Annotated in this window: 49 protein-coding genes and 1 tRNA gene; 19 read left to right on the plus strand and 31 right to left on the minus strand. The window is 47.3% G+C overall.

Annotation, left to right across the window (positions count from 1 at the left end):
* Positions 1-57: 57 nt before the first annotated feature.
* Together ompA and sulA are read right to left on the minus strand one after the other, a co-directional pair.
* Positions 58-1,104 (minus strand): porin OmpA, encoded by a 1,047-nt coding sequence (gene ompA / locus FDX04_RS04500; RefSeq protein WP_137370497.1) that lies wholly within the window; start codon positions 1,102-1,104, stop codon positions 58-60.
* Positions 1,105-1,461: 357 nt separating this feature from the next.
* On the minus strand, positions 1,462-1,971 hold the full coding sequence (sulA, locus tag FDX04_RS04505) for an SOS-induced cell division inhibitor SulA (protein WP_137361077.1): 510 nt from the start codon (positions 1,969-1,971) through the stop codon (positions 1,462-1,464).
* Between the two features lie 216 nt (positions 1,972-2,187).
* Between sulA and FDX04_RS04510 the strand changes: the two genes are divergently transcribed.
* Positions 2,188-2,802: a TfoX/Sxy family DNA transformation protein gene (locus FDX04_RS04510; RefSeq protein WP_137361076.1), complete on the plus strand. Its 615-nt coding sequence runs from the start codon at positions 2,188-2,190 to the stop codon at positions 2,800-2,802.
* Here FDX04_RS04510 and yccS read toward each other — a convergent pair.
* On the minus strand, positions 2,780-4,933 hold the full coding sequence (yccS, locus tag FDX04_RS04515; protein WP_137361075.1) for a YccS family putative transporter: 2,154 nt from the start codon (positions 4,931-4,933) through the stop codon (positions 2,780-2,782). The genes FDX04_RS04510 and yccS overlap by 23 nt on opposite strands.
* A gap of 18 nt (positions 4,934-4,951) precedes the next feature.
* Positions 4,952-5,398 carry a YccF domain-containing protein gene (locus FDX04_RS04520; protein ID WP_038639436.1) on the minus strand — a complete coding sequence of 149 codons (447 nt, stop codon included), beginning with the start codon at positions 5,396-5,398 and terminating at the stop codon, positions 4,952-4,954.
* 125 nt (positions 5,399-5,523) lie between these two features.
* On the opposite strand from FDX04_RS04520, the gene helD reads away from it, so the two are divergent.
* Positions 5,524-7,578, plus strand: coding sequence for a DNA helicase IV (helD, locus tag FDX04_RS04525; RefSeq protein ID WP_137361074.1), 2,055 nt, complete (start codon positions 5,524-5,526; stop codon positions 7,576-7,578).
* 32 nt (positions 7,579-7,610) lie between these two features.
* On the opposite strand, the gene mgsA is transcribed toward helD, so the two are convergent.
* Positions 7,611-8,069: a methylglyoxal synthase gene (gene mgsA, locus FDX04_RS04530; RefSeq protein ID WP_137361073.1), complete on the minus strand. Its 459-nt coding sequence runs from the start codon at positions 8,067-8,069 to the stop codon at positions 7,611-7,613.
* Positions 8,070-8,162: 93 nt separating this feature from the next.
* A complete protein-coding gene (locus FDX04_RS04535) occupies positions 8,163-8,825 on the minus strand; it encodes a DUF2057 family protein (protein ID WP_137361072.1) in 663 nt (220 codons plus the stop codon).
* Between the two features lie 172 nt (positions 8,826-8,997).
* Between FDX04_RS04535 and FDX04_RS04540 the strand changes: the two genes are divergently transcribed.
* Positions 8,998-9,411, plus strand: a complete 414-nt coding sequence (locus tag FDX04_RS04540; RefSeq protein WP_006685217.1) for a CoA-binding protein — start codon at positions 8,998-9,000, stop codon at positions 9,409-9,411.
* Positions 9,412-9,515: 104 nt separating this feature from the next.
* Here FDX04_RS04540 and hspQ read toward each other — a convergent pair whose 3' ends face one another.
* Both hspQ and rlmI read right to left on the minus strand, forming a co-directional pair.
* Positions 9,516-9,833 carry a heat shock protein HspQ gene (gene hspQ, locus FDX04_RS04545; protein WP_038639447.1) on the minus strand — a complete coding sequence of 106 codons (318 nt, stop codon included), beginning with the start codon at positions 9,831-9,833 and terminating at the stop codon, positions 9,516-9,518.
* A 57-nt stretch (positions 9,834-9,890) separates the two neighbouring features.
* Positions 9,891-11,081, minus strand: a complete 1,191-nt coding sequence (rlmI, locus tag FDX04_RS04550) for a 23S rRNA (cytosine(1962)-C(5))-methyltransferase RlmI (RefSeq protein WP_137361071.1) — start codon at positions 11,079-11,081, stop codon at positions 9,891-9,893.
* A gap of 94 nt (positions 11,082-11,175) precedes the next feature.
* On the opposite strand from rlmI, the gene yccX reads away from it, so the two are divergent.
* A complete protein-coding gene (gene yccX / locus FDX04_RS04555; RefSeq protein WP_042314167.1) occupies positions 11,176-11,457 on the plus strand; it encodes an acylphosphatase in 282 nt (93 codons plus the stop codon).
* Here yccX and tusE read toward each other — a convergent pair.
* Together tusE and yccA are read right to left on the minus strand one after the other, a co-directional pair.
* Positions 11,454-11,783, minus strand: coding sequence for a sulfurtransferase TusE (gene tusE / locus FDX04_RS04560; protein ID WP_137361070.1), 330 nt, complete (start codon positions 11,781-11,783; stop codon positions 11,454-11,456). The genes yccX and tusE overlap by 4 nt on opposite strands.
* A gap of 88 nt (positions 11,784-11,871) precedes the next feature.
* Positions 11,872-12,531 (minus strand): FtsH protease modulator YccA, encoded by a 660-nt coding sequence (yccA, locus tag FDX04_RS04565; protein ID WP_003035917.1) that lies wholly within the window; start codon positions 12,529-12,531, stop codon positions 11,872-11,874.
* 269 nt (positions 12,532-12,800) lie between these two features.
* Here yccA and FDX04_RS04575 point away from each other — a divergent pair, with 269 nt between their 5' ends.
* Both FDX04_RS04575 and FDX04_RS04580 read left to right on the plus strand, forming a co-directional pair.
* Positions 12,801-14,429, plus strand: coding sequence for an ABC transporter substrate-binding protein (locus FDX04_RS04575; RefSeq protein ID WP_137370498.1), 1,629 nt, complete (start codon positions 12,801-12,803; stop codon positions 14,427-14,429).
* Between the two features lie 142 nt (positions 14,430-14,571).
* A tRNA-Ser gene (locus FDX04_RS04580) sits at positions 14,572-14,659 on the plus strand.
* A 245-nt stretch (positions 14,660-14,904) separates the two neighbouring features.
* Here the strand turns inward: FDX04_RS04580 and FDX04_RS04585 are convergent.
* From FDX04_RS04585 to FDX04_RS04595, 3 genes are read right to left on the minus strand one after another with little or no spacing between them, the layout of a single operon-like run.
* On the minus strand, positions 14,905-16,347 hold the full coding sequence (locus tag FDX04_RS04585) for a glucosyltransferase domain-containing protein (RefSeq protein ID WP_137361068.1): 1,443 nt from the start codon (positions 16,345-16,347) through the stop codon (positions 14,905-14,907).
* A 1-nt stretch (position 16,348) separates the two neighbouring features.
* Positions 16,349-17,272: a glycosyltransferase family 2 protein gene (locus tag FDX04_RS04590; protein WP_079224767.1), complete on the minus strand. Its 924-nt coding sequence runs from the start codon at positions 17,270-17,272 to the stop codon at positions 16,349-16,351.
* Positions 17,269-17,631: a GtrA family protein gene (locus tag FDX04_RS04595; RefSeq protein ID WP_137370499.1), complete on the minus strand. Its 363-nt coding sequence runs from the start codon at positions 17,629-17,631 to the stop codon at positions 17,269-17,271. The genes FDX04_RS04590 and FDX04_RS04595 overlap by 4 nt, the downstream gene beginning before the upstream one ends.
* A 271-nt stretch (positions 17,632-17,902) precedes the next feature.
* On the opposite strand from FDX04_RS04595, the gene deoD reads away from it, so the two are divergent.
* The 3 genes from deoD to FDX04_RS04615 all read left to right on the plus strand — a co-directional run bounded on the left by deoD (position 17,903) and on the right by FDX04_RS04615 (position 20,735).
* On the plus strand, positions 17,903-18,610 hold the full coding sequence (deoD, locus tag FDX04_RS04605; RefSeq protein ID WP_079224765.1) for a purine-nucleoside phosphorylase: 708 nt from the start codon (positions 17,903-17,905) through the stop codon (positions 18,608-18,610).
* A 38-nt stretch (positions 18,611-18,648) separates the two neighbouring features.
* A complete protein-coding gene (gene tsgA / locus FDX04_RS04610; protein WP_042314140.1) occupies positions 18,649-19,803 on the plus strand; it encodes an MFS transporter TsgA in 1,155 nt (384 codons plus the stop codon).
* A 95-nt stretch (positions 19,804-19,898) separates the two neighbouring features.
* On the plus strand, positions 19,899-20,735 hold the full coding sequence (locus FDX04_RS04615; RefSeq protein ID WP_042314138.1) for an outer membrane protein OmpK: 837 nt from the start codon (positions 19,899-19,901) through the stop codon (positions 20,733-20,735).
* Positions 20,736-20,777: 42 nt separating this feature from the next.
* Here the strand turns inward: FDX04_RS04615 and FDX04_RS04620 are convergent, their stop codons facing one another.
* The 4 genes from FDX04_RS04620 to dsbA all read right to left on the minus strand — a co-directional run bounded on the left by FDX04_RS04620 (position 20,778) and on the right by dsbA (position 23,625).
* Complete coding sequence (locus FDX04_RS04620) at positions 20,778-21,464, minus strand: Crp/Fnr family transcriptional regulator (protein WP_042314136.1); 687 nt, start codon at positions 21,462-21,464, stop codon at positions 20,778-20,780.
* Between the two features lie 120 nt (positions 21,465-21,584).
* Positions 21,585-21,878, minus strand: a complete 294-nt coding sequence (gene cbpM / locus FDX04_RS04625; RefSeq protein WP_042314134.1) for a chaperone modulator CbpM — start codon at positions 21,876-21,878, stop codon at positions 21,585-21,587.
* Positions 21,878-22,798: a curved DNA-binding protein gene (gene cbpA / locus FDX04_RS04630; protein WP_137370500.1), complete on the minus strand. Its 921-nt coding sequence runs from the start codon at positions 22,796-22,798 to the stop codon at positions 21,878-21,880. The genes cbpM and cbpA overlap by 1 nt, the downstream gene beginning before the upstream one ends.
* A gap of 203 nt (positions 22,799-23,001) precedes the next feature.
* Positions 23,002-23,625, minus strand: a complete 624-nt coding sequence (gene dsbA, locus FDX04_RS04635; RefSeq protein WP_137370518.1) for a thiol:disulfide interchange protein DsbA — start codon at positions 23,623-23,625, stop codon at positions 23,002-23,004.
* A 419-nt stretch (positions 23,626-24,044) separates the two neighbouring features.
* Between dsbA and FDX04_RS04640 the strand changes: the two genes are divergently transcribed.
* The 7 genes from FDX04_RS04640 (at position 24,045) to agp (ending at position 30,448) form a co-directional block, all read left to right on the plus strand.
* The gene (locus FDX04_RS04640; protein ID WP_137349317.1) at positions 24,045-24,407 is read left to right on the plus strand and encodes a copper resistance protein; all 363 of its coding nucleotides are present in this window, start codon (positions 24,045-24,047) and stop codon (positions 24,405-24,407) included.
* Between the two features lie 48 nt (positions 24,408-24,455).
* The gene (locus FDX04_RS04645; protein ID WP_137370501.1) at positions 24,456-26,336 is read left to right on the plus strand and encodes a protein-disulfide reductase DsbD domain-containing protein; all 1,881 of its coding nucleotides are present in this window, start codon (positions 24,456-24,458) and stop codon (positions 26,334-26,336) included.
* The gene (locus tag FDX04_RS04650; protein ID WP_137361065.1) at positions 26,333-26,956 is read left to right on the plus strand and encodes a DsbA family protein; all 624 of its coding nucleotides are present in this window, start codon (positions 26,333-26,335) and stop codon (positions 26,954-26,956) included. Before FDX04_RS04645 ends, FDX04_RS04650 begins: the two co-directional genes overlap by 4 nt.
* Positions 26,946-27,452, plus strand: a complete 507-nt coding sequence (locus tag FDX04_RS04655; protein WP_042314123.1) for a protein disulfide oxidoreductase — start codon at positions 26,946-26,948, stop codon at positions 27,450-27,452. The genes FDX04_RS04650 and FDX04_RS04655 overlap by 11 nt, the downstream gene beginning before the upstream one ends.
* Positions 27,453-27,587: 135 nt before the next feature.
* Positions 27,588-28,343 carry a sulfite exporter TauE/SafE family protein gene (locus FDX04_RS04660; protein ID WP_137370502.1) on the plus strand — a complete coding sequence of 252 codons (756 nt, stop codon included), beginning with the start codon at positions 27,588-27,590 and terminating at the stop codon, positions 28,341-28,343.
* A 68-nt stretch (positions 28,344-28,411) separates the two neighbouring features.
* A complete protein-coding gene (locus tag FDX04_RS04665; protein ID WP_137370503.1) occupies positions 28,412-29,119 on the plus strand; it encodes a helix-turn-helix transcriptional regulator in 708 nt (235 codons plus the stop codon).
* 87 nt (positions 29,120-29,206) lie between these two features.
* Positions 29,207-30,448 carry a bifunctional glucose-1-phosphatase/inositol phosphatase gene (gene agp / locus FDX04_RS04670; protein ID WP_042314118.1) on the plus strand — a complete coding sequence of 414 codons (1,242 nt, stop codon included), beginning with the start codon at positions 29,207-29,209 and terminating at the stop codon, positions 30,446-30,448.
* 38 nt (positions 30,449-30,486) lie between these two features.
* On the opposite strand, the gene FDX04_RS04675 is transcribed toward agp, so the two are convergent.
* Together FDX04_RS04675 and wrbA are read right to left on the minus strand one after the other, a co-directional pair.
* Positions 30,487-30,714, minus strand: a complete 228-nt coding sequence (locus tag FDX04_RS04675) for a YccJ family protein (protein WP_038639537.1) — start codon at positions 30,712-30,714, stop codon at positions 30,487-30,489.
* A gap of 20 nt (positions 30,715-30,734) precedes the next feature.
* A complete protein-coding gene (wrbA, locus tag FDX04_RS04680) occupies positions 30,735-31,340 on the minus strand; it encodes an NAD(P)H:quinone oxidoreductase (protein WP_137370504.1) in 606 nt (201 codons plus the stop codon).
* A gap of 51 nt (positions 31,341-31,391) precedes the next feature.
* Here wrbA and FDX04_RS04685 point away from each other — a divergent pair, with 51 nt between their 5' ends.
* Positions 31,392-33,035 carry a recombinase family protein gene (locus tag FDX04_RS04685; protein WP_137370505.1) on the plus strand — a complete coding sequence of 548 codons (1,644 nt, stop codon included), beginning with the start codon at positions 31,392-31,394 and terminating at the stop codon, positions 33,033-33,035.
* On the opposite strand, the gene FDX04_RS04690 is transcribed toward FDX04_RS04685, so the two are convergent.
* From FDX04_RS04690 to FDX04_RS04735, 10 genes are all read right to left on the minus strand, one after another.
* Positions 33,032-33,814 carry a phage baseplate protein gene (locus FDX04_RS04690; protein WP_137370506.1) on the minus strand — a complete coding sequence of 261 codons (783 nt, stop codon included), beginning with the start codon at positions 33,812-33,814 and terminating at the stop codon, positions 33,032-33,034. The two genes, FDX04_RS04685 and FDX04_RS04690, sit on opposite strands and share 4 nt — an antisense overlap.
* Before the next feature lie 92 nt (positions 33,815-33,906).
* The gene (locus FDX04_RS04695) at positions 33,907-36,078 is read right to left on the minus strand and encodes a tape measure protein (protein ID WP_137370507.1); all 2,172 of its coding nucleotides are present in this window, start codon (positions 36,076-36,078) and stop codon (positions 33,907-33,909) included.
* A gap of 178 nt (positions 36,079-36,256) precedes the next feature.
* A complete protein-coding gene (locus FDX04_RS04700) occupies positions 36,257-36,475 on the minus strand; it encodes a hypothetical protein (protein WP_137370508.1) in 219 nt (72 codons plus the stop codon).
* 24 nt (positions 36,476-36,499) lie between these two features.
* On the minus strand, positions 36,500-36,751 hold the full coding sequence (locus FDX04_RS04705) for a hypothetical protein (RefSeq protein WP_137370509.1): 252 nt from the start codon (positions 36,749-36,751) through the stop codon (positions 36,500-36,502).
* Between the two features lie 8 nt (positions 36,752-36,759).
* Positions 36,760-37,479, minus strand: a complete 720-nt coding sequence (locus FDX04_RS04710) for a transposase (protein WP_137370510.1) — start codon at positions 37,477-37,479, stop codon at positions 36,760-36,762.
* A gap of 535 nt (positions 37,480-38,014) precedes the next feature.
* Complete coding sequence (locus FDX04_RS04715; RefSeq protein WP_137370511.1) at positions 38,015-38,239, minus strand: hypothetical protein; 225 nt, start codon at positions 38,237-38,239, stop codon at positions 38,015-38,017.
* Complete coding sequence (locus FDX04_RS04720) at positions 38,239-38,565, minus strand: hypothetical protein (RefSeq protein ID WP_137370512.1); 327 nt, start codon at positions 38,563-38,565, stop codon at positions 38,239-38,241. Before FDX04_RS04720 ends, FDX04_RS04715 begins: the two co-directional genes overlap by 1 nt.
* Positions 38,566-38,728: 163 nt before the next feature.
* Entirely contained in the window at positions 38,729-39,115 is a 387-nt protein-coding gene (locus tag FDX04_RS04725; protein ID WP_000272011.1) for a hypothetical protein, read from the minus strand.
* Entirely contained in the window at positions 39,115-39,396 is a 282-nt protein-coding gene (locus FDX04_RS04730) for a hypothetical protein (RefSeq protein WP_137370513.1), read from the minus strand. Before FDX04_RS04730 ends, FDX04_RS04725 begins: the two co-directional genes overlap by 1 nt.
* Positions 39,397-39,954 carry a hypothetical protein gene (locus tag FDX04_RS04735; protein WP_137370514.1) on the minus strand — a complete coding sequence of 186 codons (558 nt, stop codon included), beginning with the start codon at positions 39,952-39,954 and terminating at the stop codon, positions 39,397-39,399.
* Between the two features lie 200 nt (positions 39,955-40,154).
* Between FDX04_RS04735 and FDX04_RS24635 the strand changes: the two genes are divergently transcribed.
* Positions 40,155-40,337: a hypothetical protein gene (locus FDX04_RS24635; protein WP_137370515.1), complete on the plus strand. Its 183-nt coding sequence runs from the start codon at positions 40,155-40,157 to the stop codon at positions 40,335-40,337.
* A 447-nt stretch (positions 40,338-40,784) separates the two neighbouring features.
* On the opposite strand, the gene FDX04_RS04745 is transcribed toward FDX04_RS24635, so the two are convergent.
* Together FDX04_RS04745 and FDX04_RS04750 are read right to left on the minus strand one after the other, a co-directional pair.
* Positions 40,785-41,486: a DNA N-6-adenine-methyltransferase gene (locus FDX04_RS04745; RefSeq protein WP_371415427.1), complete on the minus strand. Its 702-nt coding sequence runs from the start codon at positions 41,484-41,486 to the stop codon at positions 40,785-40,787.
* Between the two features lie 868 nt (positions 41,487-42,354).
* Positions 42,355-42,906, minus strand: coding sequence for a recombinase family protein (locus tag FDX04_RS04750; RefSeq protein ID WP_137370517.1), 552 nt, complete (start codon positions 42,904-42,906; stop codon positions 42,355-42,357).
* A 961-nt stretch (positions 42,907-43,867) separates the two neighbouring features.
* Between FDX04_RS04750 and FDX04_RS04755 the strand changes: the two genes are divergently transcribed.
* The gene (locus FDX04_RS04755) at positions 43,868-44,041 is read left to right on the plus strand and encodes a general stress protein (RefSeq protein WP_003036022.1); all 174 of its coding nucleotides are present in this window, start codon (positions 43,868-43,870) and stop codon (positions 44,039-44,041) included.
* Positions 44,042-44,160 lie beyond the last annotated feature (119 nt).

Here is a 44,160-nt window from a genome sequence, read left to right on the forward strand (position 1 = left end):
TGCTCCGCTTAAGTGAACAGTATTGCGCGATGCGGGGTTTTTTTATAAGACGATAACTTAAGCCTGAGGCTGAGTTACAACGTCTTTGATACCTTTAACTTCGATCTCAACACGACGATCCGGAGCCAGGCAGTCGATCAGTGCAGCGCGAGCTTTCACGTTGTCACAGGTGTTGCCAGTAACCGGGTTAGATTCGCCCATGCCACGTGCAGAGATTTTGTCAGAAGGAATACCTTTAGAGATCAGGTAATCAACAACGGACTGAGCACGTTTCTCGGACAGACCCTGGTTGTAAGCGTCAGAACCGATGCGGTCAGTGAAGCCCAGAACCACTACGGAACCGTCTTTCGGATCCAGGTTGCTCAGCTGGCTGTACATCTGGTCCAGAGCCTGCTGGCCTTCTGGTTTCAGAGTTGCTTTGTTGAAGTTGAACAGAACGTCAGACTTCAGAGTGAAGTGCTTGGTCTGTACTTCAGGAGCCGGAGCCGGAGCAACAACTACTGGAGCTGCTTCTTCCTGCTGGCCGAAACGGTAAGAAACACCAACGCTTAACAGACCGTTATCCGGGCGACCGCCAACGGTGTTCGCGTCACCGATGTTGTTGGTCCACTGGTATTCCAGACGGGTAGCGATTTCAGGAGTAATTGCATACTCTACGCCACCAGCGAATACTGGGGATACACCAGTGTCGTGGTCTTTGAAGCCTTCGTTGTTTTTAGCGTCTGCACGCCAAACCATACCACCCAGACGGGTATAAACGTCCAGATCGTCAGTGATTGGGTAACCCAGTTTAGCGGTCAGCTGAACGCCCTGAGCTTTGAAAGCGCCATTCTGCTCGCTGCCTTTGTACGGCATACGGCCTAACCAGTCATAACCCATTTCGAAACCTACGTACGGGTTAACCTGGTAACCACCGAACGCACCAGCACCCAGTTGGTTTTCGTGGGTCGGTCCGTTGTTGTTGATCTGGTTGTTGCCAACATCATGGAACTGAGACCAGCCCAATTTAGCACCAGTGTACCAGGTATTATCTTTCGGAGCGGCCTGCGCCACGGTAGCGAAACCAGCCAGTGCCACTGCAATTGCGATAGCTGTCTTTTTCATTTTTTGCGCCTCGTTATCATCCAAAATTCGCCATGAATATCTCCGAAGAGAGATAACACGGTTAAATCCTTCACCCGGGGACCAGTTCAATAGTTACTCTACCGATATCTGCGGCTTATGCCGAGCACCCCTGGCGATGTAAAGTCTACAACGTAGTTGGAAACTTACAAGTGTGAAGTCCGTCAGGCATATGAAAAAAAAAGGCTTGTATACATAATATTTAACATTTATGGATTAATAAACGCACTGATGATTTCCTGAAAACCGCTTCAGACAGGCGTTCGGATGAAAAACGCATTAAACCTCAAAGGCAAATTGAAGCATGAAAAAAAAATCCAGGATAAATCCTAATTTTACTCAATGATACAAATTCGAGTGAATTTTTAGTCCGGAATGCTGTCTCCCCGCAAGTGACTGTGCGCAAACAGGACGCATGATAAATCCCATAGCATTTCCTTCATTAGCCGCTTTTACCAGTTCGGCATGCTCATCTTCCGTTAATTCTTCTGCCAGCCAGCCGATAACGACGCTGTAATTACCTGTGCGCAGCGCACGGATCATCGATTCCAGCGTATTGCAGGGGGAGAGTTGGTTAATCTGCATCACTTTTGTCAATGGCAGGCCGGCTGACTGCACCCACTCCCGGCTTAATTTTTGCTGGGGCGTCAGCCACAGCTGCCAGCGTGATTGCTGCCCTAACTGTTGCAGCAGAGGAAGCAGCAGTAGTTGCGTCATCATGGGCTGGTCTTCGCGATAGACTACTTCACTGATAAGCCCAGCGGTTGCGTTCTCTGATGAAATGCGCGCAATGCTGCTTGATGTGGAAGAGAACGACGAAGAACGATTTGCATAGCCTGAAGTGTACATAATCAATCCAGCCCTGTGAGTTACTGTATGGATATACAGTAACCCTGCTATCAACAAAGATCAACCTTATTTTCGGAAACAGGTTCGCAATTTTTAGTCGTAGTTACGGGAAAAATAAAATTCATCTTGCCCCATGCGAATAAGTTGCCTATTTTCGTCATTAACGGATCTGCTACTGAAAATCATTTGCTTACGTTATGATTTAAAAGGATTTTTATGAAAGAACTTTCTTATGCAAAGATCTATAAATCACAAGAATATCTGGCATCTCTGGGAACCATTCATTATCGCTCACTGTTTGGCAGCTACAGTTTGACGGTTGGGGATACGGTCTTTGCGATGGTCGCCAGCGGTGAGTTATATCTTCGGGCCTGCGAGCAGAGCGTACAGTACTGTGTAAAAAATCCGCCTGTCTGGCTGACATTTATAAAGCGCGGGCGCCCGGTGGTACTTAACTACTATCAGGTGAATGATGCGCTGTGGCAAAACCAGCCACAGCTGGTGTCGCTATCACGATATTCGCTGGATGCAGCAGTTAAGGAAAAACAGAGTCGCTTTGCTCAACATCGTCTGCGGGAACTACCAAATATGACGTTTCATCTGGAGACGCTTTTAAATGAGGCAGGAATTAAAGATGAGGGAACATTGCGATCGTTGGGCGCCCAAATGTGTTGGCTGAAACTGCGGCAAAATAATCCAGCCCTGACGGTAAAAATACTTTATGCCCTTGAAGGCGCGGTCGATGGTGTGCATGAAGCTGCGCTCCCGGCGGTCCGTCGCCAGGAGCTGGTGGAGTGGGTCAGTTCTCTTACGCCGGAACCGGGGTATTAGAAGGCAACACAGCAATTTGCTGTTGTAAGCGCCGGATTTCCGGGAGCAGGGCGATCAATAGCCCAACTTGCTGTATAACAAGCGGTTCTTTACTATCCGGACGTGGCTCAATATGCTGAATTCGATGCTTCAGCCCCTCCAGCGCCTGGTAGACGCGCTGTTCGTCTGCGGGTTGATAGTGAAGCGCGTCATCAACATAGCAGACGGCATCATCCAGTAACGCCAGAACCTCCGGGTTGGTTAACTGTTCGCGATGTGCGCCAAGGGCGGAAATGTAGCTGGTAAACGTATGATTGAGGCACAGTAAGCGAAACGCTGTTTCTCGCGTTTGGGCCGTGACATCCGGTTCACTCGACATGTTCGACACCACGGAGGCAAGCTCTGCATCACGATTGTGCGCGTCACGACGGGCGATACGGTATGCCATACGATTATCACGACCCTGATGATATTGTTCAAGAATAGCATCGAGGTAACGACAGTTTGCGTCAGTGGCCCGCTCAATGACACGCGGCAGGTTACGAAAACGCCAGTCTGGCCAGATAAAACTGACGGCTGCCCAAGCGATGGCACACCCAATCAGCGTATCGATGACGCGCGGCAGCGCCACTTCGAAACCTTCACCGAGCAGATTAAAGCACAGCAATACCAGCAGCGTGATAAACATCGTGGCGTGTGCATACTGGACGTTGCGAAAGGCAAAAAACAGTACGCCAGTGATCACCAAAAGTATCAACTGACCTTCCAGAGAGGGAACGAACCACAGAATAGGCAAACCAATGGCGATCCCTACCAATGTGCCGATAATCCTTAGCGCCAGGCGATGTCGGGTGGCGTTGTAGTTTGGCTGACAGACAAACAGACTGGTCAGCAGGATCCAGTACCCGTGGTTCATCCCGGTAATCTGGATGATGGCATAGCCGACACAAAGCACCAGCGACATGCGCACGGCATGGCGAAACAGGGCTGACTCAGGCGTAAAATTACGGCTCAGGCGTAACCAGATATCGCTGAACCCATGCGGACTGTCATCGGCGAGCTGATTTTCAGACTCATTACGCGAGAGTACCTGGGCCTGTTCTGACTCGATGGTGGCCAGTTGGGCGTCGATAGCTCGCAGGTTTGAGAGCAAAAATCCCAGCGTGTTGAGCAGGTCTGCAGGCGCACCGCTCGCACGCATACGCTCCAGGGCGGCATCTATATGCGTGAAGACGCGCTCAAAGTGCGGATCGTGCTGGTAAGGCGTACGTAATAAAATACAGCGGGACAACTGGGTACAGGCTTGCCCCTGCATCGACATTAAGCGCTGGAAGCGAAACATTACGTCGCTGTGACGGAAATGGTCGCGTAGCGTTTGATACTGAATATGTGAGGAGCTGGCGCGTTCGTGAATATCCTGCGCTACAAAATAGTAATGTAGCGTTCGACGCGTTCCGCGCTGTCCGCGGTCACCGCGCAGGCGAGTCAGTAACGATACTTTGGTCTGGTTTAGCGTCGCCATCAATTGCCCATTAGCGAGGGCCAAATCATATAACGGTGCCTGGCTTTCATCTTCAATGTCGGGATCAAAAAGGCGTGATTTCAGTTCCAGGTAGTGCGCTAACTGTTCGTAGCTACGCGCAAGGTTGTCCTGTAGTGGGCGGATGGGGAACAGGAGATGCCCGGTCAGCGTCAGAAGGTTGTACCAGATAGCACCAGCGAGCAACAGGATCGGCTGCTGATACCACTGATCGTAAAGCGACGTTCCCAGCATGGTATAAATGGCAATCAACAACGCACCAAAAGCGATGGTTGCATAGCGCTGGCCTAACCCCCCCAGCAGAATGAAGCCGCTGGTGGAAAGCGTTAATCCAATGGCAAACAGCCATGGCCATGGGAAGAGCAGTTCGACAGAGGCCGAGGCAATAAAAAAGCAGATCAGCGTGATGATCAAATTGCGCAGCCGGCCAGCGAGACGATCGTCCAGATCGGTCAGCGCGGCAGCGACCATACCCAGCGTGAGCGGGATGGTCAGCTTAACATCGCCCAGCCACCAGGGCAGCGCTGTGGTGCCACAAAGCGCGATAAAAATTCTCACGTAGTACAGCCAGGTGCTGTTCCAGGTATAGCGTTTAAGCAGTGGACTTAACATAAAGGCCATCAGTCCTGATTATTCAAAGCGACGGCGCGCATTGGCTTCACGCGCAGCGCGGGCAACTTCGACTGAAACCACCCGACGACCCACCGGCCAGAGCGCAATAGCAGCGATTTTAAAGTTCGCGATGCCCACCGGAATACCAATAATCGAAATGCACTGGGCAATACCGGAGACAATGTGCATCAGGCACAGCCACCAACCGAAGAAAATCAGCCAGAAAATATTGAGCAATGTGCCACCGGTATTAAGAAGCACGTTTTTCCCTGCCGGATTAAGTTCATCGACATGAATCGCTTCGTTGCCATAGGGAAACAGCGAGAGTCGGGTTATTTCCCAGCACGAACGGGTCAAGGGTAATGTAAAAATAAGCACAATACTGACCAGCGTAGCCAATAACCAGGCCAGGGTGGTGGCGAACCCACCCAGCACAAAATTTAAAATATTCAGAACAGTACGCATAAACCCTCGGTTAACTCTGGTTTTCTGTGAATTCGGCAATTGTAACGTTTTTTTGGGCTGGAGCACGTTTTCTCTGGCGGTTACACTGATAAGCAAACCTCTTCGTGTGGATCCGCTTGAGTCTTATGGAACTGAAAGCAACTTCTCTTGGAAAACGTCTGGCACAACACCCTTACGATCGGGCCGTTATTCTCAATGCCGGGATTAAAGTTTCCGGCGATCGTCACGAGTATCTTATTCCCTTCAATCAGTTGCTGGCTATTCATTGCAAACGCGGCCTGGTATGGGGCGAGCTGGAGTTTGTACTCCCGGATGAAAAGGTGGTTCGCCTTCACGGTACAGAGTGGGCGGAAACCCAGCGCTTCCATCATCATTTAAATGCGCTCTGGCAACAGTGGAGCCAGGAAATGAGTGACGTTGCTGCGGGGGTTTTACAGCAGCAGTTGGATGCGATTGCATCCCGGACAAGTGAAAATAAATGGCTGACGCGTAGCCAAACCTCAGGATTGCAACAGCAGATCCTCCGTGCCTTTGCTGCATTGCCGCTACCGGTGAAGCGGCTGGAAGAATTTGAAAATTGCCGGGAGGCGTTACGCCAATGCCAGGCATGGTTGCAGGATATTGAGGCCTGTCGTTTACAGCACAATCAGGCATATACCGATGCGATGCTGGCGGAGCATGCCGAGTTTTTCCAGCACATTGAATCTTCGCCGCTGAACCCTGCCCAGGCGCGCGCGGTAGTGAATGGTGAGCAAGCATTATTGGTGCTTGCAGGGGCGGGAAGCGGCAAAACATCGGTTCTTGTCGCTCGTGCGGGTTGGTTGTTAGCGCGAGGCGAAGCGGCGGCTGAACAAATTCTGTTGCTGGCGTTCGGTCGTAAAGCAGCTCAGGAGATGGATGATCGCATCCGTGAACGTCTGCATACGGACGAGGTCACCGCGCGGACGTTTCATTCACTGGCGCTGCATATTATTTCGCAGGGCAGCAAAAAAGTCCCGACAGTTAGCAAGCTTGAAAATGACGCCGTTGCGCGCAGCAAACTCTTCATTACTACCTGGCGTCAGCAGTGCAGCGAGAAAAAAGCGCAGGCCAAAGGTTGGCGACAGTGGTTAGAAGAAGAGATGCAGTGGTCTGTACCTGAAGGTAACTTCTGGGACGACGAAAAATTACAGCGGCGTTTGGCCTCCCGGCTCGATCGCTGGGTTAGCCTGATGCGTATGCATGGCGGAGCGCAGGCGGAGATGATTGCCAATGCCCCGGAGGAGATCCGCGACCTGTTCAGTAAACGCATAAAGCTCATGGCGCCCCTGCTCAAAGCCTGGAAGAGCGCCCTGAAGGACGAGAATGCCGTCGATTTTTCCGGGTTAATCCATCAGGCCATTGTTATTCTGGAAAAAGGGCGGTTTATTAGTCCCTGGAAGCATATTCTGGTCGATGAATTTCAGGATATTTCTCCTCAGCGTGCCGCCTTGTTGGCCGCGCTACGCAAGCAAAACTCGCAGACTACGCTGTTTGCCGTAGGCGATGACTGGCAGGCCATTTACCGGTTTAGCGGGGCGCAACTATCTCTGACCACCGCGTTCCAGCAAAACTTTGGCGAGGGCGATCGCTGTAATCTGGATACGACTTACCGTTTCAATAGCCGTATTGGCGAGGTCGCAAATCAGTTTATCCAGCAGAATCCTCATCAGCTTACGAAACCGCTCAACAGCCTGATGACAGGGGATAAAAAAGCCGTCACCTTGCTTGATGAAAACCAGTTGGATCTGCTGTTGGATAAACTGTCGGGTTTTGTGAAAACAGAAGAGAGAATTCTGGTCCTGGCGCGATACCATCATCTGAAACCGGCCAATCTGGAGAAAGCGGCTACCCGCTGGCCTAAGCTACAGCTGGATTTTATGACTATCCATGCCAGTAAAGGGCAGCAAGCGGACTACGTTATTGTCGTCGGTCTTCATGAGGGTAATGATGGCTTTCCTGCGCCAGCCCGCGAGTCGATTATGGAAGAGGCGTTGCTCCCGCCGGTTGAAGATTTTCCGGATGCCGAAGAGCGAAGGCTGCTGTATGTGGCACTAACGCGCGCACGTCACCGGGTGTGGTTGCTGTTCAATAAAGAAACACCATCGTGTTTTGTTGATGAGCTTAAGCGACTGGATGTACCCGTAACGAGGAAACCCTGAAACGCAGGCGGTAGTTGCCGCCTGCCTGGGCATTATTTGAGGCGTTCTGCCAGATAACGGGCGTAATCCGGAATTAGTATGTCCGTCGCATCGTTGAAGTTTGGCGACTGGATAATAAAATCGGCGGTCGACACGTTGGTGGCGACCGGAATGTTCCAGACTGTGGCCAGGCGCAGCAGGGCTTTGACATCAGGATCGTGGGGAACGGCGTTGAGCGGATCCCAGAAGAAGATCAGCACATCTATTTTCCCTTCTGAAATCAGCGCACCCACCTGCTGGTCGCCCCCCATTGGACCGCTCAGCATCGCGTTGACGTCCATTCCTGTCGCGCGTTGAATTAAGTTGCCTGTTGTTCCCGTGGCATACAGAACGTGTTTTTCCAGCAACGGCTGGTGGCGTTCCACCCAGCTCATCAACATCTTTTTACAGTGATCGTGTGCCACCAGCGCAATATGCTTACGCGCTGGCAATGCGCGAGTCGTTAATTCCATAGTACAGCTCCCAAGTTAACCTTGTTACAGAGTACTGGAAGCACTTGACGCTGCAAGAGAAAGACAAAAAAAATGCGTATGGGAACATAAATGTCATGAAGAAGGCTGTTTCTGGGCCCACTGCAGAAAGTTACTTCGCGTTTGGGCGTCGGCCTGCTCAAACCAAAATTTTAATCGTTGCTCGGTCAGCGTTTGCGACTGAGGCGGCACCCGATCCAGTTCAGACACCCCAGAAAGCAGCGAGCTGTCGTCGGCCATCATGGTGGCGAATTGTGGCAATGACGCATGTTTAGCCGCTTTGTTATAGCGCTCAGTTTCCATTTCATAATCCACGGTTTTCGCCGTCGAGGTGATTGACAGAATATCCAGCTTAACGGGGATAGGCATGGCGTCCCCATCCAGCAGTTCCACACGAGGTGCATCATCGAAATGTGAGGCATCCCGCTCATTGTTGAGACGAGGAAGATGAAAATTAACCTGGCTGACGAGCTGAGTATCAAAGCTGATAACCAACGGAGGGGAAATATACAGACGTTCTTCGTGGCTGGACAAGCGAAGGGTTTTTTCTACGCGAAATACAAGCTGGTGCCGACCATTTTCCAGCTCAATACTGTCGGCACCACGCAGTAATGAGCTGGAGACTTTTTTTCCGTCCAGCACCAGAAGGTCAATTTCACTCGACAGACGTAAAGAGGTAGCAAAAACGGTTACCGGCAAACACAGAGCAATCAAGGCTGTCACAATGCCGGCTTTCATAGGTCTCTCCTGTCCAGAAAATATCTGCATCAGATGTATCTAAATTTTTCGATGATCATGTTTACTAACATATAGACATATTTTTGAGTTTAGCTCTCATGCGCCAGTATGGGATGAATGGTTGCAAGGCCAGGTTTGTCGTACACTTTGTTAAACAGCCTGGAGGAAGACGATGAAAGAGACCGATATTGCTGGCATTTTGACATCTACCCGTACGATTGCACTGGTTGGTGCAAGCGATAAACCCGATCGTCCAAGCTATCGGGTAATGAAGTATTTACTCGATCAGGGCTATCACGTTATTCCCGTTTCGCCAAAAGTTGCCGGGAAAACGCTGTTGGGGCAACAGGGGTACGCGACGCTGGCGGATGTGCCGGAGAAAGTGGATATGGTGGATGTCTTCCGCAATTCAGAAGCGGCGTGGGGCGTTGCTCAGGAGGCTATCGCCATCGGTGCGAAGACCTTATGGATGCAGCTTGGTGTGATTAACGAGCAGGCAGCAGTACTGGCGCGTGACGCGGGGCTGGCGGTGGTCATGGATCGCTGCCCAGCGATTGAGATCCCGCGCCTGGGACTGGCGAAGTAAGGTTGTGTTGTTGCCTTAAGGCACGTCGATAATCCGGCCCGCGTTGCTGGCCGGATTAGCAGCATAAACCCGATAAGCGAATTGCCATCGGGCTTGTGTTCGCATCAATTACGCAGACGCGGAGCCTGAAGCTGTTTACGGATTGTTCGCGCCAGTTCATCCATCGACGGTTGCTCCGGATGTTCTTCCTGTAGCTCGCCACTCAGCTGTGCTTCGGCCAGATACGTATGCACCGGCAGACCATTATCGTCTTCCATCACCACGTGATACCAGGGAGCGGCGCGAAGTTCGTCGTTAACCGCCAGCTCGTCGGCTGACGGTTCATCAAGCGAATATTCCGGGTCGATATCCACGACCACTCCGAGGTAACCTAACAGGGAATGGCGGACCTGCTGGCCGATACCGAATTTGCTGGCAATCATAGTCACCTCCCGGGAAATAGATACCCTCTATGTAAGGGTAATATTCCACTTTTCAAGTTACATGATGCGACAGGCAAACCCTTTCAGATACAGCCCTTCCGGGTAGGTAGCGATCACCGGGTGATCGGCGGCCTGACGGAACTGCTCTATAAATTGTACATCACGACCAGCATCTATTGCGGCATCAGCGATGATTTTCTGAAATAAATCGGTGGTCATCAGTCCGGAGCAGGAGAAGGTCAGCAATACGCCGCCGGGATTGAGCAACTGAATAGCCAGCATATTGATGTCCTTATAGCCGCGGCAGGCCCCCATCAACTGGCTTTTGTTTTCGACGAACTTCGGTGGATCCATCACAATGACATCAAATTTCTCACCGCGATCGCGGTAAGCGCGCAGCAGTTTGAATACGTCATCACGCACAAATTCAGCTTTGCTCAGATCCAGCTTGTTCAGTTCCACGTTCTGGCGGGCAATATCGAGCGCTTCCTGAGAAGTATCGACGCTGACCACCTGGCGGCATCCGCCCATTAATGCTGAGACCGCAAAGCCGCCGGTATAAGAGAAACAGTTCAGAACCCGTTGATTTTCTACATAACGACGCGTGGCCAGACGGCTGTCGCGTTGATCGAGGTAATAACCGGTTTTGTGACCGTGCTGAATATCAACCAGCAGCTTCATCCCGTGCTCTTCGATAGGCAGCAGGGCTGGCGGCACTTCGCCCGTTACCGGCCCTTGGGTCAGCTCCATTCCTTCTTTTTTACGCACGGCCACGTCGCTGCGGTCATAAATAGCGCAGTCCGGGAACACAATTTGCAGGGCGCTAATCAGCGCGGCGCGTTGATATTCAGCACCAGCGCTGAGCAGTTGCAATACCAGAAAGTTGCCGAAGCGGTCAATGGTGATGCCCGGCAGACCATCGGATTCTCCTGCGATCAGACGATAGCTGTCCAGCCCATCTTTTTTCGCCAGCCAGTCGCGCCATGTTTGCGCCTGTTGCAGACGACGGGTGAAGAAATCAATATCGATGGATTCTGACTTGTCGAATGTCCAGACGCGGGCACGGATCTGCGACGCAGGCGAGTACGCGCCGCGTGCTAACCATTTACCCTGATGGTCAACAATATCGATGGTTTCACCGAGGTTGGCTTTGCCTTCCATACGTGCGACAGCACCGGAAAATACCCACGGATGGCGGCGCAGTAATGATTTATCGCGCCCTTTGGCTAACACTAAACGTACACTCATAATTTACTATTCTGTCAATTCAAAGAAATGGGCGCCATTGTCCTGAGTTTTACGTGTATTTGCAACGCGCGCCGTGATGATAAGGAGAACCGCAATGTCACAAGTCTGCATAATCGCCTGGGTCTATGGTCGGGTTCAGGGGGTAGGATTTCGCTACACCACTCAGCATGAAGCGCAACGTCTGGGATTGACCGGATACGCTAAAAATATGGATGATGGCAGCGTAGAGGTTGTCGCCTGCGGTGAAAGCGAGCGGGTGGAACAGCTAATGAAGTGGTTAAAAGCCGGAGGGCCGAGCAGCGCCAGGGTAGAACGGGTTCTCAGTGAACCACACCGCCCTGGCGACGAGCTAAAGGGATTTAGTATCCGCTATTAAATACATTTGACCGGTTTCGGCAGGCCGGCAATTTTAGTCGCCTGCTTGGCCGGACCTTTTGGGAACAGACGGTAAAGATAACGGCTGTTGCCTTTCTCTTCGCCAAACTTGTTGGCCATCGCTTTTACCAGCATGCGGATAGCGGGGGAAGTATTAAACTCCAGATAAAACTCGCGTACGAAACGCACCACTTCCCAGTGTTCGGGGGAGAGGTCGATACCTTCGTTTTCGGCGATTTTCTCCGCCAGCGGCTCGTTCCACAGCGTGGTATCTTTCAGATAGCCTTCGCTATCGGTACTGATTTCTTTACCTTCAAAGATCAACATAATTCGTCACAGCGTTAGTCAAACTGGCGGCAGTTTACCAAAAAAGAAAGCCCCGCATAAGCGGGGCTGGATAATGCGTGTGGACATCTTAATCGCGGCTGGCGAAGCCCAGAATGCTCAGCAGGCTGACGAAGATGTTGTACAACGAAACGTACAGGCTAACAGTGGCGCGGATGTAGTTGGTTTCACCGCCACGGATGATATTGCTGGTTTCAAACAGGATTGCGCCTGAAGAAATCAGAATAAACACCGCGCTGATCGCCAGATGCAGTGCCGGCAGTTGCAGGAAGATATTCGCAACCATACCGATAAGCACAACCACGATACCTGCCATCAGCATACCGCCGAGGAAGGACATATCTTTACGCGTGGTCAGCACATACGCAGAGCAGCTGAAGAAGACCAGTGCTGTACCGCCCAGCGCCATGCCGATAACATCACCCATGCCCGCAGACAGGTAGGTATTCAGAATTGGCCCCAGAATGTAGCCCAGGAAACCGGTAAAGGCGAACGCTGACAAAATGCCAACCGGTTTATCCGCCGTTTTATAGGTCAGGAACATCAGACCATACATACCCACCAGCGTCAGGATAAGTCCCGGTGAAGGCAGCATCAGCACAGTACTCGCCGTTGCGGTGATCGCCGAAAACGCCAGCGTCAGGCTGAGCAGGAAATAGGTGTTGCGCAGCACCTTATGTGTGCTGAGTAGCGATGTACGATCGCGTGAAGAACTAATAATACGATCCATGAGTCACTCTCTTATGACAGATGTAATTAATGATGAAGGATAATGAAATCAAGGGGAATGACACAGCGGTTTTACCCATCTTTACGCATTTTAAGCCGCCAGGCTTAAGCATATTATTTCAGCAAAAGCTCCCGAATCAGATGTTAGCACTGTATGTGCAAAAATGCCTGTCAGATATCAGCCAGGTAACTGAAAAATATTGCCTTATTCCCGTTTCTCTCTGACAGTGACAGTGGTGCCATCATAAACAGAGCAATAAGGTAAAGGGAATGACTCAAGATAAATCGAAGGTATTTACATTTGCGTTGCTGGCTGCCTGTTTGATGTCGGTAAACGGCGCTACGAGGGCGGCAAATGTTCCGGCAGGAACAGTACTTGCAGAAAAACAGGAGCTGGTGAGAAACAACGGTAGCGAGCCAGCGTCGTTGGATCCGCATAAAGTCGAAAGCAACGTGGAGTTTAATTTAATCAGCGATATGTTCGACGGACTGGTGGCAGTTAAGCCGGATGGGTCTATTGAACCCCGTCTTGCCGCATCCTGGGAGAATAAAGGTAATACCGTCTGGGCCTTTCATTTACGTCCAGGCATAACCTGGTCAGATGGATCGGCTATCACCGCACAGGATGTCGTCTGGAGCTGGCAGCGGCTGGTCTCACCGCAAACGGCTTCACCATATGCCTCGTATCTGGGCAATATGCACGTGGTGAACGCGGTCGATATTGCTCAGGGTAACAAAGATCCCGCCACGCTGGGGGTCAAGGCCCTGGATGATGCCACGCTGGAAATTACCTTAACGCAACCGACGGCGGCATTTCTGGCGATGCTGGCGCACCCGTCGTTGGTCCCGCTCGATAAAGTGCTGATTGGCCGTTTTGGCGATAAGTGGACCCGCCCGGAGCACTTTGTCAGCAGCGGGGCGTACAAATTATCGCAGTGGGTGGTCAATGAGCGCATCGTTGCCGAGCGTAACCCGCATTACTGGGACGATCGGCACACGGTCATTAATAAAGTCATTTACCTGCCCATTAGTTCAGAGTCTGCTGACGTGAACCGCTATAAGGCGGGGGAAATTGACATTGTGTATAGCGTACCGGTCAATCAGTTTGCGCAGTTGAAAAAGACCATGGGCGATGAACTCCATGTCTCGCCTCAGCTTTCAACATATTACTATCAGTTCAATACGACCAGAGCGCCCTTTAATGACCCGCGCGTGCGTCGGGCGCTGAATATGGCGTTGGATAAAGACATCATTGCGCAAAAGGTGATGGGGCAGGGGCAACGTGCGGCGTGGGTTATCAGCCAGCCTGAAATAGGTGGGGTACAACTGCATGCGCCAGAGTATGCGTCGTGGCCACTCGACAAACGTATTGCTGAAGCCAAAAAACTGCTCACGGAGGCCGGATATGGTCCGGAACATCCACTGAGCTTAAATCTGCTCTACAACACCTTCGAAACGCATCAGCGTATTGCGATTGCCGCATCGTCGATGTGGAAGAAAAATCTTGGTGTTGAGGCGAAGCTGCAAAATCAGGAATGGAAAACCATGCTGGATACCATGCACACCGGTAATTTTGACGTTGTGCGCTATGCGTGGATAGCCGACTATGACGATGCCTCAAGTTTCCTCAATATTTTCCGCACCGGCGACAGTGAGAATACCACCGGGTACAGTAACCCTGCCTTTGATGAAGCGATGCATAAGGCAGCGAAAGCAAGTTCACTGGAAGAGCGAGGTAAAGACTACCAGCAGGCTGAAGATCTGTTAGGTGAGGATGTACCTGCTATTCCGATTTATCACTATGTTCGCACTCATCTGGTGAAGCCGTGGGTAGGAGGATTTGCGCCGGATAACCGCGGAAATTACTACACCAAAGATATGTACATCAAAAAACATTAAGCGTGGCAGCCGCTATTTGTGCTGAATAAATGGCCAATTTGTTTTTATTTCAGTCGATTAACACTATTTTGGCTGTTTTTCAGGCAAACGAACACATTGGTACTTTACAGGTCCGTTCGGGATGTTTATAGTGCGCCTCATTGGAAGCGTGGCCGAGCGGTTGAAGGCACCGGTCTTGAAAACCGGCGACCCGAAAGGGTTCTAGAGTTCGAATCTCTACGCTTCCGCCAAACATGAAAAGGGGTTACCGAAAGGTAACCCCTTTTTGCTTATAGGGAAAATTCGAAACCTGTCACTGTAAGAGTTGGTGGTGTTACGTTGCCTAAAATTGGTAAGTGAAGGCATAATCGAGCAACCATCATACTCCCCACTTCAACCCGGGCGGGCTATAGGTAACTTCTTTTTCGCTGGATATAATTGGTTCTGACTCTTCAAAAATAAAGCCCTCAACATTAAGTGTGAGGGCTGTTAATAATTAATTGTTAAATTTACCTAAATAGATTATAGCCGCGTTGTTCTCGATGAATAATGAATAATATTCATTAGATGATACGGGTTGAATTCCTTTATTAATCATGTTAGCAAGTTGGTTTTTGCTTTCATCCACATCAGTATAACCATGCCTGGTTTGAGGTAATCCTTTATTAACTAATTGAAAGGATGCTAAGAATTGGGTGGCCGGATAAACGAAATAGCCTATAAGTGGTTTATTATCTATTAATAATTTTGCTCTTTCATTTTTATTCAATTGACCTACAGTACCAATGGATGTGATGTCTTTATGAGTGGCAATGTCCTGCGCAATCATGCTAAAAACAAAATCTTCATATTGTTGTTGTGACTTCATAGCGTTGCTTAGTTGAGCACTAAAAGCAAGCGAGGCAATGACTGGAATCAGTGCCGCGTATTTAAAACGAGGAGCGAAACGCATAACCGGTATAGCAATTATAACCAGTATAACTGAAAACGAGACTAAAGTACGGGGAAGGACTGGTGCGTCCTGAAGTAATAATGTTGGCCCCATAAGTGAAATAATGAATATTAAAAAGGAGATGGCTCCATACAAAATAAATGATGCTATTTGCTTTATATTAGTACGGTAAGCAATGAGCATAAACACGCAATTTATTAGTATTGGGATTGCGAAGTAAATATAAACTGGGTGGTATAGATAAGAAAGAACCATTTTTTTTAGGGCAATTAATGTTTTGGCCAGATGCTCTAACCCCCCTTGATCTAAATGTATCAATTCTGCTCGAGAGTTATTTTTTGGCGAGAAGAAAAGCATGTAGATAAGAAAAAACGATACGAATAAAATCGTTCTTTTGAATAAGAAAGTTATTGACTCCTGAAATTTTATATTATTTTTTGTTGCGATGATGATCATATCAATTGCAAGCAAGCCAATAAAAATATTGGCACATGGTTGATATAAGGTTAAAGATAATACGCCAACGATTAATTTTGTCGCAATTTCTATCGTCAGATTTTTATTTTTATAGGTATATGCAATCACCGCAAGGAAAAAGGCTATCGACATGCCGAGACTATCATACCTGTACGCAATATTCTGCAAAATGAATGGATTGAATATTAAAAGTGCTGCCACCATATTTGCGTTCGGAATGTCTGATCTAATCAGGTGCTTACTGAGCGCAAGCGCAGATGCGCCTAAGAAAATACATGATGCGAGCATTGTATAAGGAAATAGGTCCAGGTTATAGTGTCCGCTGGCAGAAAAAAATCTTGCTAAAATATCTGCAAAAGGGCGACCCAGACCACGCCAGCCGTAAACTCCTGTTATGGATCTGTCTAAATCATCCCTGTAATATATGCCCGCCTGGATTAAGGGATAAATAAACAACAGGGCTAATCCTGAGTAAATAAACAATGCTTTTTTATCGTATCTAGAGAACATGTTAAATCCCATCTTGTTTTTTAACTATATAGCGTGGTCGTTGTTTGGTTTCGATGTAGATTCTACCTATGTACTCACCAAGCACACCGATACCAATTAACTGAATCCCACCAAGGAAAAGGATTGAGACAATGATAGATGGATATCCCGCAACCGGATTTCCCCAAAAAATCTTGTCTATAATCATCCATGCACCGAACAAGAAGGATACAGCGGCTACAAAAAAACCAATGTAGGTCCATATTCGCAATGGGAACGTTGAAAAACTGGTAATACCCTCCAGAGCAAGATTCCACAATTTCCAGCCATTAAATTTTGATTTACCCGCAATGCGTCCTGCTCGTGTGTACTCAACAACATCAGTACTACCACCTACCCAGCTAAGCACACCTTTCATAAAGAGATTACGTTCCGGCATGAGTTTGATGTTATCAACTACATCGCGGGACATAAGTCTAAAGTCACCAACGTTTTCTTCGATCTTCGGATCGCTTATTTTATTGTGTAATTTATAGAACCATTCAGCGGTTTTGCGCTTCAGTTTTCCATCCGTTGAGCGGTCTGCACGCTTTGCCAGCACAATATCTGCACCCGCAAGCCACTTTTCGACCATCAATGGAATTATGTCGATTGGATCCTGTAGGTCAACATCGATAGGAATAACTGCCTCACCAGAGGAACGCTCAAGGCCTGCAAAAATTGCTGGTTCTTTTCCAAAATTGCGTGTAAATGAAATGGGGACGACGAGCTTATCAGATACGGCGAGAGCATTAATGATTGATTCTGTAGCGTCTTTGCTACCGTCGTTGATAAACACAATTTCGACATCATATTTTTTTAGTTCTTCATGCCTACGCACCGTGTTGTAGAAAATAGGTATTGTATCTTCTTCATTGAACACCGGAACAATCAGAGAAATTTTCATTTCGGATCCCTAAAAACAATGAACCTTGAGTATAAGAAGCCACATACCAGGCTGATAGAGGAGAACTCTATCAACGTTATGAGAGGGGAAATGTTGTAGTGATCGGATACCTGACCAGAGATAAAGCTCAGTAGCCCCATAAATCCAACAAATAGCACATACCCCCGGCTGGTGGCTTTTGCACTAAATGTAAATTTTGCGTTGGCAAAAAATGAAAATGTCACAGCTATCAAAAACGCCACCACGTTGCTCACGGCCTGGTCATTTTTCATGATGTAGACCATGATGCCGAACACCGTCCAATGTAATGCCGTGTTTACAATCCCTACGGAAATGTAGCGTGAAAGTAGCTTTATCATAATTAAGAAAGGTCTAATAGAAAGTGTGCGAGTTTAACATTGATGCAAAACGAGATCGACACCTCGACTTTGACCTTTCGCAGAGGCTTGTTTTGCGATACCTCCGAGCGACTGTGCCGGGGGCGCGGTTTTCCGCTGAGCCACAAGACTGCAACACTAACTCTCAGAAATGAGAGGCCGATCCTCTGAGCAGGACTTTTGTCCTCAATCCCCTGCAAACGTCTGGTTACAATCCCTGCATATCTTCAATACCCATAATTCAGGAATTGTTATGACTGCACATATTAATGCTAAACCGGGTGATTTTGCGCCAACTGTGATTATGCCGGGCGATCCTCTACGCGCGAAGTTTATTGCCGAAAACTATTTAATGGATTACCGCGAAGTTACCAATGTGCGCAATATGTTGGGCTATACCGGTCTTTATTTTGGACAACCTGTTTCGGTAATGGGACACGGCATGGGCATTCCTTCAATGACGCTTTATGCCCATGAGCTGGTACATGATTTTGGCGTGCAGAGAATTATTCGCGTCGGTAGCCTGGGGGCAACCCAACACCATGTCAAAATGCGCGATATTATCCTTGCCGTCGCTGCCGGAACGGATTCCGTTACTAATTTAAAACGTAGCGCGGGCTACGCAATGGCGACGTCTGCGCATTTTCCATTATTACAGCAGGCGTGGACGTTGGCACAAAAGGCCGGAATCGATATTAAGGTCGGTAACGTCTTCAGTGGCGACCTTTATTACGACCCTGACGAAAATTTAATTCCGGCACTGGAAAAATTCGGTGTGCTGGGGGTGGATATGGAAGTAGCTGGACTGTATGCACTAGCGCATCAGTTTAGTATTGAAGCACTGGCTATTTTAACCGTATCCGATCATTGCCTGACAGGAGAAGAAACGACGGCAGAGGAACGACAGTTAACCTTTAAAAATATGATAGAGCTGGCGCTAAATACGGCCGTTACGGCTTAGCCCCGTCTTTTAATTGAACCAATCAGAGATGGCATTATATGAAGAATAAAATAGCACTTACGCTGATTAGTTTTCTGGCAAATTTTATTATGGCAGGGTTTGCCAGCCAATTCGGCATGCTGATTGAACCGATTGCAGTGCGCTACAGTGCCGATGTAAATACTGTCGCCTCAATATTTTCGTTACTCAATGGCGGAGCACTAGCTGGGACCATCGCCGCCTTTTTCCTGATAGAAAAAATCGGTGTGAAGCGTATGACGCTGATTATCTATTCGATAGTATTCCTCTGCGCGCTGGCAATGCACTTAAGCCCCGGCTTATGGCCGGTGATGGTCGCCATGACCTTAGTGGGATTCTGCGGCGGTATTGGTCTGTGCGTGGCGGGAACAATCGTGGTTTCGGTTTGGCAGGATCGTATACAGAGCACGATGCTGGTGGTTCAGGATGCCACCTTTAACGTTGCGGGCGTGGTTTTTCCGCTGATCACTACCTTTGCCCTGACGCATAATATGTCGTGGAGTTATAGCTACCTTAGCGTTGGCATAGTGGCCTTACTCACGCTGGGAGTTGTGATACTAACCCGCTTCAATGCCTGCGAAACGGCTCCTGCGGCGGATCGCACAGATGCAGTGAAATCAGAGTGGAATCCTGGGATTATCAGCGGCGGTATAGGTCTGTTTTTAGGCATGCTGGCGCTGTATACCTTCCTCACCTGGGCACCGTTATTTGTGAAGAACAAGTTTGGTATTCCATTTGAAGAGGCCGGGAATATTATTACCCAATACTGGGGGGCTGCGCTGGTCGGGGCGTTAGTATCTACCGTGATTGTTTCCCGGGTGAAGATCCATTATTTCCTGCTCAGTATTATTCTTCTGGCGTGTGTGATTACTACCATTATCGTTACGAAAGAACAGATCTCTGGGCTTGATTATCTCGCTTACAGTTATGGGTTTGTCTGTGCGGCGTTGTATAACTCCTTTATTGCTTATGGCGTTTCGTTTGTTAAGCGTGCGAGTAGTCAGAACGTTTCTTATATTTTAATTAGTGGTAGCGCCGGGGCTATGTTTAGTCCTGCGATCAGTGCTCTGATGGAAAAAACGATGGGATTGCAGAAAATAATGTATGCAATACCGGTGTTGTATTTAATTATCTTCGTCATGCTGATGGGGACACTCAAACTCAAACGTAAATAAATACAGTAATAACGCTTACCTCCTTAATTAGATAGCCAGCCGCCACACCCTTTATCGGGTGGGGCGACACACAACCTTACTCAAAGGAATTGAAAATGCTGAAGAAAAAAATATCAATGCTTAAAAAAACAGTTCTGGGCACTGTAATTGCTATCAGCTGTACGCAAGCACTTGCGGCTGATTATACTGATGGCAATATTCGTAAAAATGATTTTAACTGGATGCAATTGAATTTAATGCAAAGCGTGGATGCGAAAGTACCGTATGGTATTCGTAATGACACCTATCTGGAACTGGAGTTCGGTGCACGTTCCGGAATTATCGATCTGTATGGTTATGTCGATTTCTTTGATATTTTAGACAGCAAGCAGGACGACCGTCACGGTGGTGATAACTTCTTCGCCAAGATATCTCCACGGTTTTCCCTGGATGCTATTTTCAATAAAGATTTATCCGTTGGCCCATTTAACGAATTTTATATCGCGACGGTGAATAACATCGGCGATCGGGAATTGTTTGAACATTATGTCGGTTTAGGTACGGATGTTAAGGTCCCATGGTTTGGTATGGTGGGAATGAACATCTATGCCCACTATGTTCGTGAAAACTATGGCGCGGATAACGAAGGTAAGTGGGATGGCTACATGTTCTCGACCAACTGGTCGACGCCGTTCTATACCTTCGCTAACGGCAGCTATCTCAACTATCAGGGATACTTTGACTATCAGTTTGCCGCTAACAAGATTGCTAACCAGCCGCTGTATAGCAATAACGCGATTGAATGGTATAACGGAATTTACTGGCATTCAGAACACTATGCGGTAGGTTATGGATTGAAGTATTTCCGCAATATGGCATTGATGGAAAATCACGGTGGAGCAGGGCGCACCACCGGTCTTGGTCACTACTTCAACCTCACCTATAAGTTCTGATAGCGACCCGACGGCACACCAACACTCAGAATGGTTGGTGTGTCAGTCAATGATGTCGTTACCGAGAAATTGGCGTAAACCTTCCAGATCCTTAATTTCCAGACCTTGTTTCGTACGCGTTACCAGCCCGGCATCCGTCAACGCTTTTACCGCCCGTCGATATACCCTGTCGGTCGTGCCGAATCGCTCCGCTTCCTGATATTTTTTATGAAAACCATCCATCGGTTGTTTGTTCTGATGCTGGCGATACAGGTCGTACGCTACGTTGTGTACGATTGGGTAGAGCATCCGGTGCAGGAAAATTTCTAACATATCCTGATAGTCAACGGCCATCGCGCTGGCGAAAAATATCGCCAGTCTGGGGTGTTGGTTCAGCGCCTCTTCCAGGCGTTCACAGCTGCACACTGCTACGGTCAGCGGCTCTTCGGCTACAATATCCAGTTGGCAGCGGTAACCGGTAAAAAATTCCATTTCTCCAAACAGTTGTTCATCACATTCCATTGCGCCCAGTTGAAAACGACGCCCATTCTCAGCGCTGTAGCGCAAAGAAATTCTGCCCGACTGCACCATAATCAGTCGATCAACAATTTGTCCCTGGCGATAGAGATATTCATCTTCCAGGATAATCTGAGTTTCAGAGAGCAACTCCTGGAATATTTTCTCGATTAAGGCATCATCCTGCTGCCAGATATTGTGAAAACGACCTTTAGTGAGGGGTTTAAGCTGCATGGCCTAACGTCTTATGGTTTGAGATATTTCTTATTCTGACTGTATGCCATTCGCTGAGCAATGTCATTAAGCGTGGACACTGGATCATAAAAGGGCCAGCGCGATGCTGACCCCAACGTACTACGGATGGCTGATAAAGCGAGACAGGCGCTGGCGCAACACGCGGTTTTCCTGACGCAACTGCGCGTTCTCTTCTAACAACGTCAGCGCAACGGCGATTCCCGGCCAGTCAAGCTCCAGCTCCTGGCGCAGGCGCATTGCGCGTCGCATTACGGTCAGGGCATGATCGTCAAAGGTCTCGTCTTCATGGGGTTCAATCACCCCTAAGCCGACAATCTCATGCAGTTCCTCTTCTGATACACCGGTGTACAGGCAAAATTCGGTAATGGTAAAGGTGACGGTGACATTAGCCATTATGCTTTCCCCCACTCTTTGCGCGGATCAAAGGTCTTTTGTGCATCTGCCAGCTGTTGCCACAGAGCGGCGCTGGCGTCGTCAGGTTTCGGCGGCATCACGATTTTGATCACCGCGTACAAATCGCCGGTATGTTTTTTACTCACCAGACCTTTGCCCTTAATGCGTAACCGCTGCCCGGCCTGACTGCCCGCAGGGATGGTTAACAGGATGCTTTCTTTCAGCGTAGGTACGGTCACTTTTGCGCCCAAAGCGGCTTCCCACGGTGCTACGGGAACGACAATTTCCAGATCCTGATTGACGATATCAAACAGTGGGTGCGGTGCGATATGAATCACCAACCACAAATCACCGTTCGGTCCTCCGTTTTCACCAGGGGTACCCTGGCCTTTCAAACGGATGCGCTGACCGTTGCCCACGCCTGCCGGGATTTTGACGTTCAGCGTTTTGGGAATTTCCCGTTCAACCATACCGAAGGCATTGTAAACCGGCAGGTTGTAACTGATAGTGCGGCTATGCTCAGTGAGCGTTTCTTCGAGGAATACGGCAACTTCAATTTCAATATCGTGTCCGCGGCTGGCATGGCGCTGTCGCGTGTGGTGTGTATGCTGACCAAAAATGGAGGAGAAAATATCGTCGAAATCTTCGGCGCTGTAGTTTTGGTTCTCTCCTTGCTGGAATTGACGGTTGAACTGAGGGTCGTTGCGGTGCTGCCACAACTGGTCGTACTCGGCGCGTCGTTGTTCATCACTCAGTACTTCCCATGCTTCAGCGACCTCTTTGAACCGGGCTTCTGCGTCAGGTTCTTTGCTGACATCAGGATGGTATTTACGGGCGAGTCGACGATAGGCGGTCTTGATTGTCTTGAGATCGTCTGTCGGTTTCACGCCCATAATGGCGTAATAATCCTTTAATTCCATAGCGTTCTCTCGTGTAAATCAACACTTGCAGAAGGTGAACCCTGACAAAAGGTGTCACCGCTAAGTTTAGGGTAATCCTGATAACGGCGAATGCCAACCGGGAAGAAAGGATATCGTTATAAACAATGGAGTCGCACCACCAACAGCGCTTTACAAGCTTGTGGCGTCTGTTGTGTGGTGCGAATAGTCGGGTTAGCGAAATATCAGGATTTGGTGATCAGGAAGCGGACCGTATCTGCATAGTTCTGTACGAAAGAATTAAGGTCATCTGATTTCAGCCCCTTCGGATTGATCATATATTTACCGTTAATAAAAATGGCAGGCACACCTTTTAAATCTACAGCTTTAGCCATTTCCTGTTGTTTGGCAGTGAGCGATTTCACAGCAAAGCTATTCCACGCGGCATCATAATCGCTGGCGCTAACACCGGCGTTGATAAATACGTTACGAATATCGTCTGCTGTCTTAATTGTTTGTTTTTTCTGCACGGCATCAAACAGTAATGGTTTCACTTTGTCCTGCACGTTCAGGAGAATGGCGACGGACCAGGCATGCGTCATGTCTTGCCCCAAAGGGCCTAAAAAGTCGACGTGATACTCGGTGAGTTTGACATCAGCAGGCAGAACTTTTTTCACGTTATCAGTCACTTTAAACACTTCATCATATTGATAGCATGAAGGGCAGTAAAACGAGAAAAACTTCAGCGCCGCCGGTGCTGTAGCGACAGGTTTCTCAAGTGAGATAAATTGTTTGCCGTCGGTAAATGTTGCTGCCTGGGTGCTAACTGTGAAAAGTAATCCAATCAGGGGTAATAAATATTTTTTCATTTCCATATACTCTAAATAACATTTATTAAACAAGTTGTTCTTGAAATGAACGGGTGTCCATTGCGTTTCGCTATAATACGATACTCACATTGAAAATGTACTGCCCCTTACTTTCATTTACGCATCAATACATGGCAGTGCGTTAGAAGTGTCTTTTTTAAACCAGCGTGAAATATTATGCGGAATCTTTCGTAAGGCATGAATAATAACTGGCGTAACCTTTTAAGAGTTATTTAATTCGCAATGTTATATTGTAATAAATAATGCTGAGAATATGGTGAATAATGATTTCAAATATAGCGTATTTATTGCGCGAAGGCGTGTAAAACCTTCAAACAGCAGGACATAACTTTACAGCGCAAAGGTTGCTAAAACCTGGCGAGTGGTTAAGATAACCCGCATCAATCAGTGAGGGTAGAATGGCGAAACGTCAACGGCTGGGATGGTGGTTCCTCTGTCTGGCATGTGTTGTGGTGATGGTTTGCACCGCGCAGCGCATGGCGGGCCTGCATGCGTTGCAGATGAACACCGTTGCTCCAAACGTTGTCACAAGCGAACAAGCGCAACCTGATGAGGCTACCCCGGTTACGCCATGTGAACTGAGTGCGAAGTCGTTACTGGCTGCGCCACCGGTACTGTTTGAGGGCATTATTCTGGCGCTGTGTCTGCTGCTGTCGCTGCTGGCACCAGTGCGGGCGTTTCGTTTACCTTTTTTCCCACCGCGAGCCATCTCGCCGCCCACTCTTAGGGTACATCTCCGATTTTGCGTCTTCCGTGAATGACAGAACAGCCGTTGCTGACTGTTAGATAATTATTCACGGAGAAAAACTATGATGACTGTTTTCAGGCAGGCGCTGCTCTGTCTGTTATTACTCTGGCTGCCCGTATCCTGGGCGGCTGAACCCGGCTGGCTACGTTCACCCGATAACGATCACGCCAGCGTGCAATTACGTGCCGATACGTCCGCAGTCGGTGAAACCCGCCTGCTGCTGGACGTTAAACTGGAAGATGGCTGGAAAACCTACTGGCGTTCGCCGGGGGAGGGGGGCGTCGCGCCGTCTATCGCCTGGAAGGGCGAAATGCCCACGGTTGACTGGTTCTGGCCAACCCCTGCGCGTTTTGAGGTCGCCAATATCACCACCCAGGGGTATCACGATCGGGTGACGTTCCCGATGATGGTGCGCGGCAGATCGCCCGCCACGCTTAGCGGCGTGTTGACGCTATCCACCTGTAGCAACGTTTGCCTGTTGACGGATTTCCCCTTTTCCGTAATGCCCACCGCCGAGGATCCGACTTTTGCGCATGACTACGCTCAGGCGATGGGGCAGATCCCGCTCGCCAGTGGCCTGACTGATTCTCTTCATGCCGGAGCGCGTGCCGGAGAGCTGGTCGTTGAGGCGCAGCGCGCCGCAGGCTGGACTGCGCCTGGGCTGTATCTGGATGCCGTAGATGATGCGGATTTTGGTATGCCGCAAATCCAGGTTGACGGGGAAACGCTACGCGCCACGGTACCTGTACATGATGGCTGGGGGGAAGGCGCGCCGGATCTGCGCGGTAAGTCGGTCACGCTGGTGCTGGCTGATAACGGCGTGGCACAGGAAAGCCGTCTTGCTATTGGTGAAGCGCCAGCCAGTGATAACGCCTCACTCCCGCTGTGGCAGGTGGCGCTAATGGCGCTATTGGGCGGGTTGATTCTCAACCTGATGCCCTGCGTGTTACCGGTGCTGGGCATGAAGCTGGGTTCGATTTTACTGGTCGAGGAAAAAAGCCGCCGCCAGATTCGTCGTCAGTTCCTCGCATCGGTAGCCGGAATACTGGTCTCCTTTATGGCTCTGGCGCTATTGATGACGGTACTGCGGTTAACCAATCAGGCGCTTGGCTGGGGGATCCAGTTCCAGAATCCGTGGTTCATTGGCGTTATGGTGTTGGTGATGCTGACGTTTAGCGCCAGCCTGTTCGGGTGGTTTGAATTCCGCTTGCCTTCGGTGATGACCACCACGCTGGCGACTCACGGCGGCAACGGTCTGTCGGGGCATTTCTGGCAAGGCGCATTTGCGACCCTGCTCGCCACGCCGTGCAGTGCCCCGTTTCTGGGAACGGCGGTGGCGGTGGCGCTGACGGCCTCATTACCGACGCTGTGGGGGCTGTTTATCGCGCTGGGTTTGGGGATGAGCCTGCCGTGGCTGCTGGTGGCCCTGCGTCCCGGTCTGGCGCTGCGCCTGCCGCGGCCGGGGCGCTGGATGAATATCCTGCGGCGTCTTCTCGGCGTGATGATGCTGGGTTCGGCTATCTGGCTTGCGACATTGCTGCTCCCGCATTTAGGGCTGGCAGGGCAAAGTAACGCTAAAGAGAGCGTCAACTGGCAGCCGCTTAGCGAGCAGGCAATTGAAGAGGCGTTGGCGCAACACAAACGTGTATTTATTGACGTCACGGCAGACTGGTGCATTACCTGTAAGGTAAATAAATACAACGTCTTGCATAAAGATGACGTCCAGACCGCGTTGCAACAGCCGGATGTGGTGGCGCTGCGCGGCGACTGGACGCTCCCTTCTGAAGCCATCACCGAATTTCTGAAAAAACGCGGCCAGGTTGCTGTGCCGTATAACCAAATTTATGGCCCCGGTCTGCCGGAAGGTCAGGCGTTGCCAACGTTGTTAACCCGCGATGCGGTACTGCAAACGTTGAATGATGCCAAAGGAGTCACCCCATGAAGATGATGATTGTTCTGCTGTTAACCTTGTTTTCCGCCGTCAGCGTGGCGAAAGAGCCTGCGCCATTTACCCCGGAACAGGAAAAGCAAATCGAAGCGCTTATCCAGGAAGCCCTGTTTAACGATCCCAGCAGTCCACGTATTGGTGCAAAGCAGGCGAAACTGACGCTGATAAACTTTACCGATTACAACTGTCCATACTGTAAACAGCTCGATCCGATGCTGGAGAAAATTGTGCAGAAATATCCTGATGTGGCGGTGGTCATTAAACCCCTGCCATTTAAAGGGGAAAGTTCGGAACTGGCGGCGCGGACCGTGCTGACCACCTGGCATCAGTATCCGCAGCAGTTTCTGGCGCTGCATGAAAAGCTGATGCAGAAGAAGAGCTATCATACTGACGTGAGTATCAAGCAGGCCCAGGAAAAAGCGGGCGCCACTCCGGTGACGCTGGACGCGCAAAGTGCTGAAACGCTGAGTACGAATCTGCAACTGGCGCGACTGGTCGGGGTGCAAGGTACTCCTGCAACGATTATTGGCGATGAACTCATTCCCGGCGCGGTACCGTGGGAAACGCTTGAGGAAGTCGTAAAAGAAAAACTGGCGGCAGCCAATGGTCAGTAAGCTGCGCCGCTGGCTGCGCGAAGGGGTGATCTTACTGGCGTTGTTAGCCGGTGTGATGCTGCTGATGGATGCCTGGCGTGCGCCACAGCTCCCCGCCTCGTTTGACAGTACGCCTTTACAAACGCTGGATGGTGAAACCGTCACGCTGGCGGCGCTGAGTCAAAACGAGCCGGTATTGCTCTATTTCTGGGCAAGCTGGTGCGGCGTGTGTCGCTTCACGACGCCGGAAGTCGCCAGGCTACGTTCGGAAGGGGAAAACGTGATGACCATTGCGCTACGCTCCGGTAATGAAGCCGAGGTATCCCGCTGGCTGTCGCGAAAAGGCGTGGACTTTCCGGTCATCAATGATGCAAACGGGGCCATTTCCCACAGTTGGGCAGTCAGCGTCACGCCCACGCTGGTGGTGATGTCGCAAGGCCGGGTGATGTCTACAACCAGCGGCTGGACCAGCTACTGGGGCATGAAGCTTCGGCTGTGGTGGGCGAAAACGTTCTGATAATCGTGCCGGGGAAACCCGGCATTTTTTATGCTGTCGTCGCTAAAACGGGAGGACATATTTCGTTGTCTGGCGAAGCAAGCAGGGTGATTGGTGTTCAGAATAGGTCACCTTCTCTTTGCAGGAAAATGCAACATGACGAGTTCTGTAGCGTTTGGACCTTCTCTGGTAATGATGATTGCCGCGACATTTGTCCTCGCAGGCATGGTGAAAGGCGTCACCGGTATGGGGTTACCCACCGTGGCGATGGGGATCCTCGGATCGCTTATTTCGCCGGTTGCCGCAGCGGCAATGCTGCTATTACCCTCACTTATAAGTAATTTATTCCAGTTTGGCGGCGGTGGTAATACGCGCAGATTACTCAAACGGCTGTGGCCAATGCTGTTGATGGTGGTGGTAGCGACCCTGCTTGCCAGTGCCTGGATTACCGGCGGCGACACGGCCCGCACCCAGTTTGCGCTCGGCGTAGCGCTGGTGGCTTACGCCATCTGGACGTTGGCGGGTAAGAAGATCGCGGTGGCCGCGCACCGTGAAAAACCGTACTCCCTCGTTATTGGATTCGTTACCGGCTTGCTGACCGGCGGAACCGGCGTATTTGTGATGCCTGCGGTGCCCTGGATCCAATCTCTGGGTTTTGAGAAAGATGAACTGGTGCAGGCGCTGGGGATCTCTTTCACATTTTCAACGCTGGCACTGGCGCTTGGACTGTGGTGGCACAACGCGCTGCCTGCACAGTCGCTGAGCTTATCGGCGTTGGCCATTGTTCCCGCGCTGATTGGTCAGTGGATGGGAACCCACGTACGTCGGGTTATTTCACCGCTGGTGTTTAAACGCTGTTTTCTGTTGTGTCTGCTCGGACTGGGTGTGGAGATGATGTTACGTGCGGTGTGACCCTTCGGTGACTTTAGCGCGCTTTCATGGCATCGTTAATTCAGATATTCAGGGCCAACGAGGTCACTATGGCATCGGTGATGTTAAAGGAAGAAGAGGGCGAACTGGAGTCGCGCATGGCGCTCACTGCAGCAGTCATGGCCGATAAATCGCGCTCGCGTATGCTGTGCGCGCTGATGGATGGCCGCGCCTGGACCGCGACCGAACTCAGCGCTGTCGCGGATGTATCCGCTTCAACCGCCAGCGCGCATCTGGCGCGTTTGTGCGAGCAACATTTTGTGGTGGCGCTCGCTCAGGGAAGGCATCGTTATTTTCGCCTCGCAGGCGCAGAGATTGCTGAGCTGCTGGAACGACTGATGGGGGTGGCGTGGGCGACATCTACCCCTCGAAAAATCACCACGCCCCTGAGTTTGCGGCATGCCCGCACCTGCTACGACCATCTCGCCGGAGAAGTGGCGGTGAGACTGTTTGATACGTTCGTTTCCCGCCAGTGGTTAACGCCGGATGGTGAAACGCTAACTGAACTCGGGCAGGAAAAGCTGACGGAAATGGGGATCGTCCTCTTTACCGGCTCGTCACGGCGAAAATTAGCCTGCGGTTGTCTGGACTGGAGTGAGCGACGTTACCATCCTGGCGGCGTGCTTGGCGCAACGCTGCTACGTTGGTTTACCGAACAAAAGTGGATTAAAACGCAGACCGGTAGTCGCCATGTCACCTTTACTCCACCAGGGATCCGCAAACTCAATAGCGAGTTCGGTATTAAAACAACACGGTAGATGCCCTGTTTTGCGAAAGCGTTCCCGGAAAAATGTCCTGTTTCTGTCACACTCTGTTGTGATTGATAACAACAAGAGGTCGTAGGGATGAATAAATCGTTAATCGCCGCAGCCGTGGCAGGGGCTGTATTAGTGTCAGGCGCCGCGTACGCGCAGACCGCGCCGGAAGGCTATCAGCTTCAGCAAGTATTGATGATGAGTCGGCATAACTTACGTGCACCTTTAGCCAATAACGGCAGCGTTCTTGAGCAGTCCACGCCTAAACAATGGCCGGAATGGGATGTTCCTGGCGGGCAACTCACCACCAAAGGCGGCGTGCTGGAAGTCTATATGGGTCACTACATGCGTGAGTGGCTGGCAGAGCAAGGGATGGTGAAAACGGGCGAATGTCCGGCTCCGGACACGGTCTATACCTATGCGAATAGCCTGCAGCGTACGGTTGCTACGGCGCAGTTCTTTGTCACTGGCGCATTCCCGGGGTGTGACGTTCCAGTTCATCATCAGGAAAAAATGGGTACCATGGATCCCACTTTTAACCCGGTGATCACCGATGATTCTGCCGCCTTCAGCCAGCAGGCCGTCCAGGCGATGGAAAAAGAGCGCAGCAAAATGCAGCTCAGCGACAGCTATCAATTGCTTGAGCAAATGACCGACTACAAAGACTCGCCGTCCTGCAAAGAAAAACAGCAGTGTTCCCTGACCGACGCCAAAGATACGTTCAGCGCCAAATACCAGCAGGAGCCGGGGGTGTCAGGACCATTAAAGGTGGGGAACTCGCTGGTCGATGCTTTTACGCTGCAATATTACGAAGGTTTCCCGATGGACCAGGTCGCCTGGGGGGAAATTAAGTCCGATCAACAGTGGAAGGTGCTGTCGAAGCTGAAAAATGGCTATCAGGACAGCCTGTTCACCTCGCCGGAAGTTGCGCAGAACGTCGCCAAACCGCTGGTGAAATATATTGATAATGCGCTGGTTACCGAACGCGCGAAAGCGCCGAAAATAACCGTGCTGGTGGGGCATGACTCAAACATTGCTTCGCTGCTCACCGCGCTGGATTTCAAACCGTACCAGCTTCACGATCAGAACGAGCGTACGCCGATCGGCGGGAAGATTGTCTTCCAGCGCTGGCATGACAGCAAGGCGAATCGTGATCTGATGAAAATCGAATACGTCTATCAAAGCTCGCAGCAACTGCGTAATGCGGATGTCCTGACGCTGAAATCTCCGGCGCAGCGCGTGACCCTGGAGCTGAAAGGGTGTCCGATAGATGCGAACGGCTTTTGCCCGATCGATAAGTTCGATAGCGTGTTGAATGAGGCGGCGAAGTAAAAGAAAAACTCCCCCGTGCGAGCGGGGGAGTCAGAGCGCTAGACGTTTTTGCGTTCGATAGTCTGTTCACCCCAAAAGAGCGAATCTTTGTCTGTTTTCTCAAAGGCTTTGATGAGCACCTCATCGCTACCTTCTTCCCAAATTTTTTCCGCCAGTTTCTCGTCATAATGCGCGACTTCAAAAATGGCTTCGGCTATTTCCGGCGATGTATTGCGCAGACTTGCCCATTCACCGACGTGATGGGCTTTCGCTTCTTGAGTTGGCATTCGAATCCTCCTGTTGAAGATTAGCCGTTGAGTTTTACTGCCAGACCTGCGACATATTCACCCTGATAGCGGGCGATAGACAACTCTTCCTGACTTGGCTGACGGGAGCCGTCGCCTCCGGCGATAGTGGTTGCGCCGTAAGGCGTACCGCCGCGAACCTGTGAGACATCAAACAGCTCTTGCGCTGCGTAGCCGATAGGCACAATCACCATCCCATGGTGGGCAAGCGTCGTCCAGGTTGAGGTAATGGTTTGTTCCTGACCGCCGCCGGTCCCCGTTGAGCTGAATACGCTGGCGAGTTTGCCGTACAGCGCGCCGGAAGCCCACAGCCCGCCAGTCTGATCAAGGAAGGTACGCATCTGGCCGGACATATTGCCAAAGCGTGTCGGGGTACCAAAAATGATGGCGTCGTAATCAGCCAGTTCTTGCGGGGTGGCGACTGGTGCATTTTGTGTTTTACCGCCCGCCTTGAGGAAAATCTCAGGCTGCATAGTTTCTGGTACACGCTTAATGATGACTTCCGCGCCGTCTACCTTATTCGCGCCTTCTGCAACTGCATGGGCCATAGTTTCAATGTGTCCGTACATGGAATAATAAAGCACTAGTATTCTTGCCTTAACGCTCATATGATTGTTCTCCTGTTCAATGAACCACTTAGATAAGCATAGTCCGAAGATATGAAGCTGCTAGTGACATACATCAGGTGGAGTACTAAAGAGCAAGACTCTGGAGACTCCTTAAGGCGACAAACAAACCTCATTGATGCTTTCTACTCTAAACATAAAGAAGAGTATTACCTTCTTCCTGCTCACAGATATGTTGATAAGGGTAAATCTGGTTTTCACCAGCAACATAAGAATCAGGGTTCTGACTTTCGAAGGATGTTTGAAAATGTAATGTCTGGGGTTATTCCAGAAGGTTCCTTGATTGTTGTAGAGAACTTTGACCGCTTCAGTAGGGCAGATATCGACACAGCTATAGATGATGTTAGGCAGATACTGAGGAAGGGTGTCTCTATTCTGACTCTGGGAGATGGTGAACTTTACGACAAGTCAGCCTTAACAGACCCTGTGAAGTTGATTAAGCACATCATCATAGCTGAGAGAGCACACCAAGAATCTCTTGTTAAGCAAAAGCGTATAGCTCAGGTCTGGAACCATAAGACACAGCTAGCAAGAGAACTTAAGAAGCCTATGGGTAAGCAAGCCCCCGGATGGTTAGAGCTATCAGAAGACGGGTCACACTACATCGTTGATGAAGATAAAGCGTCACTGGTGAATCTCATCTTTGACAAGCGTCTGTCTGGGTTGTCGATGTTTGCTATCTGTAAATGGTTAAACGAACAAGGTTACCCAACCATTAACCAGCGTAAAGTCAGAATATCCAAGACTCAGAAACCGGATGGTAACTGGTCAGCATTAAGCGTTAAACACATCCTGACTTCACGAAGTGTATTAGGTTATCTACCTGCTAAGATTTCTACAGAAGACCGTAAAACCGTATTACGTGAAGAAATTGAAGGGTTCTATCCTCAGATTGTCACAGATTCTAAGTTTTACGCTGTACAGCAATTGTTAGAGGAAACGGGGAAGGGGAAAACATCCAGCGGTGAACACTGGTTATACGTGAATATACTGAAGGGGGTTGTCCGTTGTAAGTGTGGTCTTGTAATGACTCCTACAGGGATACGTAAACCAGTTTACCAAGGTACTTACCGTTGCAATGGCAATAAAGAGTCCCGTTGTAATTACGGTACAGTGTCCAGAAAGTTACTTGATACACAGCTTTGTAGCCGTCTATTCAGCAAACTGTCACAGCTACACGATGAAGCTACTGATACGGACAGGCTAGATGAGCTACAACGAAGATTAACCACCGTTGATATTGAACTGGAAAAGCTTACTGAGACACTGATACAGCTACCTAACATCACTCAGATTCAGGAAGCATTACGGGTTAAGCAGGAAGAGAAAGATGAACTGATAGCTCAGTTATCACGAGAAAAGGCGAGAGTAAAATCTGTATCAAGCTTGGATTTAAGCGGCCTTGATATGGAGTCTGTAGAGGGAAGAACTGAAGCCCAGATTATTATCAAACGTCTGGTTAAAGAGATTGTTGTTTCTGGTAATGAAAAGCTGGTGGATATATATCTTCACAATGGAAATATGATTCGTGGTTTCCCTCTTGATGGGAAAGATGACCACACCTTAACGCTTGAAGAAGCAACCGATGAGATGCAGTCATTAGATGATATGCTTATTTTTGGTGAACCAGTAACAAGGGTTTATCCTGCTTCTGATATGGAAGAGGTAGACGCTTAGTAAGTACCGCGCTTATTCGGATTTACAGAAAACTTTTTGAGAACACGACCAGCTTCATTATTAGCCTTCTGAATGCTGGTTGTTTCTTCTTTAGAAAGATTTGAATAGTCAACCTTCCAAGACTTATTACAACCAATTTGAGCATCAAGAATCTTGCTTCTTCCTTCTGGTGAATAGCCCGACAAATCTGTTACCTGCATTAATTCTTTGCAAGATAACATTGGTGAACCGTAAGACGTTGTAGTATTACCAGTGTTTTTCTTAGAAGTCACACCATCGTCTTTAGTCGTGGATGTTTTACCAGTTGCTGCACTCACATCTGTAGTCCCTACAACGGCTTTAAAGTTAATTTCTTGGAAGGTCATCTGAATACGTAGACCGTTAGAAATTGTGTGTTCTTTAGAAGCTTTGAATTGGGTAATTACAGAGTCATCAATCTTAATACCATCTTTACAGACGATTGAAATAATTTGCTTCTGGTCTCTCCAAGTCTCTACAGTTGAAATAAAGTTTTCGACTAATTGACCTTGTCTGGTTCTTATAATAGAACCGCTTGAACCTACTACTACAACACCGCTAATAGAAATTGTCTTAGGTGCTCTTTGGACGTTATCAGTGATTGTCTGTCCACTCTGCATTGCTTGAGTAGTCACCATCATAGGTGAATCATACTCCATATTCTCTGTTGCAGATAATGTTAAGAAAGCATCTACATTATCTCTAAGGTGGAAATAAATACCATCCTTACCACTATATCGAAGTTGTTTTGTGTTAAACATTGTTGTATTCCTCTTAAGGGTGAGCTACGTGAATACACCTGAGTAGTTATAGGTCGTAATTTTTAATTTTCACGTAGCACACGGTTAAATTACTAGTCTTCTGGATAGCTTGAGCTAATTAAAGTTGCCTCTGCATAATTATCATAGATATTGCTGCTGAAATTAATAAAACTATCTTGGTCTGGTTTAATAGCAACCTCACCACCAAGAGAGACTTTAACAGGCTCCTGAATACGTTTACTCAAAGCATTAATTTCATTCCGTAGCGACTGAATATCTGAACTTGTCAAACTGTTCTGAGTGATATTGTTTAGTTCTGGATGCTGGAATCTTGCAATATTCAAAGCTGCATTATCCAAAAAATCACCCACTGAACTAAAAATTCGACTCCACCCTTCATTAATTTCATTCGGTTTATCAGGGTCACCAGAATAAGCAGAGTTAAAATCAGTTCCAACACCGACACCAGAAGGATGTAGATTAGCGTTTTTAGCTGACTCTGAATTAACATAATTAGCGGCTTTCTTCAGCGCATACAATGCAAGAGTAACACCTCTAATTTGTGGAATCATTGAGGCAAACGCTAAAGCTAATTCAGTTCCATCATTAGCGAAACCAAATGCAGCAGCAGTACCAACACCACCAACTACACCATTAAATCTCCCACCTTTACCGCCAACCTGTGAAGTTACCTGTCCAGCAACCTGATTAGCTCTTGCTCCAAGCGTTGTAATTGCTCTGACAAGATTTAAAACCCCTGCCGTAGAACTTGCTACTGCTTTCACTGATAACGCCATAGTAAGCCCTTTGACGAAATTAAGTAGTTTCTCACCAGCACCGTCAATTAACTTTTGCTGTGCATCATCAAGACTGTAATAGAACTTTTTAACCTGAAGCATCCACCCTTCAAGTTTGTTATTGAACACACGAATATCATCAACACCATTTTTAAGCATGTTGATAAGCCCACCGATAGCATCACCAGCAGAACCGCTAACCATACCCATTTCACTAAGCAAGCTGCTTAGGCTGGTTAAGAAGCCGTTTAACTCATCCTGTGAACCTGAGAAGACTTTAATAAGCGTATCATCCCAATTGTTTGCTAACTTACCTAAAGCTGTTTGAGTGCTCTTGGCGACTTCAGCCCAGCCACCCGCTTTATCAATCATCAAGCCCATCTGTTTAGCGACTTTAGGAAGAGTATCAGCGGAAAGCACCTTCCCGTCTTTCATCGCTTTATCAAGCTGGTCTGTTGTCATACCCAGCGATTCAGCGAATAGTTTAAATGCACCCGCCATACGGTCGCCTAATTGACCACGAAGTTCTTCAGCCTGAATCTTGCCCTTAGATGCCATTTGCTCAAAAGCCTTCAGAATGCCGTTTAGCTCATCGTTACTAAGCCCCATTAAGCGACTCATGGCAGTTGCATTACCGAATAGTTGTTGTGTCTCATCCTGTGACATAGAACCCTGAGCACCAGCGGCAAACTTAGCGTAGCTTGATAAACCTTCACTGATATTTAAACCTGTCTTGTCTGCCAACCCCCTGATAAATGTTTCAGCTTCAGGTGCTTTATTTCCAAGAACAAATTTAGCTGCTCGCTGTGCTGAATCTCTTTTCAATCCTGCATTCATAATGCTCTTGTAAGCGTTAAGAGCACCCATTACAGAATAGAATGCACCGGATAACTTGATTGCATTACCAGCAAGGCTATTAAAAGAGTCATTTACTTTATTGATGTTGGTGGTCTTTGTCTGTGACCTGAATTTATTCAACGTTTCACGCAGAGCTTGATTTAACTTTACAAGCTCAAGGTTAAACTTTTCATTTCCAAGATTGCCAGCCTTACCGCTTAAGCTGTAATACTGTGCTTTAAACATTTTCGCCATTAGCGGATTAACATCACCAAGCTTAGACATATTCACACTATGCGCTGCTGTGATTGCTCGGCTACCACTAATTCGTGGTTGCCTTGCTGCTTTAACAGTTTCTTCAACCTGAGTTTTGAACTTAAAGACCTTCGTAGACTTAGCTCTTTCTTCCAATCTATTAAAAGTCTGGTTAATCTTCTTTTCCATATTCCCCAAAGAGGCCGTTAAATCCTTATCCATGCTCTTTGGGTTAACTTTAAATGCCTTATTTAAATTACGTTCAATCTTTGTAGCTGACTGCATAGCGAGTTTTTCAACTCTTTGCAGACCTTTAATAACGTTCTCATTGAAACCTAACTCAACGATAAACGAATCAACTGTAAACTTGCTCATTCATATTTTTCACCTCTTTAAGCGTGAGCTACGTAAAAAATAATTTTTGATATTGGTATCTGTTCAAGAGATTTCACGTAGCTCATATACAAAAAAGGAGAGTTACCCAGATGATAATCTAGATAATCTCTCCCGTATTAGTTTGACCCAACCAATTCTTATTAGATTCAATCAGAAGCTAATGGTAAACGTAAGTGTGAATCCCATCTTCACCTAATAACTGTGCGTCATGTGGTAGCTTGTCTAAGCACCATGAAGGAATCTTACGTACCTTTGCTTTATGCGAGGTGATAACTTGACGTTGATTCTTAATTCGTAGCTTTGGCTTATTTGGTTGTAGCTTTAAGTTTTCACAAACAGACTTAATAACTTCATAGCGTTCAGTTAAATCAATCATTCATCACCTCACAATTTAATTCTTTTAATCCAAAATCTTCATATGGCAACTTTTCTCTGTTTCCACAATTTCGCTTTCACTAGAAAATCCCATTTCCTCTAGCATAAACTTGAGTTTCTTGGTTTCATATGCAATAAGCAAAAACTGAGAAGCCATTCTTTCCCGACTTGAATCATCGGGTTTCTCACCACTGGCAAGTCGTTTACCATACTCTTCATAAAGAGCACCGATATCATTGAATCTTTCTTTAACTTCATTCAGTAGATTCTTAATCATTAATCACCTCAAATAGCCTTTGCATATTTGCTAGAAATCTTAGTTAGCTGCTCAATATCAGCTTGCAATGCTTGTTTCTTCTGCGTTTCATAGTCGCTGATTAGTTGCTTCATAGCTTTAAGCTGGTCAGCAAGTTCTTGCTTAAATCTGTTTAATTTTTTGCTATGACACTCAAGTAGATTCTTTTCAGCTAACAGACAAATCTCTTCATCTGTTTTATCAGACAATAAAACATATGAGCCTGTACCGCGTGAAGCTGGTCTAACATCAATTAAACGGAATCCTTCAGGGATGCTCTGAAGAACCTTTGAAACATACTCTCTTGCTGTACCAAAACCATCATTATCTTCAACTGAGTAATACGCGAATGGATTTTGTCTAATTTCCACTTCAATATCAAAATCAGTTGGCTTCTCAGTTTCTTCAAAGTTCTTCACATTGTCGTAAGCAATATCAAGCTTAATACGCTGTGCTTTCAGCAATGGGTAATATTCCCGCTCAAGCTCAAGTAATGCCTCAGTCTTGCATACATCAGGTAACTCAGTTGGTTCAGGATAAACATTGATAATTTCACTTGGGATTGCTGTCTTACGTTCCCATTCATCCCTAGCAACTTTATCAGCAATTGCTTCTTGCTGTTTATGTACCGGATGAGCACCATTACCAATTGAGTTAATAGCTAGTGGTCTGCTATCGATTTCTTTTTCAAACTCATTGCGAATAGTCATTTTAAATTTCCTTCTAAGTGTGTGTTTAAGTTTTCGTGAAGTACACTCAATAGCCACACTTAGAAGAGGTAACTATGAATTATCCAAGACTACCAAGTGTACTTGACGAAAAAGCCCTAAACAGAAAACTGTGAAGGGCTGGATGATTTCTTAAAATGAAAGACAGGTGAAGACTTTCTTCAAAGACTCTCTAACAAAAGCACTTGAAGAAATGCCCTAAGCATCCTCATTAGGGCTAACGTCTGTAGGATATATCAGGATTGGTTAAAGCTTCTTAGAATAGCCTCTCAAGTGTGGGACTCGAAAAGCTATGATTAAGCAAGCATTGCACTTACCAGAATATCTATCCACTAGATGTTTTTTGTTGAAATATAAATAGAGAGAATTGCTCTCCCTATATAACTATATTCGCATGTTTAACGCTATTTGTCAAACACATTTTTAACAATCTGGTAACATCAATTCTTATTTACTGTGTTACCTATCCAGTAGCCACATAATAAACCCAACATCGTCCAAGCAATTACTAAATCCATTACAGAATCCCTTTTGCTCTTGCGGCAATGATAACTCGCTTAACAGCATGCACAGGAGAGGCAAAGTAAGCGCCATTTGTCTCAATCAGAGAATCAGGAACTTCAATAACTCCTACAGGCTCACCAATAGTGATATTATTATACACCCCGATATCACCTTTAACCCGCTCAAAGACTTTTTCAAAGTCGAACTTTTTGATACTCATGTCAATTTGTACTTTCATTAGTGTAAAACCTCGTTTGTTTGTAGTTGAAAAATATTGTCACTGTAGATAATTGTCACAGCACCTTTCAGAAATTGCTCTGGGGAAATGCTGTATTTGTTTGTCTGTTCGATAATTAAGCGCTTCATGTTGCTGTCTGTAATCGGTAGCATCATTCGAGGCTCGTTAAACTTCACCGACTGAATATAATCTTCAATTTCTTCTGAGTTCTCAGCCGTCAAAGCTAACAACTTGTCAAAGTCAATGCTAATACCTGCATCAGCGAAAGCCTGAACCATATTTACTGTGTCAGTATCAACAAAAATCTGTAATGGGTATTCGTTCATTTTTTAAATCCTCTATGAGATAGTTTCTATCGAATCAATTAAAACACATCTTAAACCTGTCAAAATAGCCATTCTGAGGTCAGTAACCATGCGGGTTACAGAGGGAGTGAGACACCTTAGTAATAGGGTAACTCATCTCTGAGTCTCACTCATTCTCACATACTTACACGGATGCTTTAATCTTGTAGTATTGACTACGTGATAAACCGTATTTCTCAGAAATATAACTTTGTGATTGTCCTTTGGTGATTGCATCAATGATTAAATCTTTATCGTATCTGTTACCATTGGCTTTGTGTTTGTCACCATTTTTAATAGAGTTGAAATTCTCAATTAATTTAATGGCGTCTTTAAGGTCGTCTTCGTAAGCATAATCAAAACCTCTGATAAACTCGAAATCACCATTATCTTTTTGTGCTTCAGTCCAGATATCGAATCTTGAGGCTAATTGCTGGTGGGTAAACTTAGGTTTATTAGTTTGCGTTACGTCTTTCCAGACCTTGCCGTCAAATCTTACCAAATGGTCACGATGTTTATAAAAGTCATACATTAAACCTCCATCGCTAACTTTTGAATCTTGATGCTTAAAAGTCTTGCCAAGTCCAGTTTAAAAGCATTTGAAGACTTCAGACTATCAAGGTCATCTTGTGTAATCCTGATATGATGCCTTGCAGACTCTAAGCGACTATTAAGCAAATCTTGTTCGTTAATGTCACGGTTAATTGCAAGTTTCATTACTGCTGCATGTGATAACCCTGTAATGTTTTTGATTCGGTTAAGTTCGTCAAAGGCTGTCTTTGTAACTCTGGTTAATGTGTGTTTGGTCATTATTTAAAATCCTTCTGCCAATAAATATGGGTCAAACTCAAAGTCTGCTTGTTCGTTTTCGATTGGTTCGATGTTTCCAACGGCAATATGATGTTCAACAACACCAATTAACTTTGCGCACATCACAGCAAGCAATGCACAATAGGCATCAGTTGGTAATTCGTAGCTTAGTCGGGTTGCTTGTCGCTGAAGATAATTTGTCACTACCCCTGAGTTAATTTCATCAAGATTCTTCAGAAGATAAAACAATTTCTTGTTGTATTTCGGGTGACCCTCGCTTCTACAGAATCCAATAAAAATATCATCAAGCTTGCTTGGTAGTTGTTCGTAAGAATCAAAGTTAGCCAGATAATTCTTGATAGTGTTCTTTGTTGTTTTTCGTGTTGGCATATAACGGTTCCTCGGTGTAATTGCCCGAATTACTTCGTCAATGCCTTTGCGCTCTGCTCTGGTGAACTTGGGTACTTCGTGGCGGGTTGGGTTGTTTGTGTAAGCGTAGGAGTTGTGCTTGTTGCGTTCTTTTGATGCCTGAAGCATCGCTCTAAATTCTGCGTCTATCATTCATATTCTGACCCTCATAAGATGTTATGTTTCTGTTAACTATATATACAATATTAGCAGTTTCAAGGGCTAATGTCAAGTGTTTTTTAACAACTTCGTAACATTTGTGGTATAATGGTTTTATGAGAGAGGGATTATTAGAAGGCGTGGCTGTATCGTTCGGTCACATGTTTTGCATTGCACACAGGAAGAGAATATGAATGTTTACCATCCCTCAGACCCTAGCGGATAACCTTGCTGGTGGCGGTGTCGGGCTTGTTATTGGCGTCCTGCTCCGTTACTTCATCCTAAGAGTGCTTATCGTCTTTAGGTTGTTTGGTCGTGAATGGTCGTTTGACCTGAAAGACAGAGGCCGTGAAGACAACCACCAAGACCCATCCTAACCCCTATCACTCCCACCTCTGAAGTATTTTAGCTGGTGGGTAGTGAAATCTCTTGACAAAGCCGGGAAGCTGTATATTTCAGTTGGTCACTTTCAGCTATCTAGTTGACAGTTTGTAGAAAAAATCCTTATTCATCAATGAGTTGTAATTGGCCAATATATAGAACTGACAAGACTCTTCACAGGGAACTTCAAAGGTTAACTTCACCCATAGAGCGACACCCCAGAAAGGGAAGCTCCCTTCTTAACCGCCCCCTTAAACAATATTTACAGACCCCGTTCACCAATCTCAATATTTTGTTTCTCGCTCTTCGTTTGTTGCTCGTTTCTATTATTGAGGGGGTTTGAAAAACCTCTGTAAAATACCCCTTCCAGTAAAAAGCGAATAACCCCAGAAAGGGGAATCGCCTCTTTAACATTCTCGTAATCAGCACTCTATATGAGAATCTTAGCTCAACCTTTGAACAATCTTGTAAGTGGTGCTTAGAGGCATTCTTAGCGCTTCGGCTATACTCTTAATGGGTTGCCCTTGGTCATACATTTTAATCAGCCTGTCGAGCGTCTGTGCATCGTGCATATGAGGTCTTCCACGTAAACCACCCCTATTAACCACGGCAAGTAAAAGCATTGTGTCACCACAATAGATTGTCTGTGTAACTTCAGCCTTCGGTTTGCGGGGTGTGTTCCTGTATATTAAGACGCAACTTGGAAACGGTGAACGCACTACAACACCTCTCTTCCCTGCTGGTGGAAGGTATTTGACTGCTCGGTGTAACGTTCGAATCTCATGCAGGAAGGGGTTTGTATATACACATCGAAGCCAGTAAGTTGTCTTTGACCTGTGCGGAACCAGACATACACACACATCAGCTTCAGGGGCTTTTAAGAGGAACTTTTCAGCCATGCTAAACGGCGGGTTACAGAAGACCTTTTCACCAATCCACGATTGATTGGCTATATCATTGGTGAACCGTGGTAGTAACGTGTCATGCTCAGATGCAGCACCATCCAGACTGAAGTTAAACTCACGATGCAGGTTATGAAATAAACGATACGGTGTACGCCAGTCATCAGAACCACCATGATAACGACCGACATTGATTATTGGATGTGACACAAGCGAAGCGTCCTTAGTATAATTATTAAACACTTGTTTAGCATTTAGTGCTATTTATTGAGTTTAGCACTTTTTGCTAAAGACAGACCCCTTGACAAATGCTAATATTTTTGACATGCCCTTACTTAACAGACTTCTTAAGAGCTTTTGAGAAGTCTTCTAAACGAGATATCTTCTCGGATATCTGCCCTTCATTTAAGAAGGTTTGTTTAGAAACTCTCAAGAATATCTCTTACAGTCACTGTTAAGATAGAGCCTACCTCCGGTTTCATGGTTCTCTTCCTCCCGTTAAACATCCCTTCCTAGCAACTTGGTAACACCTGTGTAGTTTCTTGGTAGAATCTTTCAAGGTAACTTAGCTCTGAGTTTATGAAGTTGACCTATGAGATAGACTCTATCGAATCTATTAGTCAATAGTTGCTTGGGTGCTATATAGACTCTCTTATTGGGAAGAGAGGGATATAGTGACCATAGGAACCCCTCCTGTTAAAAGTTTCTTGACGTTATTATCTCGATATGTATAATGGCTCACTGTACTAGGTTTACTTCCAAAGTAACCATGTACCTCTTTATGGCAGTGTCCGGCGAGGTAAGGTCGGGTAGGGTGCTGTATGGTAGTGTCAGGTACGGTGTGGGTGGATTGTCGTAGCCACGTTAAAAATCGACTTACAGGGACTCTTTCGGGAGTCCTTTTTTGTTTGTATAAAATCTGTACAGACAATATCCAGCCTCAAAATTTTTTTATAAAAAATGACTAGCCCCTTCTATATATCCCCTCCCTGAGAATCTTCAAAAATATCTGCCACAGGTCTATATCTGCTTGGTACGGTACATTCTCGCTATAGCACCCCCTTTGCAGAATTTTAAAATATACATCACACCCCTGTAACTATTTAATAACCTATTTAGCAAGTCTGTAGAAGGTGGCTTTAGAGATTCCTAACTCTTCCTGAACCTGTAACCGTGTCTTACCTTTTGAAATAAGCGCCTGTACAGCCTCTGAAGAAGCTTTTACGGGTCTTCCCATATGTACCCCTTCGGCTTTAGCACGTTCAATACCAGCCTTTCTACGCTCTGCTATCAAGCTTCTCTCAAGCTGTGCCAATGTTGACATAATACCTAACATTGCTTCACCCATAGCACTTGATAAGTCAAACCCTTCTCTAAGGCTGATAACTGTCACACCTTTAGCCTGTAGCGCTTTAACCGTTGATAACACATCAATTGTGTCACGTCCAAGACGGTCTACAGCCACCACTACCACGGTGTCACCTTCTCGTGCATAAGCTAACAAACTGCTGAAACCGTTTCTTAAAGAAGCTTTGACAGAACCACTGACAGCTTCATCAGTGAACCATTTAGCAATGTTGTACCCTGCCTCTTCAATTTGCATTTGCTGGTTAGTGATAGATTGGTCATCTGTACTCACCCTGCAATATCCAAGTATCGCCATAATGTTTTCCCTAAGAAGTCTCAAAAGTTAGTCTCATAAGTTTAGCTGTCTCAAAAATCAAAAGCAAGCTTATGAGACACTTGGAAGGTGCATTCTACCGTTATGATGAAAGTGTCTCACAAGGACTTCCTTTTGAGACTGGTGAATAGAGCGCTATGAAGATTTGACAAGGTAACTACAACCGTCACTTTCTAATATTCACATAAAAAACTGTTAAGTAGTTTGATAGTCACCTTTAGTGATTATTGATAGCGACCAACTGCATAGATAGCGTTATATATTCCTGTATATAGCACTTTTCTAGGAGTCGAGAGAGGGATGACTGATACGACACAGTTTTCTCTAAACAGAGGTTGTACAGATTTTTTATAGATATCAATAAGTTACTCTAAAAAGAGACTGTGCTGATACTGCATAGAATCTGTGTAGAACTGCATGAATTCTTGGAAAAATGCCTTTAAATTGAATAGGAATAGGGGTTGGAACAAGCCCAACTTCACCTGATATAGTCCTGTTATTTACAGGTAGGGGTTAATGCGTGTTTAGCTATGTAAAAGCACCAGAACTTTTGCCATTTTACACTACTCCTCGAGTTAACCGTGTTCGTAGCGATTCGCTACCTACCTATAAAGATATGACGTACTGTCAGGAGTGCAAATTTCACAAACACTTCTTTGATTTATAACAATTTTTATAACATCCTCTTTTGTTGCAAAATGATACATATTTAACCGGGAGAAATTCGGTAGTCATAAGAAAGGCTTATTGATTTCTTGATGTTATTATTTTGGTTATGCGGCGGATCCTGTTGCAGGATATTACAGTTTGCTGGTCAACAGGCCGGTCTTCACTAAGCTTAATTCCACGTAGCGAAAACAAGGGCATCGCCCGGACGCTGCGTTGAGGTATCACTCCTCAGTACCTATGCAATATGATGTCTAATCAATGACGGAGGTCAGTAATGGCAAACCATCGAGGCGGTTCCGGTAACTTTGCGGAAGACCGCGAAAGAGCATCAGAAGCAGGTCGAAAAGGTGGCCAGCACAGCGGGGGCAACTTTAAGAATGACCCGCAACGCGCTTCAGAAGCAGGCAAGAAAGGGGGCAAAAATAGCCACGGCAACAATAAATCGTAATTATTGCATTGCCTGTTAGTTATGTCGTGACGGTCTCGTGTTTCATCTTATTAGCCGCCACGAAGCCACCGCCGCCGGGATCTTCCGGCGGTTTTTTGTGCACAGAAAACCCCCAGCTA

The organism is Citrobacter sp. wls615 (assembly GCF_005281355.1).
GTDB lineage: Bacteria > Pseudomonadota > Gammaproteobacteria > Enterobacterales > Enterobacteriaceae > Citrobacter > Citrobacter werkmanii.

Bases quoted from the DNA above. Each gene is read 5' to 3' on its own strand.
- ompA (WP_137370497.1), bottom strand. From the start codon at position 1,104: ATGAAAAAGACAGCTATCGCAATTGCAGTGGCACTGGCTGGTTTCGCT.
- sulA (WP_137361077.1), bottom strand. From the start codon at position 1,971: ATGTACACTTCAGGCTATGCAAATCGTTCTTCGTCGTTCTCTTCCACA.
- FDX04_RS04510 (WP_137361076.1), top strand. From the start codon at position 2,188: ATGAAAGAACTTTCTTATGCAAAGATCTATAAATCACAAGAATATCTG.
- yccS (WP_137361075.1), bottom strand. From the start codon at position 4,933: ATGTTAAGTCCACTGCTTAAACGCTATACCTGGAACAGCACCTGGCTG.
- FDX04_RS04520 (WP_038639436.1), bottom strand. From the start codon at position 5,398: ATGCGTACTGTTCTGAATATTTTAAATTTTGTGCTGGGTGGGTTCGCC.
- helD (WP_137361074.1), top strand. From the start codon at position 5,524: ATGGAACTGAAAGCAACTTCTCTTGGAAAACGTCTGGCACAACACCCT.
- mgsA (WP_137361073.1), bottom strand. From the start codon at position 8,069: ATGGAATTAACGACTCGCGCATTGCCAGCGCGTAAGCATATTGCGCTG.
- FDX04_RS04535 (WP_137361072.1), bottom strand. From the start codon at position 8,825: ATGAAAGCCGGCATTGTGACAGCCTTGATTGCTCTGTGTTTGCCGGTA.
- FDX04_RS04540 (WP_006685217.1), top strand. From the start codon at position 8,998: ATGAAAGAGACCGATATTGCTGGCATTTTGACATCTACCCGTACGATT.
- hspQ (WP_038639447.1), bottom strand. From the start codon at position 9,833: ATGATTGCCAGCAAATTCGGTATCGGCCAGCAGGTCCGCCATTCCCTG.
- rlmI (WP_137361071.1), bottom strand. From the start codon at position 11,081: ATGAGTGTACGTTTAGTGTTAGCCAAAGGGCGCGATAAATCATTACTG.
- yccX (WP_042314167.1), top strand. From the start codon at position 11,176: ATGTCACAAGTCTGCATAATCGCCTGGGTCTATGGTCGGGTTCAGGGG.
- tusE (WP_137361070.1), bottom strand. From the start codon at position 11,783: ATGTTGATCTTTGAAGGTAAAGAAATCAGTACCGATAGCGAAGGCTAT.
- yccA (WP_003035917.1), bottom strand. From the start codon at position 12,531: ATGGATCGTATTATTAGTTCTTCACGCGATCGTACATCGCTACTCAGC.
- FDX04_RS04575 (WP_137370498.1), top strand. From the start codon at position 12,801: ATGACTCAAGATAAATCGAAGGTATTTACATTTGCGTTGCTGGCTGCC.
- FDX04_RS04585 (WP_137361068.1), bottom strand. From the start codon at position 16,347: ATGTTCTCTAGATACGATAAAAAAGCATTGTTTATTTACTCAGGATTA.
- FDX04_RS04590 (WP_079224767.1), bottom strand. From the start codon at position 17,272: ATGAAAATTTCTCTGATTGTTCCGGTGTTCAATGAAGAAGATACAATA.
- FDX04_RS04595 (WP_137370499.1), bottom strand. From the start codon at position 17,631: ATGATAAAGCTACTTTCACGCTACATTTCCGTAGGGATTGTAAACACG.
- deoD (WP_079224765.1), top strand. From the start codon at position 17,903: ATGACTGCACATATTAATGCTAAACCGGGTGATTTTGCGCCAACTGTG.
- tsgA (WP_042314140.1), top strand. From the start codon at position 18,649: ATGAAGAATAAAATAGCACTTACGCTGATTAGTTTTCTGGCAAATTTT.
- FDX04_RS04615 (WP_042314138.1), top strand. From the start codon at position 19,899: ATGCTGAAGAAAAAAATATCAATGCTTAAAAAAACAGTTCTGGGCACT.
- FDX04_RS04620 (WP_042314136.1), bottom strand. From the start codon at position 21,464: ATGCAGCTTAAACCCCTCACTAAAGGTCGTTTTCACAATATCTGGCAG.
- cbpM (WP_042314134.1), bottom strand. From the start codon at position 21,878: ATGGCTAATGTCACCGTCACCTTTACCATTACCGAATTTTGCCTGTAC.
- cbpA (WP_137370500.1), bottom strand. From the start codon at position 22,798: ATGGAATTAAAGGATTATTACGCCATTATGGGCGTGAAACCGACAGAC.
- dsbA (WP_137370518.1), bottom strand. From the start codon at position 23,625: ATGAAAAAATATTTATTACCCCTGATTGGATTACTTTTCACAGTTAGC.
- FDX04_RS04640 (WP_137349317.1), top strand. From the start codon at position 24,045: ATGGCGAAACGTCAACGGCTGGGATGGTGGTTCCTCTGTCTGGCATGT.
- FDX04_RS04645 (WP_137370501.1), top strand. From the start codon at position 24,456: ATGATGACTGTTTTCAGGCAGGCGCTGCTCTGTCTGTTATTACTCTGG.
- FDX04_RS04650 (WP_137361065.1), top strand. From the start codon at position 26,333: ATGAAGATGATGATTGTTCTGCTGTTAACCTTGTTTTCCGCCGTCAGC.
- FDX04_RS04655 (WP_042314123.1), top strand. From the start codon at position 26,946: ATGGTCAGTAAGCTGCGCCGCTGGCTGCGCGAAGGGGTGATCTTACTG.
- FDX04_RS04660 (WP_137370502.1), top strand. From the start codon at position 27,588: ATGACGAGTTCTGTAGCGTTTGGACCTTCTCTGGTAATGATGATTGCC.
- FDX04_RS04665 (WP_137370503.1), top strand. From the start codon at position 28,412: ATGGCATCGGTGATGTTAAAGGAAGAAGAGGGCGAACTGGAGTCGCGC.
- agp (WP_042314118.1), top strand. From the start codon at position 29,207: ATGAATAAATCGTTAATCGCCGCAGCCGTGGCAGGGGCTGTATTAGTG.
- FDX04_RS04675 (WP_038639537.1), bottom strand. From the start codon at position 30,714: ATGCCAACTCAAGAAGCGAAAGCCCATCACGTCGGTGAATGGGCAAGT.
- wrbA (WP_137370504.1), bottom strand. From the start codon at position 31,340: ATGAGCGTTAAGGCAAGAATACTAGTGCTTTATTATTCCATGTACGGA.
- FDX04_RS04685 (WP_137370505.1), top strand. From the start codon at position 31,392: ATGAAGCTGCTAGTGACATACATCAGGTGGAGTACTAAAGAGCAAGAC.
- FDX04_RS04690 (WP_137370506.1), bottom strand. From the start codon at position 33,814: ATGTTTAACACAAAACAACTTCGATATAGTGGTAAGGATGGTATTTAT.
- FDX04_RS04695 (WP_137370507.1), bottom strand. From the start codon at position 36,078: ATGAGCAAGTTTACAGTTGATTCGTTTATCGTTGAGTTAGGTTTCAAT.
- FDX04_RS04700 (WP_137370508.1), bottom strand. From the start codon at position 36,475: ATGATTGATTTAACTGAACGCTATGAAGTTATTAAGTCTGTTTGTGAA.
- FDX04_RS04705 (WP_137370509.1), bottom strand. From the start codon at position 36,751: ATGATTAAGAATCTACTGAATGAAGTTAAAGAAAGATTCAATGATATC.
- FDX04_RS04710 (WP_137370510.1), bottom strand. From the start codon at position 37,479: ATGACTATTCGCAATGAGTTTGAAAAAGAAATCGATAGCAGACCACTA.
- FDX04_RS04715 (WP_137370511.1), bottom strand. From the start codon at position 38,239: ATGAAAGTACAAATTGACATGAGTATCAAAAAGTTCGACTTTGAAAAA.
- FDX04_RS04720 (WP_137370512.1), bottom strand. From the start codon at position 38,565: ATGAACGAATACCCATTACAGATTTTTGTTGATACTGACACAGTAAAT.
- FDX04_RS04725 (WP_000272011.1), bottom strand. From the start codon at position 39,115: ATGTATGACTTTTATAAACATCGTGACCATTTGGTAAGATTTGACGGC.
- FDX04_RS04735 (WP_137370514.1), bottom strand. From the start codon at position 39,954: ATGATAGACGCAGAATTTAGAGCGATGCTTCAGGCATCAAAAGAACGC.
- FDX04_RS24635 (WP_137370515.1), top strand. From the start codon at position 40,155: ATGTTTACCATCCCTCAGACCCTAGCGGATAACCTTGCTGGTGGCGGT.
- FDX04_RS04750 (WP_137370517.1), bottom strand. From the start codon at position 42,906: ATGGCGATACTTGGATATTGCAGGGTGAGTACAGATGACCAATCTATC.
- FDX04_RS04755 (WP_003036022.1), top strand. From the start codon at position 43,868: ATGGCAAACCATCGAGGCGGTTCCGGTAACTTTGCGGAAGACCGCGAA.